Here is a 51,679-nt window from a genome sequence, read left to right as displayed (position 1 = left end):
TACAGTAATAAAAGCCAGGTCAGTACAAACAACCTCGCCGCTTCCCAAGATGCCATCACTTTGCATCTATCCCCCCGCCCCCGACTAGCGTAAAAACATGCCCCTCACTCCATGAAGTCAGAGGCCTGCTATGCCTGTCGCCGTCATTGATGGACAACCGCTGCACTACGTCGACCAGGGTTCCGGCCCCGTCGTCCTGCTGGGTTCAAGCTACCTGTGGGACCGCAATATGTGGGCGCCACAGATTGAAGCCTTGTCGCAACAGTATCGCGTGATCGTTCCGGAACTGTGGGGCCATGGCGAGTCAGGCCCGCTGCCCGCGCAAACTCGCTCCCTCGACGACCTCGCGCGCCAGGCCCTGGCCTTGCTGGACCAGCTGGATATCCCACAGATCAATCTGGTAGGGCTCTCGGTCGGCGGCATGTGGGGCGCACGCCTGGCATTGCTGGCACCGCAGCGGGTCAACAGCCTGGTGCTGATGGACACGTACCTGGGCGCCGAGCCCGAGGCCACGCGCCAGTATTATTTCTCGCTGTTCAAGATGATCGAGGACGCCGGCGCCATCCCGGAGCCCCTGTTGGATGTGGTCGCGCCGATCTTCTTCCGCCTCGGTATCGACCGCGAATCAGCGCTGTACCAGGATTTCCGCCAGCACTTGCAGGGTTACTCCAGAGAGCGCCTGCTGCACAGCATCGTGCCTCTGGGTCGGTTGATCTTCAGTCGCGAGGACGTGCTGGAGCAACTGCCACGCCTGGACGCCGACACCACCCTGGTGATGTGTGGCGAACAGGACAAACCGCGCCCACCCGCCGAGTCCGAGGAAATGGCTGGCCTGATTGGCTGCAGCCTGATCCTGATTCCGGAGGCGGGTCATATCAGCGCAAGGGAAAACCCGGACTTCGTCAACGAAGCCCTGCTGACGTTCCTCGCCAACAACGCCTGACTGCCCTCCCCTGTGATCGCAACGTACGCGCGGCGATCACAGGCGGAAGTGCCCCACCATGCCCTTGAGCTCGGCCCCCAACTGCGCCAGTTGAATACTCGACGCGGCATTGCCCTGCATGCTCAGCGCCGACTGATCGGCACTGGCGCGGATACTGGTGACACTGCGGTTGATCTCTTCGGCCACCGAGCTTTGCTGCTCGGCGGCGGCGGCAATCTGCTGGTTCATCTGCTGGATCAACGACACCGCCACCGCGATGCTGCCCAGGGCGCTTTCGGTTTCCAGCGCATCGCTCACCGCCAGCTTCACCAGCTCACCGCTTTGCTGGATCTGCTGCACCGATGACTGCGCAGCGCTGCGCAAGGTACTGACCAGGCGCTCGATTTCTTCGGTGGATTGCTGGGTGCGCTTGGCCAGCGCCCGGACTTCATCCGCCACCACCGCAAAACCGCGGCCCTGTTCGCCGGCACGGGCGGCTTCGATGGCGGCGTTGAGGGCCAGCAGGTTGGTCTGTTCGGCCACGCTCTTGATCACACTCAATACGGTGCCGATATTCTGGATCTCGGCGCTCAGGCTCTCGATGCTGGCGCTGGCACTGGTGCTGGAAGTGGCCAGCAATTCGATGCGCTGCAAACTCTGGCGCACCACCTGCTGGCCGCTGTCGACTTTGTCGTCCGCCGTCTGTGCCGCTTGCGCCGCCTCCTCGGCATTGCGCGCTACATCGTGCACGGTGGCGGTCATCTGGTTCATCGCCGTGGCGACCTGTTCGGTTTCTTCTTTTTGGCTGCTGACTTCGACATTGGTCTGCTCAGTGACGCTGGACAATGAATGCGCCGAGCTGGCCAGTTGCTCGATACCAGCCTGCAGGCCGCTGACCATGTGGCTCAGGCCGTTGCCCATCTGTTGCATCGCCTGCATCAGTTGGCCGATTTCATCGCGGCGACTGACCTCCATGCGCCCACTCAAGTCGCCGGCGGCGATCTGCTGGGCCACGGCGATCACACTGCGCAGCGGCGTGACGATCAACCGGGTAATCACCCAGGCCGCGATCAACCCCACCAGCAACGCCAGGGCCGAAGAACCGATGATCAGCATCGCGCTTTTCTTCAGTTGCGCCTGCATCGACTGGTCTTCGGCGTCGTAAGCCTGGTTGACCCGGCTGACCACTTGGTCCGCCCGGTCATGCAACTGCTTGTAGACCACTTTTTCCTGCGCCAGCAGGCCGGTGTACTCGCCGAGCTTTTCACTGAACGCGGCGATATGCCCGGAAACTTCGTTGAGCACGGTCTGGTAGCCCGCGTCCTTGACCGAGGTTTTCAGTTGCTCGACCTGAGCCAGGGCCTGGTCGGCCTGCTCGATCTTGCCCTGTTCGGTTTCTTCCTCACTCACCTTGCGGCTCTGGTCCAGGCGCACCCGCGCTTCGTTCATGGCTTGCAGCATCAGGCGCGACACCTGGCTGACCTGCCCCGCCTGCTCGATGAACTCCGCGCCCTCCTTGCCCTGGCTCTCCTTGAGGCCATAGGCGCCGTCGTCCGCCAGCCCGGCCTGCAACACGTCGAGGTTATTGGCCACACTGGACACCGACCAACTGGCCATTTCCAACGCCAGGTCCTTGGTCTGGGTCAATTCGACAAATTCATCGAACGCCTTGCGATAAGCGGCCAGGGCCTGTTCGACATCGGTCATGACCGGCACGTTGGCCGCCGACTGGGCCTTGAGGCGGGTGGCGAGGGCTGCCAAGGCATCGACACTCTCATGCAGGGCGTCGACGGCCTTGGGGTCGGCATGCAACGCGTAGTCCTGCTCGATCAGGCGCACCTTGAGCAGGCCGCTGTTGAGCGACGACATGGTCTTGAGGCCTTCGAAACGCTGGCCAACGGTTTGCAGGGACCACACCCCGATAGCGGCGACCAAAGCCGTCAACAGCAGCACCAGGGTGAAACCCAAGCCCAGTTTTTTTGCCATACCGAGGTTGGCGAAGCGTCGTTGCACGGCCGAAATCATTGCACTTCAATCCTCTTGCAATGGCAGATGCCATCAAGCCCGGTTTACATAGGCGAGATTCGCAACCACAAGGCACTGAACACAAGTCGTTGGCGCCACAATAATGGCAAAAAGCTACACGCTCGTCGTTTTCAGAATGGTCGAGGTCGATCTGGCGGGCCCCATGGCCCGGAACAACGCCAAGGCCCGTTGATCATCAGCATAGGCCACATTGATGCGCAGCCACTCACTGGGCACATTGGTTGGACTGAACAGTGCTCCCGGCGACAGCAAAACGCCGAGCCGCCGTGCACATGCCTGCAACCGCGACCGGTCCCCCACGCCCGGCCGCGCCCACACGAACATCCCGCCCGCCGGCGTGGTGAACACCTCCCACTCCTCGTCCTCAAGCACCTGCAGCGTCGCGGCCATTTGCGTACTCAGCCGCTTGCGCAGGCGCTGCACCCACTTGCGATAGGTGCCATTGGCCAGCAGCGTGGCCACCACCGCCTCGGCAAACCGCGAGGTGCCGAAACCGGTCAAGGTCTTGAGGCTGGCCAATTGCGCGATGATCGCCACGCTGGCGCTCAGATACCCCACACGCAAGGCGCTGCTCAGGGTCTTGGAAAAGCTCGAAACGTAGATCACCCGGTCGTCATGGGGCAACGCCGAAAGCCGCGTACAACTGGCATGTTGCAGGTCGCCGAAGACATCCTCTTCGATGATCAGAAAGTTCTCGCGACGCGCCAGCTCCAGCAAACGCTCGGCCACCGTGCGACACAGGCTGGAGCCAGTGGGGTTGTGGTACAGGCTGTTGATGAACAGGCACCTGGGCCGATGCTGTTGCAGCAACGCCTCCAGCGCCGCGATGTCCGGGCCACCGTGCGTGCGCGGCACCTCCAGCAGTTGCACACCGTGGAATGCCAGTTGTCGATAGAGGTTGCCGTACCCCGGCGTTTCGACCACCACGCAATCGCCGGCCTTGAGCAGTGTGCGTATCAGCAGGTCCTGGGCGTGACTGGCCCCCGCCGTGGTGAGGATACGGTCCAGGTGGGTGGCAATGCGCGCCTGGGTCAGGCGCTTGAGCAATTGCTCGCGCAACGCCGGCAGCCCCAAGGGGGTGCTGTAGTTGAACAGGCCGGCGGTGTCGGTGCGGGTGACTTCGCGAATCGCATAACTGATGTCATCGCTTTCCCGCCAGGCATCCGGCAACCAGCCGCAGCCCAGTTTCAGCTCACCCAATGGGTTATCGGCGAAAGCCCCCCAATCCCGCTCGGCACCTTCGTACCATTGGCCTTCCTGCACAGTCGGCGGCTGGGCCACGCTGAAACCCGATCCCGGTTTTGCAACCAGCAGGCCCTGGGCGACCAACCGCTCGAACGCCTCGATCACGCTGGACTGGCTGAGCAGGTTATCGAGGGCCACCTGTCGAACGGAGGGCAAGCGTGTGCCAGGGCTCGCCCCACTCGTGCGAATCCATTGCGCCACTGCGCTGATGATTTGCTGCACCACCGGTACAAGGGCTTGTCGATCGATCCCTAAATCCATGCGCCACTCACTTCAACTGTCTGTTATTCAACCCGGGACAGTTAAGCACAGAAGCCCACGACGACCGCTCGCCAATAGTTATTAAAGTATTGATTTTATTGGATTATTTACCTAGTGATACACATTCTGACAGGGCACACTGCCAGCGGTGGAAACGCCCCACAGCCCCCCAAACCTTTTCGAATGGAGGGTGTCCTGAGGTCCTAGATAGCCGTCGCACCACCGTCCACGGCCAAGGCTTGGCCCGTGGTAAAGGCCGCACCGTCGCTGCACAGGTACAGCACCGCACTGGCGATTTCCTCGACCTTGCCAATGCGCCCGACCGGGTGCATCGCGGCGGCGAATTCGGCCTTGCGTGGGTCGGCCTCATAGGCACGCCGGAACATGTCGGTATCGATCACGGCCGGGCAGACCGCGTTGACACGGATTTTCTTCTTCGCATACTCGATCGCCGCCGATTTGGTCAGGCCGATCACCGCGTGCTTGGACGCGGCATAAATGCTCATCTTCGGCGCCGCGCCCAACCCCGCGACTGACGCGGTGTTGACGATCGCCCCACCACCTTGGGCCAGCAGCAGCGGCAATTGGTGCTTCATGCACAACCACACGCCTTTGACGTTGACACCCATGATGGCGTCGAACTCATCCAGGCTGCCGTCTGCCAGCTTGCCCTTCTCAATCTCGATCCCGGCGTTATTGAAGGCGTAGTCCAGGCGACCATAGGCGGCAATGGTCTGGGCCATCAATTGCTGCACATCCGCCTCCAGCGTGACGTTGCAGCGCACGAACAACGCTTCGCCGCCCGCCTGGTGGATCAGCGCAACGGTGCCTTCGCCGCCCGCTGCGTCCAGGTCGGCGACCACTACTTTCAAGCCTTCGGCGGCGAACGCCAGCGCGGTGGCGCGGCCAATACCGGCGGCGGCGCCAGTCACCAGGGCGACCTGGCCGGAAAACGTCATGCTCATGGAAGATGTCCTGTGGGAAAAATAGCGGTGGTCCGAGTCTAGCCAACGCTGCGCCGGGCGCGTCAGCACTATCAGAAGGCCGGTTGAGGCTGCATGAATCGCAGTGATAACAGGCACGGTGGGACTATCAACACGGCCTATCGACCGGCATTCGCGCCCTCGGTGAACCTTGCTCCCTGCCCGTTCAAGGTCTATCACTTCAGGTCCATTTCCAGAAGAGTCGCTGCCATGACCGCCCAGACCAACCGCCAATTCCTGCTCGCCAAGCGCCCGGTCGGCGCGGCCACCCGGGACACCTTCACCTACCAGGAAGTGCCCGTGGGCACGCCCCAGGACGGCCAAGTGCTGGTGCGCAATGAATACCTGTCCCTCGACCCGGCCATGCGTGGCTGGATGAATGAAGGCAAGTCCTATATTCCGCCGGTCGGCATCGGTGAAGTGATGCGTGCATTGGGTGTGGGCAAGGTGATTGCTTCGAACACCCCTAAATTCGCGGTCGGGGACTACGTCAATGGCGCCTTGGGCGTGCAGGACTACTTTCTGGGCGAGCCACGGGGTTTCTACAAGGTGGATCCGAAGCTGGCGCCCCTGCCCCTTTACTTGTCTGCCTTGGGCATGACCGGCATGACGGCCTATTTCGCCCTGCTAGACACCGGTGCGCCCAAGGCCGGCGAAACCGTGGTGATCTCTGGCGCGGCCGGTGCCGTAGGCAGCATCGCCGGGCAGATCGCCAAGCTCAAAGGCTGCCGCGTGGTGGGCCTTGCCGGCGGCGCAGACAAGTGCAAGTTCCTGGTGGATGAACTGGGCTTCGACGCCGCCATCGACTACAAGAGCGAAGACGTGCCCGCTGCGCTCAAGCGCGAGTGCCCCAAGGGCGTAGATGTGTATTTCGATAACGTCGGCGGCGATATTCTCGACGCGGTGCTCAGCCGCCTGGCACTGAAGGCCCGCGTGGTGATCTGCGGTGCCATCAGCCAATACAACAACAAGGAAGCCGTGAAGGGTCCGGCCAACTACTTGTCATTGCTGGTCAATCGCGCACGCATGGAAGGCTTTGTGGTGATGGATCACGCTGCAGGCTTTGCCGCTGCCGGGCAGGAAATGGCCGGCTGGATGGCCCAGGGCAAACTCAAGAGCAAGGAAGACATCGTGGAGGGGCTGGAGACGTTCCCGGAGACGCTGATGAAGCTGTTCAACGGCGAGAACTTTGGCAAGTTGGTACTGAAGGTCAACTGACACCCAACTTATGTAGGAGCCGGCTTGCCGGCGATGAGGCCCTTGAGTCTTGCGTTGATCTCAAAACCGCTATCGCCGGCAAGCCGGCTCCTACAGGGGGTGTTGTTCAGGCGATCTCGGCAACGACTGCCGCCAACGCCTTGGCCGGATCGGCCGCCTGGCTGATCGGACGGCCGATCACCAGGTAATCGGAACCCGCGTCCAGAGCCTGGCGCGGGGTCAGGATGCGGCGCTGGTCATCCTGGGCACTGCCCGCCGGACGGATCCCCGGGGTCACCAGTTGCAACGACGGATGCGCGGTTTTCAAGGCCTGGGCTTCCAGCGCCGAGCACACCAGGCCATCGAGGCCGGCTTTCTGCGCCAGGGCAGCCAGGCGCAACACCTGTTCCTGGGGCTCGATATCCAGACCGATACCAGCCAGGTCCTCGCGCTCCATGCTGGTGAGTACGGTCACACCGATCAGCAGCGGTTTCGGGCCGCTGCGCTGCTCCAGCACGTCACGGCAGGCCGACATCATGCGCAGGCCACCGGAGCAGTGCACATTGACCATCCACACGCCCATTTCGGCGGCAGCCTTGACCGCCATCGCGGTGGTATTCGGGATATCGTGGAATTTCAGGTCGAGGAACACCTCGAAACCTTTCTCGCGCAGGGTGCCGATGATTTCCGCGGCGCAGCTGGTGAACAGTTCCTTGCCGACCTTGACCCGGCAAAGCTTCGGGTCCAACTGGTCAGCCAGCTTCAGTGCGGCGTCACGAGTGGGGTAATCCAGGGCGACGATGATAGGAGTCTGGCAGACGGACATTGGAATGGGCTCTCAGGCAAGTCGAAATCGGCGCGGATTGTAGCGCAAGCAGCGCCGTTGCGGGATCCGATGATCGGTAAATACTGACCAACCGGCATCAGGCGGGCATTTCGGGAAATTGTTTCAAAGCTGATACATTCACGACATGCCCCCAACACGCCCCACGGCTAGCCTCGCTCGCACGACCCACCGACCAGCACTTCCAGCCATGGGGCTGGGCGCCTATGCTGACCGCAACAACAGGGCAGATGATCGCATTATGCATACCCCTTCCGTCTTTATGAACGATGAGCAAAAAGGCGCGGTGATCGCCGACGAGAAACGCTGGAACACCCGTGCGCTCATCGTTGACGACGATGTGCCGATCCGCGAACTGCTGATCGACTACCTGGCCCGCTTCAGTATTCTCGCCACCGGTGTCACCGACGGCACCGCGATGCGCCAGGCCATGCAAGCCGAAACCTTTGACGTGGTGGTGCTCGACCTGATGCTGCCGGGCGAAGACGGCCTGTCGCTGTGCCGCTGGCTGCGCGCGGAATCGGATATCCCGATCCTGATGCTCACCGCCCGCTGCGAACCCACCGACCGTATCATCGGCCTGGAACTGGGCGCCGACGATTACATGTCCAAGCCCTTCGAGCCGCGTGAACTGGTAGCACGCATCCAGACCATCCTGCGCCGCGTGCGTGACGACCGCACCGAACAGCGCGCCAATATCCGCTTCGACAACTGGCGCCTCAATAGCGTGCTGCGCCAGCTGGTGGCCGACGATGGCCTGGTAGTGCCGCTGTCCAACGCGGAATTCCGCCTGCTCTGGGTATTTATCGAGCGCCCGCGCCGGGTGCTGAGCCGCGAGCAGTTGCTGGATGCCGCCCGTGGCCGCTCCATCGAAGCCTTTGATCGCAGCATCGACTTGCTGGTCTCGCGCCTGCGGCAAAAACTCGGGGATGATCCGAAGGCGCCGCAGTTGATCAAGACCGTGCGCGGCGAAGGTTACCTGTTCGACGCCCGGGATATTGGCTGATGCGCAACGCCTTCAACACGCTGTTCGGTCGACTGTTTGGCGTGTTGCTGGTGGCCATTGTGCTGGCCCACGTGCTGGCAATCTCCTGGTTTCGCTATTACGGCCCGCCCCCGCCGCCGCCACAGGAAACCTTTGTCGAACAGCCTGACGGCACGATGAAGCCCCTGCCCAAGCACAAGCGACCGTGGTTTGGTGGCCCGGTGGTGCCGCTGACGTTCCAGTTCATCTCGCTGATCATTGCGGCCTGGTACGGCGCCAAGCTGCTGAGCCGGCCGATCCAACGCCTGAGTGAAGCCGCCGAACGCCTGAGCCTGGACCTCGACAGCCCGCCCCTTGACGAGTCCGGACCGCGGGAGGCACAGCAGGCAGCATCGACCTTCAACCTGATGCAGCGGCGTATCCGCGAACAGGTCAGCCAGCGCGCACGCATGCTCGGTGCGGTCTCCCACGACCTGCGCACGCCGCTGTCACGCCTCAAGCTGCGCCTGGAGCAGATCGAAGACACCAAGCTGCAGGGCCAGATGCGCCAAGACCTCGACGACATGATCGGCATGCTCGACGCCACTCTGAGCTACCTGCACGAGCAGCGCACCGGCGAAACCCGGCATTGGCTGGACGTGCAGGCGCTGGTCGAGTCGATGAGCGAAAACGCCCAGGACCAGGGCTCCGATGTGCAATTCGCCGGGACCTGCGCACCGCTGCAAGTGCAGCCGATGGCCTTGCGTTCGTGCCTCAACAACCTGATCGACAACGCCTTGCGCTATGCCGGAGCGGCACGCATCGAGCTGACGGACAGCCGCGAGGCCCTGATCATCCGCGTGATCGACCACGGTCCCGGCATTGCCGCTGACAAACGTGAGGCTGTATTCGAACCGTTCTATCGACTGGAGGGTTCACGCAATCGCAACTCTGGCGGGGTCGGCCTGGGCATGACGATATCCAAGGAAGCAGCGGAACGCCTCGGCGGTCGACTGGAACTCGAGGAAACCCCAGGCGGTGGCTTGACTGCGGTGATGTGGTTGCCCCGCGCCTGAGCCTCCCCATCTCAATGCAGGCGCAGGCTTGCTGGGGGGGCGGTGCGACGATTCGACTTTCTGCCGACGGGTTCGCTGAGGATCCGGTGGGGCCGCTTCGCGGCCCAGCGCAGGGCAAGCCTGCTCACCACAGCAAGCCCCCCATTTGGCCGCAAAATAACCTTTACAGCGGTTTGTCTTCGCGGCGTCCCTGGGCCTGGGTCGCGCTCCAATCCATCAATAGGCTGTAGGCCACCGCCAGCAACGTCGGGCCGATGAACAGGCCGATGAAACCAAACGCAATCAAGCCGCCGAACACGCCGAGCAGCACGATCACCAACGGCAGGTTGCCGCCACGGCTGATCAGGTAGGGCTTGAGCACGTTGTCCACGCCACTGATGATGAACGTGCCCCACACGCCGAGGAACACCGCGTAGGTGTAGTCGCCTTTCCAGGCCAGCCAGGCCGTGGCCGGGATCCACACCAGGGGCGGGCCCATGGGAATCAGGCTGAGCAGGAAGGTGACGATGCCCAGCACCAGCGCACCCGGCACGCCGGCGATCAGGAAGCCGATCAGCGCCAGCACGGCCTGGGCGGCGGCAGTGCCGATCACGCCGTTGACCACCCGTTGTACCGTCCCCGCCACCAGTTCGATGTAGTAGCCGGCGCGGTCGCCGATCAAGCGCTCCAGCAGGCGGTGGACGAACATCGCCAGGCGCGGCCCGTCCCGATAGAAAAAGAACACGAAGACCAGGCTCAGGGTCAGCTCCAGGATGCCACCGCCGATCTGCGCACTGCGCGCCAGCAGCCAATTGCCGACTTGTCCCAGGTACGGCTTGATGCTGACCATCAAGGCCGCGCCCTGTTGATCGATGCTGTCCCACATCCCCACCAGCCGTTCGCCGACAAACGGGATCGAGCCAAGCCAGGTGGGCGCCTCCGGCAAGCCATCGACCTGGATATCCTTGATCAAGGCCGTGGCATCGCGCACATGGTCCGCAAGGTTAAAGCCCAGCCATACCAGCGGCAGCGCCACCAGCAACATCCAGCACAACGTGAGGATGCCGGCTGCCAGGGATTCGCGGCCACCCAGCCAGCGGGTGAGCAGGACCATCAGCGGCCAACTGGCAAAGGCCAGCACCGCGCCCCAGAACAGCGCCGACCAGAACGGCGCCATCACCCAGAAGCTGGCACCGAACAGCACCAGCAGCAGGATTTGCACCAGCAGGCGATCATTATTGAGCATCGGGTATCTCTGAAAGAAGGCTGTAGGAAGAGAGCTTAGGCGAACGGCACGGGTCCGTTCGCCCTGTAACGGTCAGCGTATCAGATGCAGGTGCAGGCCTTTGGTTTCAGCGCTACCGGTTTCCATGCGTGCGGCGCGCACGCCTTTGTCGACCAAGGCCTGGCGCCAGGCTTCGGCATTCGGGCCGGTCAAGCTCACGCGCAAGGTCGCATCCAGGTTCAACCCGCGGGAAATCAGGGTCAGCCAGGTGTCATCCGGGTCGCCGCCAAGCGCGGGGAAATCCAGCTCGCCGGTGCTTTTCAACTCGCGCAGCAGGGTCGCCGAGGTGGGCAACAGGTCGCCCAGCGGCGCGTTGGCGTCCAGTTGCTCCACATGCAGGTAGGCGCGGCGATTGCCGCGGGTAATGCCGTACAGCGCCACCAACGAATTGTCCTGCGGGGCGGCCAGGCGCAGCAGCAGGTATTCCTGTTGGCCATCGGCGCCGACCAGCTTGGCGTTGCCGAACACTTCATTGGCCCACAGGCTGCTTTCGCCACAGTCGCGGGCCTGGCACCAGAACAACAACTGCGCGCCCTTTGCCTGCAACGCCTCGCGCGTAGCGGTGAACGCTGCACTGGAGGTGTGTTCGGCGGGCAGTTCATAGGTAATCGCCGTGGCTTGCCCACGGGCGGTGGCCTGGCCCTCGTACCGCAACTGGCCGCTGATCTTGCGAATCGCGCCCATGGGGTAGATGCGTTCCTTCTCTTCGGCCGGACGGTAATCGACGATCTGTGAGTCGACCTGACGGGACACTGCCGGTAAATCCTGGCTTCCCGGCACATCGGCAGCGAACACCAAGGGGCTGAAACAGCACAGCCCGACGGCACGGAGACATCCTTTACGTAGGCTCATCGGATAAATGAACCCTGGCCATCGGAGCGCACAGCGGTGTTGAGATGGTTCATGGTTGACTCCCTTTCAATCCGCCCAGCCTCGGCAGTTGACCGCGCCAAGTCAAGGCGCGGAGAAGAACCGATTGAAACAGTCTGCAACAAGGACCGCGCCGGGCTCATCATTCAGGTGTAAATGATGGCCGCCCGGCAGCGTGGTTACCGTAAAAGGTAGCTGAGAAAGCAATTCGGAATGTTTCGCCAGCATCCCCTCGGCGGCCACCACCAACTGCGTAGGGCACGCTACGCGCCGCACGAAGGCCATCGCCTGCTCATCGGTCAGACGCACCGGCGACGCCAGGGTCAAGCGGCTGTCGGTGCGCCAGGTATAACCGCCGGGCACCGGCATCAAACCGCGCTGGGCCAACAGTTCCGCGGCCTCGCGGCTGACCGCCACCACGCCCTTCATGCGCGCCTCGACCGCTCGATCCAGGGTGTTATAGACCGGCTTGCGCTTGTCCTGCAGGTTCAATTGCGCCTGCAAGGCCATGCCCAGGCGTTCGGCGGCGTTCTCACCGCTGGCCGTCGGCGGGATCACACCGTCGATCAATCCCAGGTGCGTCACGCGCTCCGGCAGCGCACCGGCCAGCACCAGGGAGACGATGGCCCCCAGGGAGTGGCCAAGTAATGCAAAACGTTTCCAGCCCAACTGCTCGGCGACTTGCAGCACATCGAAGACGTAATCCCACAAGGCATAACCGGCGCCTGTAGGACGATGCGCCGAATGCCCATGCCCGGCCATGTCCAGTGCAACGATGCGCAAGCCCTGAAGTTTCGGTGCCAGGCGCGCAAAACTGTTGGCGTTGTCCAGCCAGCCATGCAGGGCGATCACCGGCACACCGTCCTCGGGACCGAACAGATGGGCCGCCAGTTCGATATGCGGCAGGCTCAGGCGCACTTCTTCGACCGGTGTGTTCATGCGCAATTGCGCTCGCGGGCTTCCCAGCGGGAGAACAGGTTCTTGATCAAGGTGGCGGTGTCCTGTGGGCGTTCAAGGGGGAACATGTGCCCGCCGGGCATGGTGAGCATTTCCCCCATGGGCAGGCGCCCGACACCGCTGGCGTGGTGAGGCATCACCACCCGGCTCTGCCGGCCACGCACCACCGCCAGCGGCACTTTCAATTGACGCACCTGGCCGGGGCTGGTGTGAGGCACGCCCCGGTAGATGCTGATTTCGGTAGCCGGGTCGAAGCGCAGGCGCAGGCGGTCGCCCACTTGCTGCAGGCCATGTTGCAGGTAGGCGTCGAAGCATTCCGGGTCAAAGCCACGGAACAGGGTCTTGCCGGCGAAATAGCTGCGCGCGGCGTCGAGGTCGCTGAATTCTTCGCGACGCCCCAGGGTGCGCCCGGCCGGAGTCAGGCGGTCGATAAACCCGAAACGCTTGGCCGCGCGGATCACCCAGCGGTCGGCGCGGGTCAGTACCGGCGAGTCGAGCATGACCACCCCGCGATACAGCTGCGGGCACCGCATGGCCGCGTGCAGGTGCAACACGCCACCGAGGGAATGGCCCACGCCCCACACGGGCTCCGGTTGCTGCTCCAGGTGATGGATCAGTTCATCCACCAGGTTCTGCCAGTTATCGTCCACCGGAAACCTGGGGTCGTGCCCGTGTTGCGGCAGGTGAGCCACCGCGTATTCCGGGGCCAGGGCGGCAAACAACTTGCCGTAGGTGGCCGAGGGAAAGCCATTGGCGTGGGCAAAAAACACGTGCTGCGACATACCGGATCCATCTACAAGAACAGAGATTGATTGTCACCATGCCCGGCCGGCACAGCAATGACTGTAACTGCCAGGAATGATGACACTCACGCCACGCCTATCGCGCCGGAGGGTTCTCGCCCAGCGGCACCACGGCCATGGTCAGGCGCGAGACGCAATTGGCCTTGCCCTCGTCACTGGTCAGGCGGATGTCCCAGACCTGGGTGGTGCGGCCAATATGGACCGCCTTGGCCACCGCCGTCACCCGCCCGCTGCGCACACCGCGCAAGTGGTTGGCGTTGACCTCCAGCCCCACGCAATAGAACTTGCTGGCGTCGATGCACAGGTAAGCCGCCATGGAGCCAACGCTCTCGGCCAGCACCACCGACGCACCGCCGTGCAGCAAGCCGTAGGGCTGATGGGTGCGATGGTCGACCACCATGCTGGCCGTCAGCGAGTCGTCGTCGAAGCTTTCAAAGCGAATGTCCAGCAGTTCACCGATGGTGTTTTTCTGGATCGCATTGAGTTGGTCGATATTCGGTTGCGTGCGCCACAGGCTCATGCCGTTGTCCTTTTTGGTTTTATGATGGTCCTAATCCTGCCACAGAACGGATTCGGAACGCTCGCTCCAGGCCTGGAATTGTGCACCGTAAGTCGATTCGATCACGTTGCGCTTGATCTTCAGGGTCGGAGTCAGGAAGCCGTTTTCCACCGCCCAGTTGTCTTTCACCACCACCAGTTGGCGCAGGCGTTCATGTTTATCCAGCGCCTGGTTGACCTGCTCCAGCCAGCGTTCAAGGCTGCTGCGCAGGGCCTGCCGGTCCTGTTCCACCGCCGACAGCACGCACAGGCCTATCGGCGCGGTGAGGCCATCGCCCACCACGCAGACCTGCTCGATGCGCGCATGTTCGGCCAGGCGGTTTTCAATCGGCGCCGGAGCCACGTATTTGCCTTTGCTGGTCTTGAAGATTTCCTTGAGCCGCCCGGTCAGGCGCAGGCGGCCATCGGCGTCCTGTTCACCTTTATCCCCCGTCCGCAGAAAGCCATCGGCGGTGATCGTCTCGGCGGTTTTTTGCGGGTCCTTGTAATAGCCGAGCATGGTCGCACCGCTGCGCACCTGAACTTCGCCCGAAGGGTCGATGCGCACTTCCACACCGGGACAAGGCAGGCCGATCCAGCCAAGGGTCTGCTGGCCGGGACGGCACACATGGGAGTAGCCGCAGCTTTCGGTCATGCCATACACCTCCAGCACATCCAGGCCCAGGCGTTGATACCAGCGCAGCAGCGCTTCAGGCACGGGCGCCGCGCCGGACAGGGCGATACGCAACGCATCCAGGCCCAGGCCGGCGAGCACCTTGTGGCCTACGCGCTTGCCGATAAAGGGCAGGCGCAGCAGGGTGTCCAGGCGCTTCTCCGGGATTTTGGCGTAGACGCCCATCTGGAATTTGGTCCAGATACGCGGCACACCAAAGAGAGCGGTCGGACGTGCCCTGCGCAGATCGGTCAGAAACGTATCCAGGCTTTCGGCGAAAAACACTGTTTGCCCGGTGTAGATCGCCGCCATTTCCACAAACATACGCTCCGCCACATGACACAGCGGCAGGTACGACAGCAGCCGGTCGCCCTCCCCCAACCCGAACAACTCGGTGCCACGGGTGGCGGCAAACCCCAGGGCGCCAAAGCTGTGCATCACGCCTTTGGGCAGGCCGGTGGTGCCGGAGGTATAGATGATGGTGGCCAGGTCCGAAGCGGTGGGCTGAGGATCGTCCTGGATCGGCGAGCAGGCTTGCAGGTCGGCCCAACTGAAATCGAACGCGCCCGTCGGACACAACGGCAAGCTGATGGTCGGGACAGTGGACGGCACGCCGGGCGCCATCGCGGGCCAGTCGTCGAGCTTGCCGATCAACACCAGCGCCGCCTCGGAATGGGTGAGCACATGGGCGACGGAGTCGGCGGTGAGGTTGGGGTACAGCGGCACCGAGACATGCCCGGCCATCCAGATCGCCAGGTCGGCGATGATCCAGTGGGCGCAGTTCTTCGAGATCAGGGCAACGTGCGAGCCCTGGGGCAACTCCCGGGCGCGCAGCCAGTGCGCGGCGCAACGGGCCTGGTGGCCGACTTCACCCCACGTGAGGCGTTGCACCTCGCCGCCACCAACGGGCTGGACCAGAAAGGTTTGGCGCGGATGTCGCGCTTCACGTTCGAAGAAGACCTGCAACGGCAAACGAAAAGCGACGGGCATGGGACGCGCTCCTTTATGGTCCGACGATAGCCAACCAAGCACTTGCTTGGTTGACTATATAGCACACACAAAGCAGCGATAAAGCCTACGGATTTTTCACGCTGACCAGGCTCATCAGCCCCGCCAGCGGGAAATCCCCCTCCAGTTCCGCCAGGCTGGCGGTGTACATCGGCTGCGGCTGACGCTGATGACCATGCTGCAGAAAGCTGATCAGACTACCCACCAACGGCTGATGGCTGACCAACAGCACGTTGTCATCGGTGTCGAGCTTTTCCAGCACCTGCTGCGGGTTGCCCTCTGGGGTCAGCCACGGCACAGTGCGGATCTCCGGTTCGAAGCCCAGCGCCTCACGCACCAGGTGCGCGGTCTGCTGCGCCCGCACATAGGGGCTGGCGATGATGGCGCCGAGAGGCTGGCCGATCAGTTGCGCAGCACTGCGCAACACTTCGGCGCGGCCACGCTCGGTGAGGTTGCGCTCGGCGTCGGTGCGCGCATGCCCTTCGGCCTCACCATGGCGCAGTATCCACAGCTTCACAGCTTCGGCTCTTCATCACGCACCGGGTGCGGTGCCGGCGGCACGCTGTGGGCGGCTTCGCCCTCGGGCGCGCGCGGGGTCGGCCAGTCGGCGAACGGCCACGGTTTCTGTTCGGTGTGGAAGCTGCCGAAACGACCGATCTGCGCAAGGAACTGGCTGAGGCTGTCGCCGAAGTTCATCAGGCCCAGGTTCGGCGCGCCGTAGACGAGACGATAGATCAGTTGCACCACCACCAGCGCGCCGAGGAGGAACTGCGCCACCTGCCACACCAGGGCAAACACCAGCATCCACAGGATGCGCAAGGCAATGGATTCGTACTTGGGGGCTGCTTTCGGATCGTTCATGACGCGTTCCTCAGTTGAAACCACTGGTGGAAATAAAGTCGACATCGGTTTTCGGCTCGGCGCGCATCAGCAACTCGATGACCTGGTTCAAGGTGCGCCCTTCAAACAGGATCGCGTGCAGCCCGGCGACCAGCGGCATATACACGCCGACTTCCTGGGCCTTTGCCTTGAGCACCTTGAGGGTGTTGACCCCCTCGGCCACTTCGCCCAGGCGCGTGACCGCGTCTTCCAGGCTCAGGCCCTGGCCGAGGGCGAACCCCACCTGGTAGTTGCGGCTTTTCGGCGACGAGCAGGTGACGATCAAGTCGCCGACGCCGGCCAGTCCGAGGAAGGTCATCGGGTTGGCGCCCTGGTTCACTGCAAAGCGCGTCATCTCGGCCAAGGCGCGGGTGATCAGCATGCTTTTGGTGTTTTCGCCCATGCCCAGCGCCACCGCCATGCCGGCAATGATCGCGTAGACGTTTTTCAGCGCACCGCCCAGCTCGACGCCAAAGCGGTCGCTGCTGGCGTAAACCCGGAACGTACGGCCATGCAGCACGGCCTGGACTCGCTCGCACAGTTCCTCGTCCTCGCTGGCAACCACCGTGGCGGTCAGCGCGTGCTCGGCGACTTCCCGCGCCAGGTTCGGCCCGGATAGCACACCAATGCGCGCCTGGGGAGCGATCTCTTCGAGGATTTCGCTCATCAGCTTGAAGGTCTGCGCCTCGATGCCCTTGGTCAGGCTGACCAGCAGTTTACCCGCCAGGCGTTCGGCGTGGGGTGCCAGCACCGAGCGCAAGGCGCTGGAGGGCAACGCCACGAAACACAGGTCGCAGGCCATGAGGGTTTCCAGCAGGTCCGTAACAGGCTCGACCGCCGGATGAACCTTGATGCCTTTGAGGTAACGCGGATTTTCCCGGTGCACCCGAATGGCCTCGGCCTGTTCAGGGTCGCGCATCCACTGGCGCACAGCGTGACCGTTCTCGGCCAGCAGGTTAGCCACGGCGGTACCAAAACTTCCGCCTCCCAGGACCGCGATAGGGCGCTGTTCAGTCATATGCAATCCGTTAATCCATACCAGTGGCGATGGCCGCATTATACGGGCCGACCCGCTTGCGGCCAGCCCCCGTATCAATTCGTGCGTTTGTCGGAAAATGCCACATTTACATGAAGTAATTGCAAGTCGCGCGACTGGCAAAAGGCCCCACCTCAGTTAACATGGGCGGCTATCCGCAATTATCAAGGCCGTGCCGTGTATTTGGGCCCTCCTCCCCGTTCATCTCTGTGGTTGATGCTGTTGGGCATGCCTTTATGCGGCGGCGCAGCCCTGGCCGATGACCTGTTCCTCGATAGCCAGCCGCTGCCCCAAGTGTTGACCGCCACGCGCCTCAAGCAATCGGCCGCTGCCGTGCCCGGCAGCATGACCGTGATCGACAGCGAACTGATCAAGGCCAGCGGCGCGCGGGATATCAGTGAGTTGCTGCGCCTGGTACCCGGGATGATGGTCGGCTACACCACCGGCAACCAGGCGGCGGTGAACTACCACGGCACCAGTGCCAGCGATGCGCGGCGCATGCAAGTGTTGATCGACGGCCGCTCGGTGTACCGCGCCGGCCTGGCCACCGTGGACTGGAGCGACATTCCGGTGGCCATGGAAGATATCGAGCGCATCGAAGTGTTCCGCGGCCCCAACACCGTCAGCTACGGCGCCAATGCGCTGATGGCGGTGGTCAACATTCTTACGCGCTCACCGGCCAACAGCCATGGCACACGGGTCAAGGTGGTGCGTGGCGAACGCGGCATCAATGACTTCTATGCCAGCCAAGGCGTGGGTTGGGAAACCGGTGACTTGCGCCTGTCCCTCTCCGGGCAACAGGACGACGGCTTCGACAGCGATGCCACGGGCGCCGATCGCCGTGACAGCCGCCGCCTCAACCGCTTCAGCCTGGCGGTCAGCCAGACGCTGAATGCGCAACAGAGCATCGACTGGCAACTGGATGCGAAGGAAGGCACCAACCAGCGTCCTTATACCTACAGCCCGGTATTTGCCGGGATTACCGAAGGCGGCAACAATTCCGACGTTACGGCCAAGGACTACGCCGGCTCCCTGCGCTGGAATTTCGACTTCAACCCCGATCACAGCCTGTACATCCAGGGCTCGGCGCAACAATGGGACCGCCGGCAAATCTGGAAGGCCTGTGATGCCAAGGTCTCGTTCAGCCCGGAGCTGACCCAGTTGTGGCAGTTGAACCCCAACTACGCCGAACTGCTCGCCCGCCATATGGACACCTACAGCCAGGGCAGCGCGCCACCGGGCAGCGCCGCCGAGCAGGCCCTGGCCAACCAGGTGTTGCAGCAGTGGCGTGACGGTGCCAGCGAAAGCGTGTGCGGTGATATCGACCAGAGCACCCGCGAAAGCCGCTACGACCTGGAGATCCAGGACACCCTCAGCGTGTCCGACAGCCTGCGCCTGGTCAGCGGCATGAACTACCGCTACGACCGCGCCGACTCCGACACCTATTTCAACGGCACGCTGGACGACACCACCTGGCGGCTGTTCGGCCAGTTGGAATGGCGCGCCAGCGAGCATTGGCTGCTGCAGGGCGGCGCCATGTATGAAGACACCCACCTGAGCGGCAACTCGCTGACGCCACGGGTGGCGGTCAACTACCTGATCAACCCGCGCCATGGCCTGCGCGCGGTGTACTCCGAAGCCATCCGCTCGCCGGACATGTTCGAGAACAACGTCAACTGGAGTTACCGCGTCACCAACCTCAGCTCCCCCGCCTATGGACAGAGCACCGGGCAATACTTCGTAAAGACCCGGGGCCCGGGCAACCTCGATAAAGAGATGATGAAATCGCGGGAACTGGGGTACAACGGCTTCTTTGCCGACATCGGGCTGAACATGGACGTGAAACTGTTCTACGACGAGATCACCGACATGATCAGTTCGCCGCTGCGCAATAACCAGTACATTGCCAGCAACGCCAACAGTGCACGGTTCACCGGCGCCGAGTCCCAGTTCGACTGGCGCGTGAGCAATGCCGACCGCCTGCGGCTGACCTATGCTTACGTCGATGCAGACACCAGCAACCCGCGGGACAAAGCGCAGACCGCACGCAACAGCGGCTCCGCCGGCTGGTTGCGTGAATGGGGCCACGGCTGGTCCAGCGCGCTGTTCTACTACGGCGATGACGCACTCAACCAATATCGCTTCGAACGGGTCGACCTGCGGGTGGCCAAGCGCCTTGCCTTGGGCAAAGCCAACGTGGAGCTGGCCGGCATGCTGCAGGAACGCCTCGATAACCAGCCCACCACCTGGGCCGATAACAATTATGACCATCGCCACGTGCTCTACTTCAGCGCGGAGTTAGAGTTCTGACATGGGCGACTCGTCACGGATGACCTGCTTCTTTATCAATACCCTCCGGCGAAGCGCCGTGCTGCTCGTGTGCCTGTTATCGACCGCGCCGGCCTGGAGCGCCGATATCCTGCTGACTGCCGCCGAAGACGGCACCGGCGTGCAGGCCTTTGCCCAGGCCCTGGCGCAGCAGCGGCCCGAAGACCACGTTACCTTCACCGCCCTCAAGGATTTGCCGGCCCCCAGCCGACTGCCGGCCAACACACGGCTGATCCTGCTCGACCTGCCCGGCCTCGACTGGCGCCTGCAGGACACCCAGGGCCCGCCGACCCTGGTGCTGCGCATCAGCCGGCTGCAGGCCCACCAGCGCCTGGGGAGCACGCAGCATCCGCGCATCAGCCTGCTGTGGAGCGACCCGCCGCTGGAACGCCAGCTGCGCCTGATCGCCAGCATCCTGCCCCAAATGCGGCGTATCGGCGTGCTCTACGGCGCCGACAGTGAATTCCTCCTGCCCGAACTGCGCCAGCACGCCACGCCCCTGGGCCTGGAGATCGTGCCCCAGCTCTGGGACAACATTAATGACAGTCGGCCGCTGCAGACCCTGTTCCGCAACAGTGACGTGCTGCTCGGCCTCGACGACCCGCAGTTGTACAACCCGAAAACCGCGAAGAACCTGTTGCTGAGCAGCTACGCCCAGCAATTGCCGCTGGTGGGCCCGAACGCGGGCTTCGTGCGGGCTGGCAGCCTGGCCAGCACCTACAGCGACCAGGCCGACTGGCTGGCCGTGCTTGACCGCCTGCTCGACCACCCGCCCGCCAACTGGCCACGCTCGCTGTACCCGGAACACTTCAAAGTCGTGGGCAACCCGCAAGTCGCACGCTCACTGGGGATCGAACAGGTGGACGAAGTTCGCGTCGCCACCCGATTGGCCGAAGGAGAAAAACGCCCATGACCTTGCGTCGTCGTTGGGACATCAACACCCGCACCCAGCTCATCACCCTGGGCCCGGCGCTGTTGCTGACGTTGCTGTTGATCAGTTTCTTCACCTTCGTGCGTATCCAGGACCTGCGCCAGGAACTGGACCACACCGGCCAACTGATCGCCAACCAGCTGGCGCCCGCCACCGAATACGGGGTGATTTCCGGCAACAACGATGTGCTCGACAGCCTGCTGCGCGCCACGCTGGCCACACCGCACGTGCGCTTCCTGGAGATTCAGGACAGCAGCGAGAACATCCTGGTGTACGTCGAGCAACCGTCGGAGAAACATGACCGCTCGCTGTCGGTAAAAGTCTTCCAGGCACCGATCCGCCTGCAACACATCCAGTTGGGCAATGATTTCTTCCAGGACAACCTCAACGAATCCAAGGCCCCGCGTGCGGACTACCTGGGCCGGGTGATCGTCGGCATGTCCAACGACGCGTTCAGCCAGCGCCAGCAGGAGATCCTGTTCAAGGCCGGCATCCTGGCGCTGTTCGCCCTGCTGTTTACCTTCCTGCTCGCCAGGCGCCTGGCCGCCAGCCTGTCACAGCCGATCAGCGCCATGGGCCACGCGGTGAAGGCCATCCAGCAAGGTGACTACAAGACGCCGCTGCCGATCGTGGATGACTCGGAGCTGGGCGATCTGTCCCGGCATATCAACAACCTCGCCGAAGGGCTCAACCAGGCCAGTCGCGAACAGCAACAGGCCATGGCGCAATTGATCCAGACCCGCGAAGAGGCCGAGCGCGCCAACAACGCCAAGTCGGATTTCCTGGCAATGATGAGCCATGAGTTGCGTACACCCATGAACGGCGTGCTGGGCATGCTGCAGTTGCTGGAAACCACCGAGATGACCGAGGAGCAGAGCGAATATGCGGCGCTGGCCTCCGAATCCACGGAGCACTTGCTCAAGGTCATCAACGATATCCTCGACTTCTCGCGGATCGAACGCGCCGCCCTGGAGCTGGAGCACATTCCGTTCAACCTGGCGGACCTGATCAACAGCAGCGCCCAGGCGTTCCAGCACAGCGCCCAGCAGCGCGGGTTGGCGCTCAAACTGGCGATTCCGCCGGGAATGGACGCCGTGCGGGTACAGGGCGACCCGACGCGGATCCGCCAGATCCTGGTGAACCTGATCGGTAACGCGTTGAAGTTCACCGAGCACGGCAGCGTCAACATCGAGCCGCATTGGCAGACCCTCGACCATGAACTGGTGTGGTTTACCTGCACCGTGCGTGACAGCGGCATCGGAATTTCCGCCGAACGCCTGGAATTGATGTTCGATGCGTTCCAGCAGGCGGACAGTTCCATTTCAAGACGTTACGGCGGCACCGGCCTGGGCCTGCCCATCGCCCGCACCCTGGCCGAACGCATGGGCGGCACGCTGCGCGCCCAGAGCGAAGAGGGCCGCGGCTCGGTGTTCACCCTGGAAATCCCCCTGGCCATCGACCAGCACAGCGTGCCAGCCATTGCCAGCGACGCCGATGGCAAAGCCAGCGCCGGCGAAGGCCGCCATGTGCTGCTGGTGGAAGACAACCCGGTCAATCGCACTGTGGTCGAAGCCATGCTGCGCAGCCTGGGCTTTGAAGTCAGTCTGGCCACCGATGGCGCCGAGGCGATCCGCAGCGCCGAAAGCCTGATTTTCACCGCGATCCTGATGGATTGCCGGCTGCCGCTGATCGATGGCTACGAAGCGACCCGGCAGATTCGCCAGTTGCCGGGCTGCGCCGACCTGCCGATCATTGCCCTCACGGCCAACGCCTTGCAGGGCGACCGTGAAGCCTGTCTCGCGGCAGGAATGAACGATTACCTGGCCAAGCCGTTCAAACGCACGGATTTGCAGCAAATCCTGCAGCGCTGGGTGCAATAGCGCCGCGCCATCAGCCAACTCCGACTGGCGTGAAAGACGAAAGTGCGGCAGTCTTAGGCACCCGAACGGGCCCGGAAACAGGCTCGGTTTAAAATTTCAGTGAACAAGTGTACATTCAGTACCTTGCCGCTGTGACTTTCACTACAACGCAATAGTCTATGTGTAGGCTGCCGACATGAGGCATGAACGCTTCATTCGGTTCGGGAAGATTTGCCCTACCCTGCCGCATGGGATTATTGAGGAGCTCGCATGACCAAACAAAACGCCTTTACTCGGGAAGACCTGCTGCGCTGCAGTCGCGGTGAGCTGTTCGGCCCAGGTAACGCGCAACTGCCCGCCCCGAACATGCTGATGGTGGATCGCATCACCCATATCAGCGAAGAGGGTGGCAAGTACGGCAAAGGTGAATTGGTCGCCGAGCTGGATATCACCGAGGATTTGTGGTTCTTCGCCTGCCATTTCGAAGGCGACCCTGTCATGCCAGGTTGCCTGGGCCTTGACGCCATGTGGCAGCTGGTCGGTTTCTTCCTCGGCTGGCAAGGCCTGCCGGGTCGCGGTCGTGCCCTGGGTTCGGGCGAAGTGAAGTTCTTTGGCCAGGTCCTGCCGACCGCCAAGAAAGTCACCTACAACATTCAAATCAAGCGCGTCCTCAAGGGCAAGCTGAACCTGGCCATCGCCGATGGTTCGGTGAGCGTCGACGGTCGCGAGATCTATACTGCCGAAGGCCTTCGGGTCGGCGTATTCACTTCCACTGACAACTTTTAAGGGTTATCCGCATGCGCCGCGTCGTTATCACTGGTCTGGGCATCGTTTCTTGCCTGGGCAATGACAAAGAGACCGTCACCGCTAACCTGCGTGCAAGTCGCCCTGGCATCCGCTTCAACCCGGAATATGCCGAAATGGGTCTGCGTAGCCAGGTTTCCGGCTCCATCGACCTGCCCCTCGAAGAACTGATCGATCGCAAGATCTATCGCTTCGTCGGCCACGCTGCCGCCTACGCCTACCTGGCGATGAAAGACGCGATCGCCGACTCCGGCCTGAGCGACGACCAGGTCTCGAACGTACGCACCGGCCTGATCGCCGGCTCCGGCGGCGCATCGACCCTCAACCAGATGGAAGCGCTGGACATCCTGCGCGAAAAAGGCGTGAAGCGCGTTGGCCCGTACCGTGTCACGCGGACCATGGGCAGCACCGTTTCCGCCTGCCTGGCCACACCGTTCCAGATCAAGGGCGTGAACTACTCGATCTCCTCCGCGTGCGCCACCAGTGCTCACTGCATCGGTACTGCCGTTGAGCAGATCCAGCTGGGCAAGCAGGACATCGTGTTCGCCGGCGGCGGTGAAGAAGAACATTGGAGCCAGTCGTTCCTGTTCGACGCCATGGGCGCGCTGTCCACCCAGTACAACGAAACCCCGGAAAAAGCCTCCCGCGCCTACGACGCCAAGCGTGACGGTTTCGTCATCGCCGGCGGTGGCGGCATGGTGGTGGTCGAGGAGCTGGAACACGCTCTGGCCCGTGGTGCCAAGATCTACGCGGAAATCGTCGGCTACGGCGCAACCTCCGATGGCTACGACATGGTTGCCCCAAGCGGTGAAGGCGCCATCCGTTGCATGCAGATGGCCATGTCCACCGTGGACACCCCAATCGACTACCTGAACACCCACGGCACCTCGACTCCGGTCGGCGATGCCAAGGAAATGGAAGGCGTGCGTGCGGTCTTCGGCGACAAGGCCCCGGCCATCAGCTCCACCAAGAGCCTGTCCGGTCACTCCCTGGGCGCTGCCGGCGTCCACGAAGCGATCTACTGCCTGCTGATGATGGAAGGCAACTTCATGGCCGGTTCGGCCAACATCGACGAGATTGATCCGGTTGTGGCAGACATGCCAATCCTGACCAAGACCGTTGAGAATGCAAAAATCGACACCGTGATGAGCAACAGCTTCGGCTTTGGTGGCACTAACGCTACTCTGGTGCTGAAACGCTGGCAGGGTCAGTAAGACCTGTAGCTTGATTGCATGAAAAAGCCCCGACTGGTTCGGGGCTTTTTTGTGGGTAATGGATTTAAGACCGAGTAGCCTTCATCGCAGGCAAGCCAGCTCCCACATTTGAAATGCATTCCCCTGTGGGAGCTGGCTTGCCTGCGATAGCGCCAACTCGGTACCCGGCCCTACACCGAAAACCGCGCCACCAAGGTGTTCAGGTCTACCGCCAAGCGCGACAACTCCTGGCTCGCCGCGCTGGTCTGGTTGGCCCCGGTCGAGGTCTGATGCGCCAGGTCGCGGATGTTCATCAGGTTGCGATCCACCTCCCGCGCCACCGCCGCCTGCTGTTCCGACGCGCTGGCGATCACCAGGTTGCGCTCGTTGATCAAGGTGAACGCCGAGGCAATCTCCTCCAGTGCCGTGCCTGCCGATTTGGCGATGTCCAGGGTCGAGCGTGCCCGGCTGTTGCTTTGCTGCATCGAGCTGACCGCTTGATCGGTGCCCTGCTGAATCCCGCCGATCATCTGCTCGATTTCCCGCGTCGACTGTTGGGTACGATGAGCCAGGGCGCGCACTTCATCGGCCACCACCGCAAAGCCACGTCCGGCATCCCCGGCGCGCGCCGCCTCGATCGCGGCATTCAGCGCCAGCAGGTTGGTCTGCTCGGCAATCGAGCGGATCACATCCAGTACCTTGCTGATGCCATAGACCTTCTGGGCCAGGTCCTCGACCTGCGTCACGTTGTCGGTCACGTCAGTGGCCAGCGCCTCGATCGACACCACCGTCTGGTGCACCTGCGCGCGCCCATGCTGGGCAATCCGGTCGGACTCGCGGGACGCCTGGGATGTGGCCACCGCATTGCTCGCCACCTCTTCCACTGCCGCCGTCATCTGGTTGACCGCCGTGGCGGCCTGTTCGATTTCCTGGTTCTGCTGGTGCAAGCCACGCGTGGCGTCTTCGGTGACACAACTGAGTTCTTCCGAGGCCGATGCCAATTGGTTCGAAGACTCGGAGATACGCCGGATGGTGTCGCGCAGGTTCTCCTGCATGCCCTTGAGCGCCTGCTGCAGGCGCGCCGGCTCATCGTTGCCACTGACGCTGATCTCACCCGTGAGGTCGCCACTGGCGACGCCCTGGGCGACTTTCAGCGATTGCGCCAGGGGCAATACGATGCTGCGTGTCAGCCACACCGCCAGGCCGATGGTGATCAGCGCGGTGAGCACGATCATGCCGATCACCCAACTGCGCGACTGGCTGAACACACTTTGCGCCAGGCTTGCCGCCTGGTTGGCATTGGCTTTGTTGAGGTTGACCAGCTCGTGCAGCGTCGCCGCCAACTCGTCAGCGAGTTGGTTCATCTCGCCGTTGACCACTTTGATCGCATCGTCCAGCTGATTGACCCTGGAAAATCCCATGACCTGCTCCTGGCGTTGCAGGTATTGCTGTTCCTGGACCTTGAAGCGATCAAACAGCGTACGCTCCTCGGGCAGCACGATCAGCGCCTCGTAGAGCGCCTGGGCCTTATGCAGGCCGTTTTTCAGGTCGCTGAGCTTCTGTTCGTTCTGCGCCAGCGCCTGGGGGTCGCGATTGACGAGCAGGCGCAAGGTCAACGCACGAATGCGCAGCAGGTCCTGGCTCATCTCCCCCACCGCCATCACGCTGGGCAGCCAGTTGTTTTCCACCTGGTCCGACTGCTGGCGCATATTGGCCATCTGCAACAGGGCAAAGCCGCCCAACGCAAACACCATCAACGCCAACACGCCAAATCCCAAGCCTGCGCGCGGGGCGATATTCAGACTTCTGATACTCATGCCTTGGCTCCTTCCAATTGCGCTGCATCCATTTGCAGCTGGCTCTTGAAAGGTATCGGCGCTTCACCGTGTTTGCGTAAGACGAAAACGCGATATCAACGTGCCATACCCTGTTGAGTCGCTCTAGGCAGGATGGCAAGAAAGTTGTCCCGCGCCACTTTGCGGGCAACGTCCTCAGGCAAGGCATCCAGGAAAGGGTCAAAGCGGCGCATTTCCTTACCCAGCTTGTTGAACCGCCCCACGACGTCCGAGCCCAGCATGAACCGCTCCGGGAAGCGCTCCACCAGCCTTACCCACTCCGGGCGCGGCTGACCCGCGTCATCCAGCAAGTACGGCGTGAGCATGCTCCAGGACAGGTCGATATACAGGTTGGGATAAGCCTCGAGCATGCGGCTCAGGGTGGGCAGCAAAAAGTCCATTTGCACCTGGTGGCGGTGGATTTCCTTGCTGGTGCCGGCGTGGGCCCAGATGAAGCGGGTATGGGGATGGTTGCGCAACGGCTCCTCCACCTCAGCCAGGTACAACGGGTTGCGCTCGCGCTTGGAGGTGATGTTGGAATGGAGCATCACCGGCAGGTCGTTTTCCGCTGCCAGGTGATAGATGCGCGTCATGGCTTCGTTATTGGCACGCGGGGTGTCGCCAGCGGTGATGGCCGTCAGGTCGTCATGGCGGGTGAAGACCTCGCCGATGCCCTGCCACAGCCCAGGGTTGAGGTCGAGCATGCGTTGGATATGGGCTGCGGAGTTTTTGTCGTTGGGGTTGAAGCCGGACAGAAACGGATGAAAGTGCGGGCGCTGCTCAGGGGTCAGCTTGTTGACGGCTGCGGCCACGATCACGTCGGTGGCACTGTACCAGTAGGCATCGGCATCATCACCGGCGTAATAGCGCGGGCGCTTGGGTTCGTCTTCGTGCCATTTCTTCGCAACCGGTATGCCGGAAATCATCACGTGCTCGATGCGGTTGTCGGCCATCGCCTTGAGCAGCTTGTCCATGCCTGCGGTTTCCTGGAAGAAATCCACGTAATGCAGGTGCGCATCGCTGTAGGCATAGTCGCGGGCCTGCACGGCAAGGCTGCTGGCGGCGAGCAACAGGGCAAGAGTCAGGCGAGTCCAGGGCACGGTAAAACCTCGATAAGGGCAGATACGGGTAGACCTTGCGCGCGCTGCCGCGGTTCATCCCGCAAAAAAACGCGGAACACCGAAGTGCCAGCATGCTCTATAACTGCATGACCTTCATCCTGCCACCCTGTGAGGTTTACCATGCCTGTTACCGTCAATACCCTGAACCAGGACAACTTTCGTCATAGCGTCAACATCAACAACCATGAGTTGTTCACCGACCTGCCCAAGAGCCTGGGTGGCGACGATTCGGCACCCTCCCCCCATGACTACTTCGATGCCGCCCTGGCCTCGTGCAAAGCCCTGACCCTCAAGCTCTATGCGCAGAAAAAAGACATTCCGCTCACGGGTGTGACCGTGGAAGTCACCCACGACGCCGCTGAAGAGCAAAAGGGCAAATACAAGCTCAACGTCAAGCTGACACTCAAGGGCGTACTCACCGACGAACAGCGTGATGAGCTGCACCGCGTGGCGGATCGCTGCCCGGTGCACAAGCTGATGACCACCGCCGAGATCAGCATCGACACGCAACTGTCGGAAGGCGCCTTCAGCCAATAGCGGCAACCTCCCGTGGAGCGGGTTATGCTCAACAGCATCCAACCCGCTCAGACTGGGACGCACCATGACCACCCTCACCGTGATCCGCCCTCGCCCCGAAGACGTCGAGGGCCAACCCATCCTGCGCCCGCTGCCCTCGCGGGAATGCCGCAGCGTCGGGCCTTTTGTGTTTTTCGACCACATGCTGCTCACCCGCTACGCACCGGGCAATGGCATGAATATCCGCCAGCACCCGCATATCGGGCTGTCGACCCTCACCTATCTGTTTGAAGGTGCGCTGCAGCACAAGGACAGTCTGGGCTCCGACCAGGTGGTGCAGGCCGGCGATGTCAGCTGGATGACTGCCGGCAGCGCGATTGCCCACGTCGAACGTACACCCGAAGCGGTCAGGGCCAGTGGGTTCAGCCTGCATGGACTGCAGGTCTGGCTGGCCTCCCCCAAGGACCACGAGACGGGGCCGGGGCATTACAGCCATCACCCAGCGGCGAGCCTGCCGGTGAGTGACAACCTGGGCGTACAGATCCGGCTGATCGCGGGCCACGGGTTTTGCCTGAAATCGCCGGTACCCGTGCTGTCGCCCACGCTGTATGCCGAGGTGCAGATGCAAACGGCCACGACGCTGCTGATTGCTGATGAGCATGAGGAACGCGCGGTGTATGTATTGGAGGGTGACGCTCAGTTGGACGGCGAGGCGCTTGAGGTGCACAGCCTGGTGGTGTTGCCGGCCGGACAGGAAATGACCCTGTTCGCCGAAAGCGATTGCCACCTGGTGGTGTTTGGCGGCGCGCCGCTGGACGGGCCACGGCGGATCAATTGGAATTTTGTCGCGAGTGATCCGGCGGTGATCGAACAGGCCAGGCAGCGCTGGGCGGCTGGGGACTGGCCGACGGTGCCGGGTGAGTCTGAAAGAATTGAGTTGCCGCTGAGATAGCGATCGCCGGCAAGCCGACTCCTACAGGGGAATGCGTTTCAAATGTAGGAGCTGGCGTGCCAGCGATGAGGCCATCAGGCCTTGAACACTTCATCCAACAAGTTATGCATCGACTGGAACGCCCGCTTGGCGGTCTTTGCGTCGTACATCATCTTGCCCGGCACATTCGCGTGCGGGTCAGTGAAGGAGTGCACCGCGCCGCCGTAGCTCAGCAATTGCCAGTCCACGCCCGCTGCGTTCATTTCATCTTCGAATGCCGGCAGTTGCTCTTTCGGCACCAACGGGTCGGAAGCACCGTGCAGCACCAGCACGGAACCCTTGATGTGCTTCGCATCCGCCGGGTTCGGTGTGTCGAGGGTGCCGTGGAACGAGATGGCCGCCTTGACCGGTACGCCGGTACGCGCCAATTCCAGAGAGCAGCAACCGCCGAAGCAGAAACCAAAGGTCGCCAGCTTAGCGGTGTCGACAGCGGCTTCGGTCTGGCCTTGCAACTGCTCGAAGGCCGCCTGCATGCGCTTGGTCAGCAAGCGACGATCGTTCTTCAACGGCATCATTGCAGCGCCGGCTTCATCGCCATTCGACGGGCGCACGGCTTGCCCGTACAGGTCGGCGATCAGCACCACGTAGCCCTTGCTGGCCACGCTTTTGGCGATTTCTTCAGCACCCGCACTCACCCCCATCCAGTTCGGTGCCATCAGCAGGCCCGGTAGCGGGCCCTTGTGGCTGGCATCAAACGCGAGGCGGCTTTCATAAGACTGGCCATCAATCTGATAGACCACGGAACGTACTGTGACTTGGCTCATCATTTACTCCAGTTGAGTGGCTTAACGACGCTCCTGCAGTGAAGCGCCAGAACGAAAAAACCCGCCGAAGCGGGTTTTTCCTACAACAGTGTCAAACCGACAGTTCCACCAACAGCTTGTTCAGTCGGCGCACATAAGCGGCCGGGTCTTTCAGGCTGTCGCCAGCGGCCAGGGCCGCCTGGTCGAAGAGGATATGCGACAGGTCGCCGAAACGCTCTTCGCTCTGCTCGCCGTCGAGTTTCTCGATCAGCGGGTGAGCCGGGTTGAATTCGAAGATCGGCTTGGAATCCGGAACCTTCTGGCCGCTGGCCTCGAGGATCTGGCGCATCTGCATGCCCAGGTCCTGCTCGCCGATGGCCAGGATCGCCGGGGAATCAGTCAGGCGGTGGGAAACCCGCACTTCGCTGACGGCGTCGCCCAGGGACGCCTTGATCCGCTCAACCAAGCCTTCTTTGGACTTGGCGACTTCTTCGGCTTCTTTCTTCTCTTCCTCGGAGTCCAGGTTACCCAGGTCCAGGTCACCACGTGCCACGTCGACGAAGGACTTGCCGTCGAACTCGTTGAGGTAGCTCATCAGCCACTCATCGATACGGTCGGTCAACAGCAGCACTTCGATGCCTTTCTTGCGGAAGACTTCCAGGTGCGGGCTGTTCTTGACCTGAGCGTAGGTTTCGCCAGTGAGGTAGTAGATCTTGTCTTGACCTTCCTTGGCGCGCGCCAGGTACTCGGCCAGGGACACAACCTGCTCGCCGTCGTCGCCCTGGGTGGAGGCAAAACGCAGCAGGCCAGCAATTTTTTCCTTGTTGGCGAAATCTTCCGCCGGGCCTTCTTTCATGACCTGGCCGAAGTTTTTCCAGAAGCCTTTGTATTGCTCAGGCTCGTTCTTCGCCAGTTTTTCCAGCATGTCGAGCACGCGCTTGGTCAGTGCCGACTTCATGGAATCGATGATCGGGTCTTTCTGCAGGATTTCCCGCGACACGTTCAGCGACAGGTCGTTGGAGTCGACCACACCCTTGATGAAGCGCAGGTACAGCGGCAGGAAGGACTCCGCCTGGTCCATCACGAACACGCGCTGCACGTAGAGCTTCAGGCCTTTTGGCGCTTCACGCTGGTACAGGTCGAACGGAGCACGGGCCGGTACGTAGAGCAGCGAGCTGTATTCCAGCTTGCCTTCGACCTTGTTGTGGCTCCAGCTCAGCGGGTTTTCGTAGTCGTGGCCGATGTGTTTGTAGAACTCCTGGTATTCCTCGTCCTTGATCTCGGTACGCGGACGGGTCCACAGCGCGCTGGCACGGTTGACCACTTCCCATTCCTGGGCCGGTGCCTCTTCGCCTTCGGCGGCCGCTTGTTCTTTCGGCAGCTCGATCGGCAAGGCGATGTGGTCGGAGTACTTCTTGACGATGTTGCGCAGGCGCCAGCCATCGGCGAATTCGTCTTCACCGGACTTCAGGTGCAGGACGATACGGGTGCCACGGTCGGCCTTGTCGATGGTGGCGATTTCAAATTCGCCCTCGCCTTTGGACGACCAGTGCACGCCTTCACTGGCGTCGAGGCCGGCGCGGCGGCTGAACACTTCAACCTTGTCGGCCACGATGAAGGCCGAGTAGAAGCCCACGCCGAACTGGCCGATCAGGTGCGAATCTTTCTTCTGGTCGCCCGACAGGTTCTTCATGAAGTCGGCAGTACCGGATTTCGCGATGGTCCCCAGGTGGGTGATCGCGTCTTCGCGGCTCATGCCGATGCCGTTGTCTTCGAGGGTGACGGTCTTGGCGTCCTTGTCGAAGCTCACACGGATTTTCAGTTCGGCGCCACCTTCCAGCAACTCAGGCTTGGACAGGGCTTCGAAACGTAATTTGTCGACAGCGTCAGAGGCGTTCGAGATCAATTCGCGAAGGAAGATTTCCTTGTTGGAATACAGCGAATGGATCATGAGGTGCAGCAGTTGCTTCACCTCGGTCTGGAAGCCCAGGGTTTCCTTTTGAGTTTCCACACTCATGGTCATCAAACTCCAATTGGATGGCAGTGGCCGCGCCCTTGAGGGTTGGCGGCGGGTTGTCATCAAAGTTGGGGGCTAAGACCAGGATTTCAAGGGCGGCTTGGTTCCTCGATCTTGAAATGCGCACGGGCGGTGGCGATCGGCTCGGCCGCCGTGCTTTGCCAGGCGGTAATCGCCACATTGGCCACTCGTCGGCCCTGGCGCCACACCTGGCATTTGGCGTAGGTGTCGCGAAACTGGCCGGCGCGCAGGTAATCCAGGGAAAAATCGATGATTTTCGGAAAGCCCGGCGCACCGGTGAACACCAGCAGGTGCAGTGCAGCGGACAGCTCCATGAAGCCCGCGATCACACCGCCATGGAGCGCCGGCAATATAGGGTTACCAATATTGTCCTTGTTGGCCGGCAGGCGGAACAACAACTCATCCCCCAGCCGGGTGCATTCGATGCCGATCAGCTTGGCGTAGGGGATCAGGTTGAGCAGCGCCTCGTAATCGCCGCGCTCATGGGCCTGCTCCAGGCGGGTCTTGAATCGGTGCGTCATGCCTGCTCTCCCTTGATCGTATTGCTCAACCCTTGCGTGCCCTTGAGGCGCTTGCCCATGCGCATGAACGTGCCCACCACATGGGCGATGGGTTGTTGCGGATCATCCTGGTAGGCAAAGCCACGGGTGAAGATCACGTCGGTGGTCACCCGGTAGCATTGGGCGAAGCCGTACACCGGCTGGTGTGGCGCGGCGGGATGCATGTAGTCAACGCGCAGGTCGAGGGTCGGGCACACCTCGAACTCCGGCAATACACACAAGGTCGCCATGCCGCAGGCGGTGTCCATCAGGGAGGTCAACGCGCCGCCGTGGATCACGCCGGTCCGTGGGTCGCCGACCAGGTGCGGGCCATAAGGCATGACCAGCGTAATGCCCTCCTCGCTGGCCTGATAAGCGGTAATACCCAGCACCTGACAGTGGCGCAAGGCGGATATAAAGCGCGTGGCGCGCTCTAACAAGGGTTTTTCGGTCATTCGATACAGACTCTTATTTGTGTTGATCCGCGGAGTAGAAGCGGCGGGTGAAAGTTCCTTGGCGAGCGTGGTTTATATATCTGCGTAATAAAAGGAACTAATGCCGAACCCCCAGGCTCGAAAGGCCAGTAGATATCTTCAATAAGGAGAAACACCCCATGCGCAAGACTTTAGCTATTTCCATGATGTTGGCCGCTGCCCTCGGTCTCGCTGCCTGCGATAAGAAATCCGAAGACAAAGCCCAAGACGCTGCCTCGCATTCCGAGCAAGCTCAAAAAGATATGGCGAAGGCTCAGGATAAAGTGAACGACGCTGCGAAAGAAAACGCCGATGCTGCCAAAGCTCAGGCTGAATCGAACGAAGCCGCCGCAAAAGAAGCAGCACCTGCTACACCAAGCACCGGTTCTTGAGACCGCGGCTTGAAATAGCTTGGCTGCAAAAAGAAAGCCCGCTTAGATAGCGGGCTTTACTTTGTCTGGCGTTTTTATTTGAAGGGTTAATTACGCGGCTTCTTTAACCGGTTCCGGCGGCGGTGTATCCGTCTGCGTATACACCATCACTTGCAGTACGTCGGAATGAAACTCCCGGCGATACAGCACGAACACGACCCCGCTGCTCATCAACATGAACAACCACGGGCTGACAAACCACGCCAGCATGGTCATGCCGAAGTAATAAGAACGCAGGCCAAAGTTGAACTGGTTGGCAGCCATGGAGATCACCCGCGCCGCGCGCAGGGCAAACGCTTTGCGCTCCTGTTCCGACACATGCCGCTCACCGATCATCGGCGCCGAACCCACCAGCACCGCCGCGAAGTTGTACTGGCGCATGCACCAGCTGAATGTGAAGAACGCGTAGACGAACACCAGCGCCAGGCACAGCAGCTTGATCTCCGACATACCCTGGGACGCCTGCTGCACCATGGGGATATCCGCCAGCAACGACACCGCGCGCTCCGAGGCGCCGAGCACGGTGAGAATGCCGGCGAGGATGATCAAGGTGCTGGAGGCGAAGAACGAGGCATTGCGTTCCAGGTTGCCGATCACACTGGCGTCGGCGATGCGGTTGTCGCGCAGCAGCATGCGCCGCATCCAGTCTTCGCGATACAGATGCAGGACACTGGCCAGGCAGGCCGTGTCGCGGGCTTTCCAGGTGGCATAACGGGTGTAGCCGCCCCAGCACAGGATGAACCAGAGGGCGGCAAGCAGGTGGATCTGATTGGTCTCGACGAACGACATGCGGGTCCTATTCAACGGTGGTTGGATGAACACAATCTATTGTAGGAGCTGGCTTGCCAGCGATGGCGGTGTGTCAGCCAATCCAGTTCGTGACTGATGTACCCCCATCGCCGGCAAGCCGGCTCCTACAGGATCGTGTTCTATAAGCATAAAAAATGCCCCGTATCGATTAATACGGGGCATTTCAATACAGCGCAAAACCGGCTGTTTAAGCGATGGCTTCGCTGCGCTTACCGAGCATACGATCGACCCCAAACGCCACACCCAGCGTCATCACCGAGGGCACCAACCACGCCAGGCCCTGCTCGCTCAGCGGCAGGTGTGCCAATTGCGACGGCATCCAGTCGGCCAGACCAGCGCCCTTGAGTGCGTCGATGCAGCCAAAGATGAACGACACCAGCATCACCGGGCCAACAATGCGGCCCTGTTCATGCCAGAAGTCTTTGCAGAAGCTCAAGGCTACCAGCACGATGCACGGTGGGTAGATCGCCGTCAGTACCGGGATCGAGAACGCGATCAACTTGGTCAGGCCCAGGTTGGACACGAACAGCGAGAACAGCGCCAGGATCACCACCAGGGCCTTGTAGGACAGTGGCAGGATACGGCTGAAGTACTCGGCGCAGGCGCAGGTCAGACCCACAGCAGTGACCAGGCACGCCAGGGAGATCAGCACGGCCAGGAAGCCGCTACCCAAGGAACCGAAGGTATGTTGCACGTAAGCATGCAGCACCGCTGCGCCGTTGCTCGCGCCCGCGGCGACGGCATGGCTGCCCGAACCCAGGCGGAACAGGCTGAAGTACACCAGGGCCAGGCCCACGCCGGCAATCAAGCCCGCAATGATGGCGTAACGGGTGATGAGCTTCGGCGATTCGACGCCACGGGAGCGGATGGCATTGACGATCACGATACCAAACACCAGGGCGCCCAGGGTATCCATGGTCAGGTAGCCCTGGATAAAGCCTTGGGAAAACGGTGCGGCCACATATTCCGGAGTAGCGACGCCCACTTCACCGGCCGGCAAGGCAAAGGCGGCGATTCCGAGGATGGCCAGCGCGATAATCTTCAGCGGTGCGAGGAAGCGCCCAACGGTGTCCAGCAGTCGCCCTGGGTACAGGGAGACAAAGAACACCACCAGGAAATACACCGAACTGTAGAGGAACAGCGCCAGTGGGCTTTCGCCCGTCAGCGGCGCCAGGCCCACTTCAAAGGATACGGTGGCCGTACGCGGGGTGGCGAACAGCGGTCCTACCGCCAGATACGCCGCCGCCGCCAGCAGGCCACCGGCGATCTTGCCGATCGGGCTGCTCAGCGCGTCCATACCGCCACCGACCTTGGCCAGGGCGATCACGGTGACCACCGGCAGGCCGACGGCCGTGATCAGAAAGCCCAACGCTGCCATCCAGACGTGAGGCCCGGACTGCAAACCAACGATAGGCGGGAAGATGATGTTACCGGCGCCCACGAACAGGGCAAACGTCATAAAGCCCAACGCCAGGATATCCTGGCTTTTCAACACTTTCATTTCGGGAAATACCACACTACTGAATCGGAATTTAGAGAGGGATTCCCTATGGATGAGGGAAATACTGCCGGCCCTTATGGGAGCCGACCGGTCTAGCGCGGGGCTTCCTTTTGGGATGCGCACGCATAAAGAGGCGGCTAGGTTACAGAATTGGGCTGACAAACGCACTGTTGCGGGGCGGACTGTCCGATAAGCGACATCTTAATGTCGCGTTTTCATACTTAATTTGGCAAGGAAGACAGTTTACTTAATGTGGCAATACGCAAAACTGTAGGAGCCGGCTTGCCGGCGATGGCGGTGCATCAGTGGACTATCCCGCCGCTGAACCACCGCGATCGCCGGCAAGCCGGCTCCTACAAGAGGTTCACGCGCCACGCAGGGATAAACCCAGAAAGCACAAAGGCCACCCGAAGGTGGCCTTTGTGTGGTGAAGCGTCAGCTAAGCGCGAGGCTTACTTGACAGCCCAACCGGTCAGCTCGGCCAGGGCCTTGCCGATGTCTGCCAGCGAACGCACGGTTTTTACGCCTGCGTCTTGCAGTGCAGCGAACTTCTCGTCTGCAGTGCCTTTGCCGCCAGAGATGATTGCGCCAGCATGGCCCATGCGCTTGCCAGCAGGGGCAGTCACACCAGCGATGTAGGAAACAACCGGCTTGGTCACGTGTGCCTTGATGTAGGCAGCCGCTTCTTCTTCAGCCGAACCGCCGATCTCACCGATCATCACGATCGCTTCGGTCTTCGGGTCTTCCTGGAACAGCTTCAGGATATCGATGAAGTTCGAGCCTGGGATCGGGTCACCGCCGATGCCGACGCAAGTCGACTGACCGAAACCGGCGTCAGTGGTTTGCTTAACAGCTTCGTAGGTCAGGGTGCCGGAACGGGAAACGATACCGACTTTACCTGGCAAGTGAATGTGACCTGGCATGATGCCGATCTTGCATTCGCCTGGAGTGATCACGCCTGGGCAGTTAGGGCCGATCAGGACTACGCCCAGCTCGTCGCACTTAACTTTAGCGTCCAGCATGTCCAGGGTAGGAATGCCTTCGGTGATGCAGACGATCAGCTTGATGCCGCCGAATGCTGCTTCCAGGATCGAGTCCTTGCAGAAAGGAGCTGGAACGTAGATCACGCTGGCGGTGGCGCCAGTGGCAGCTACAGCGTCTTTCACGGTGTTGAACACTGGCAGGCCCAGGTGCTCGGTGCCGCCTTTACCAGGCGTTACACCACCCACCATCTTGGTGCCGTATTCGATGGCTTGCTGGGTGTGGAAACTACCTTGCGAACCGGTAATACCCTGGCAGATAACTTTGGTGTCTTTATTGATCAGGACGCTCATTATTTGCCCTCCGCAGCTTTGACAACTTGTTGAGCAGCGTCGGTCAGGCTGGTAGCCGCGATGATGTTCAAACCGCTTTCTGCCAGTACTTTAGCGCCCAGTTCAGCGTTGTTGCCTTCAAGGCGAACAACAACCGGGATTTTAACGCCAACTTCTTTCACTGCACCGATGATGCCTTCGGCAATCATGTCGCAACGAACGATGCCGCCGAAGATGTTGACCAGTACTGCAGCGACGTTGGAGTCGGACAGGATGATCTTGAAGGCTTCGGTAACGCGTTCTTTGGTAGCACCACCGCCCACGTCGAGGAAGTTGGCTGGTTTGCCGCCATGCAGGTTGACGATGTCCATGGTACCCATGGCCAGGCCAGCACCGTTGACCATGCAACCGATGTTACCTTCCAGGGCTACGTAGTTCAGTTCGAACTTGGCAGCGTGCGCTTCGCGCGGATCGTCTTGCGACGGATCGTGGAAAGTCTTCAGCTTAGGCTGACGGTACATGGCGTTGGCGTCGATGTTGATCTTGGCGTCCAGGCAGTGCAGATCGCCGTCAGCCTTGATCACCAGCGGGTTCACTTCCAGCAGGGCCAGATCGTGATCCTGGAACAGTTTGGCCAGACCTACGAAAATCTTGGCGAACTGGGCAACTTGCTTGCCTTCCAGACCCAACTGGAAAGCCAGCTCGCGACCCTGGAATGGCTGAGCGCCAACCAGTGGATCGATAGTGGCCTTCAGAATTTTTTCTGGGGTTTCGTGAGCGATCTTCTCGATGTCCACGCCACCTTCGGTGGAAGCCATGAACACGATGCGACGGCTCGAACGGTCAACGACAGCGCCCAGGTACAGCTCTTTAGCGATATCAGTGCACGATTCAACCAGGATCTTGGTGACTGGCTGGCCATTGGCATCAGTCTGGTAAGTCACCAGACGCTTGCCCAGCCACTGCTGTGCGAAGGCCTTGGCGTCTTCTTTGCTGCGAACCAGCTTTACGCCGCCCGCTTTACCGCGACCACCGGCGTGGACCTGGGCTTTGACAACCCACTCGCTGCCACCGATTTTGTCGCAAGCTTCTGCTGCTGCTTCCGGGGTGTCTACTGCGTAGCCCTTGGAAACTGGCAGGCCGTATTCAGCGAACAGCTGCTTACCCTGATACTCGTGAAGATTCATGCTTTTTACCGTCTTCGTTAGGTACTGCGCATTCGGCGCTGCGCTCATTATGAGTGCCGCGCCACCTGTGACTGCTGCTTGCGCAACTTGCGGGGCTCAAGGCCCGTAAAGCTGCGCAAGACTGCGTCCAGCGGATATTCCGCGGTGAGTCTTGCGCGCAAGGCTCACGACGGGCAACTCCGCCGTGGTTTCTTATTATCTCGCTTAGCGCTTCTTGCGGTTGGCGATGTGGATGGCGCCGCCATTCACTGCCAACGCTGCTTCGTGCAACGCTTCGGACAGGGTCGGATGGGAGAAGACCATCATGCCCAGGTCCTCGGCACTGGTGCCGAATTCCATACCGATCGCGCCCTGCTGAACCAGTTCTGCAGCGCTTGGGCCAATCACGTGGACGCCCAATACACGGTCAGTCTTGGCATCAGCGATGACTTTGACAAAACCACCGGTGTCGTTGGCTGCCATGGCACGGCCAGAAGCGGCAAACGGGAAGGTGCCGACGTTAACTTCAACGCCTTCAGCTTTCAACTGCTGTTCGTTCTTGCCGACCCATGCAATTTCCGGGTGGGTGTAGATAACCGACGGGATCAGGTCGTAGTTCATCTGGGTCTTGTGGCCCTTGATGCGCTCGACAACCATGATGCCTTCTTCGGAAGCCTTGTGCGCCAGCATCATGCCGCGAACCACGTCACCGATGGCGTACACGCCAGGCACGGTGGTAGCGCAGTGATCGTCGACGTGGATGAAGCCACGCTCGTCGATGTTCACGCCGCTGTCAGCTGCCAGCAGGTCGGTGGTCACTGGGCGGCGACCAACGGCTACGATCAGCTTGTCGAAGGTGATGGTCTGCTCGCCGTCTTTATCGGTGTAGGTCACGACAACTTCTTCGCCGTTGACTTTGGAACCGGTCACACGGGCGCCCAGCTTGATATCCAGACCTTGTTTGGTCAGGGTTTTCAGCGCTTCCTTGGACACTGCGGTGTCGGCAGCCAGCAGGAACGTGTCCAGGGCTTCCAGCACGGTGACTTCGGAACCCAGGCGGGACCATACCGAACCCAGTTCCAGGCCGATCACGCCAGCGCCGATCACGCCCAGACGCTTAGGCACAGCCTGGAATTCCAGGGCGCCGGTCGAATCGACGATCACGTTCTGGTCAACCGGAGCCGGTGGAATGTCGATTGGACGCGAACCCGGAGCCAGGATCACGTTTTCGGCTTCGATGACTTCTACCGAACCGTCCGGCTTGGTGATTTCAACTTTCTTGCCAGACAGCAGCTTGCCGTGGCCTTGCAGGGAAGTCACGCCGTTGGCCTTGAACAAGGTGGCAACGCCGGAAGTCAGGCCTTTAACGATGTTGGCTTTACGGCCGACCATTGCGGGTACGTCCATGGTCACGCCAGCATGGTTGATGCCGTGGATCGCGAAACCGTCTTGGGCTTCGTGGAATTTCCAGGAGCTGTCCAGCAGCGCCTTGGAAGGAATGCAACCAACGTTCAGGCAGGTACCGCCCAGCGCCAGTTTGCCTTCCTTGTCTGTGTATTTTTCGATGCAAGCAGTCGAGAGGCCCAGTTGTGCGGCCTTGATGGCGGCAACGTAGCCGCCAGGACCTGCACCAATCACTACGACGTCAAATTTCTGTGTCATGAAAATAGATCCTCTATTAGCTTCAAGCGCCAAGCTCGGAGCCTCAAGCTGCAAGCCAAACTGCGTTTACTTGCAGCTTGTAGCTCGCAACTTGAAGCTGCTTCAATCAAATATCCAGCAGCAGACGAGCCGGGTCTTCCAGCAGGTTCTTGATGGTCACCAGGAAAGTCACGGCTTCTTTACCATCGATCAGGCGGTGATCGTAAGACAGTGCCAGGTACATCATTGGGCGGATCACGACTTGGCCGTTGATGGCCATCGGACGCTGGATGATGTTGTGCATGCCCAGGATCGCGGCTTGTGGTGGGTTGACGATCGGGGTCGACATCATCGAACCGAAGGTACCACCGTTGGTGATGGTGAAGGTACCGCCGGTCATCTCGTCGATGGTCAGCTTGCCGTCACGGGCTTTCTTGCCGAAGCCGGCGATGCCGCCTTCGATTTCAGCCAGGCTCATCAGTTCGGCGTTACGCAGTACTGGAACCACCAGGCCACGGTCGCTGGACACGGCAACGCCGATGTCTGCGTAGCCATGGTAAACGATGTCGCCGCCGTCGATGGAAGCGTTGACTGCCGGGAAGCGTTTCAGCGCTTCGGTGGCCGCTTTCACGAAGAAGGACATGAAGCCCAGGCGCACGCCGTTATGGCTCTTCTCGAAGAGATCCTTGTACTTCGAACGCAGGGCCATGACTTCGGTCATGTCGACTTCGTTGAACGTGGTCAGCATCGCCATGTTCGACTGTGCTTCAACCAGGCGCTTGGCCACGGTGGCACGTACGCGGGTCATCGGCACGCGCTTCTCGGTGCGGTCGCCAGCGGCGAACACAGGAGCAGCGGCAGCCGGGGCAGCAGCCTTGGCAGGCGCGGCAGCTGGAGCGTTTTTCTTGGCTTCAACCGCGGCAACCACGTCTTCCTTGGTCACACGGCCGTCTTTGCCGGTGCCCTTGATGGAAGCCAGGTTGATGCCGTTCTCTTCAGCCAGCTGACGCGCAGCCGGTGCAGCGATTGGATCTTCAGCGCCAGCAGCCGGAGCGGCGGCAGGAGCCGGAGCAGCAGCCGGTGCAGCGGCGGCTGGAGCGGCAGCAGCAGCGCTGCCCTCTTCGATCGAGCCCAGCACCTGGTTCGACAGAACGGTAGCGCCTTCTTCGGCAACGATTGCGCCCAGCACGCCGTCAGCTTCGGCCAACACTTCCAGCACGACCTTGTCGGTCTCGATGTCGACGATCAGGTCGTCACGCTTTACAGCGTCGCCTGGTTTCTTGTGCCAGGTGGCAACGGTGCCATCGGCAACCGATTCCGGGAATGACGGGGCTTTGATTTCGATAGCCATTATCTGTGGGTCCTTAAAATTCGGTTTCAGTCAGCGCGAAGGCGTTAAACAGTGAAAGCATCTTGCAGCAGTTTTTCCTGCTGCTCGGCGTGCATCGACGCATAACCACACGCAGGTGCAGCGGAAGCATCACGGCCGGCATATTCCAGGCCCAGGGCCTTGTTGTGGTTGCCGATGCTGCGACGCAGGTGATGCTGGCTGCTGTACCACGCGCCCTGGTTCATCGGTTCTTCCTGGCACCACACCACGTTAGTGAGGTTGGTGTAAGGCGCGATGGCCTCCATCAGGTCGTCTTCCGGGAACGGGTAAAGCTGCTCGATACGCACGATGGCGATGTCTTCGCGGCCTTCGGCACGGCGTTTTTCCAGCAGGTCGTAGTAGACCTTGCCGCTGCACAGCACCAGGCGGGTCACCTTGGCTGCGTCCAGCGTGTCGATTTCTGGAATAACGGTCTGGAACGAACCATCAGCCAGATCTTCCAGGGTCGAGATGGCCAATTTATGACGCAACAGCGACTTCGGTGTCAGCACTACCAGCGGCTTGCGCAGCGGACGGATCACCTGGCGACGCAGCAAGTGGTAGATCTGGGCCGGGGTGGTCGGCACGCATACCTGGATGTTGTGCTCGGCGCACAGCTGCAGGTAACGCTCCAGACGGGCCGAGGAGTGCTCAGGACCCTGACCTTCATAACCGTGTGGCAGCAGCATGGTCAGACCGCACAGGCGACCCCACTTGTGCTCGCCGCTGGTGATGAACTGGTCGATAACCACTTGGGCACCGTTGGCGAAGTCGCCGAACTGGGCTTCCCAGATCACCAGCGCGTTCGGCGTGGTGGTCGAGTAACCGTATTCGAACGCCAGTACGGCCTCTTCGGACAGGAACGAATCGTACAGGTCGAAACGTGGCTGGCCTTCGTACAGGTGCTTCAGCGGAACGTAGGTGCTTGCGTCTTTCTGGTTGTGCAGAACCGCGTGACGGTGCGAGAACGTACCACGGCCGATGTCCTGGCCGGTCATGCGGATCGGGTGACCTTCGAACGCCAGGGTCGCGTACGCCATGGTTTCAGCGTAACCCCAGTTGATCGGCAGGCCGCCGGCTTGCATCTTCTGACGGTCTTCGTAGATCTTCGCAACCTGGCGCTGCACCACGAAGCCTTCCGGAATTTCCAGCAGCTTGGCGGACAGTTCCTGCAAGGTCTTCAGGTCGAACGAGGTGTCGTGGCGCGCAGTCCAGGCGTGGCCCAGGTACGGACGCCAGTCAACGAACAACTCTTTGTTCGGCTCTTTGACCAGGCTTTTTACTACATGCAGACCATTGTCCAGCGCGTTGCGGTATTCATCGACTTTCGCCTGAACACGCGCATCGTCAACCACGCCGGCCTTGGTCAGGCTTTCGGCGTACAGCTCACGGGTGGTGCGCTGCTTGGTGATCTGCTGGTACATCAACGGCTGGGTGCCGCTTGGTTCGTCCGCTTCGTTGTGACCGCGACGGCGGTAGCAAACCAGGTCGATCACCACGTCACGCTTGAACTGCATGCGGTAGTCGACAGCCAGTTGGGTCACGAACAGCACGGCTTCCGGATCATCGCCATTCACATGGAGGATCGGCGCCTGGATCATCTTGGCAACGTCGGTGGCGTACTCGGTGGAGCGCGCATCCAGCGGGTTGCTGATGGTGAAGCCGACCTGGTTGTTGATGACGATGTGAACGGTACCGCCCGTCTTGAAGCCGCGAGTCTGCGACATCTGGAAGGTTTCCAGGACCACGCCCTGACCGGCGAATGCCGCGTCGCCGTGGATGGAAATCGGCAGGACCTTCTCACCGGTGGTGTCGTTGCGACGATCCTGGCGAGCACGTACCGAACCCTCGACCACTGGAGAAACGATTTCCAGGTGGGATGGGTTGAAGGCCATGGCCAGGTGAACTTCACCGCCGGTGGTCATTACGTTGGACGAGAAGCCCTGGTGGTATTTAACGTCACCGGAACCCAGCTCGACCTTCTTCTTGCCTTCGAACTCGTCGAACAGCTCACGCGGGTTCTTGCCGAAGGTGTTGACCAACACGTTCAGGCGACCACGGTGGGCCATGCCGATCACGATTTCCTTGGTGCCGTAGGAACCGGAACGCTGGATCAGCTCGTCGAGCATCGGGATCAGGCTTTCGCCGCCTTCCAGGCCGAAACGCTTGGTGCCCGGGTATTTGGTGCCCAGGTATTTTTCCAGGCCTTCGGCAGCGGTGACGCGCTCGAGCAGGTGGCTGCGTACGTCGGCGGACAGCACCGGACGACCACGCACGCCTTCCAGGCGATGCTGGAACCAGTGGCGTTGCTCGGAATCGGTGATGTGCGTGAACTCAGCGCCAATGGTGCGGCAATATGTCTGCTGCAACGCTTCGTGAATTTCGCGTAGGCTCGCTTCCTCTTTGCCGATGAACAGGTCGCCGGCACGGAAGGTCGTATCAAGATCGGCATTGGTCAAGCCGTAATGATTGATCGACAGGTCAGCAGGTGCAGGACGCTGCCAGAGCCCCAGCGGGTCAAGCTGGGCCGCCTGGTGGCCACGCATCCGGTAGGCCTGGATCAGTCGCAATACTTCAACTTGCTTCTTCTCGTGCTCACTGCTCACGCTTCCGGCGGAAACCGGCTGGGCGCGGCGCTGGTTCTTTGCCAGCAGCACAAACTGATCGCGAATTGTTGCGTGCGATACATCGGTGGCAGCGTTGCCGTCTGAAGACAACGTCTGAAATTTGGTGCGCCATTCTTCTGGCACAGCGTTAGGGTCGTGCAGGTAGAGCTCATAAAGCTCTTCCACATAGGCAGCGTTACCACCTGAAAGATAGCCGCTGTTCCACATGCGCTGCATCACGCTTTCTTGCATGCTTGGTCACCCTCGATTTGGGGACACCACCGGCGAAAACACCGAGTTTGCTTGCAAAAGGCCAAGTGCAGCGACCAAAACAAGCCACTTAGGATCACGCTGATAGTTCGGGTACCAACCCGAATGCCCCTGCTTGTCTCATTTCTTCAAAATAAGAGCCGCGGCTTTGTAAGTCGCTGCTCAAGTTAAAACTACGGCGCCGGTTGAAGCCTGCGCCGTAGCATTTACGGGCACAACGGTCCTGCTTTTACTACAACGTCAGTTACACGCCGCTTTGCAGCAGCATGTTACGGATGTGACCAATGGCCTTAGTCGGGTTCAGGCCTTTGGGACATACGTTGACGCAGTTCATGATCCCGCGGCAGCGGAATACGCTGAACGGGTCATCCAGCGAAGCCAGACGCTCGGACGTCTTGGTATCACGGCTGTCTGCCAGGAAGCGATACGCCTGCAGCAGGGCAGCTGGACCCAGGAACTTGTCCGGGTTCCACCAGAAGGACGGGCACGAAGTCGAGCAGCAAGCGCACAGGATGCACTCGTACAGACCGTCGAGCTTCTCGCGCTCTTCCGGGGACTGCAGACGCTCGATGGCCGGAGCCGGCGTGTCGTTCTGCAGGAACGGCTTAACTTTCTCGTATTGCTTGTAGAAGATGCTCATATCGACGACCAGGTCACGGATAACCGGCAAACCTGGCAGAGGACGAACGATCAGCTTGTTGCCTTTAACGACGGCGGACAGCGGCGTGATGCACGCCAGGCCGTTTTTGCCGTTGATGTTCATGCCGTCGGAACCGCACACACCTTCACGGCAAGAGCGACGATAGGAGAAACCTTCGTCCTGCTCTTTGATCAGTGCCAATACGTCCAGCACCATCAGGTCTTTACCACCGGTATCGACCTGGAATTCCTGCATGAACGGCGCAGCGTCCTGATCAGGGTTGTAGCGGTAAACACTGACTTTCAACATGGCAGCCACCCTTAGTAAGTCCGAATCTTCGGTTCAAACGTCGGAACCGTCTTCGGCGAGAAGTTCACGGCACGCTTGGTCACGCGCTTGTCACCCGGGAAGTACAGGGTGTGGCACAGCCAGTTTTCGTCGTCGCGATCTTCAAAGTCTTCACGGGCGTGAGCACCACGGGACTCTTTACGAACCTCGGCAGCGATTGCGGTCGCCTCGGCCACTTCCAGCAGGTTTTGCAGCTCAAGGGCTTCGATACGAGCGGTGTTGAACGCCTGGCTCTTATCGTTGATCTTGACGTTGGCGATGCGCTTGCGCAGGTCAGCCAGCTGGGCGATACCCTTCTGCATGTATTCGCCGGTACGGAACACACCGAAGTAGTTCTGCATGCAGCTTTGCAGCTCGCGACGCAGGGTAGCCACGTCTTCGCCATCGGTGCGCTCGTTCAGAGCGTTCAGGCGCGCCAGGGCGGCCTCGATGTTGGCGTCGGTAGCGTCGTCGTATTCGATACCGTCGGTCAGCGCCTTTTCCAGGTGCAGGCCGGCAGCACGACCGAATACCACCAGGTCGAGCAGCGAGTTGCCGCCCAGGCGGTTGGCACCGTGAACCGATACGCAAGCCACTTCGCCTACGGCGAACAGACCGTGGATGATTTCATCCTGGCCTTCAGCGTTCTGGGTGATCGCCTGGCCATGAATGTTGGTCGGCACGCCGCCCATCATGTAGTGGCAAGTTGGAACAACCGGAACCGGAGCAACCACCGGGTCAACGTGAGCAAAGGTCTTGGACAGCTCGCAGATACCTGGCAGGCGGCTGTGCAGGACTTCTTCGCCCAGGTGATCGAGCTTCAGCAGTACGTGGTCGCCATTTGGGCCACAGCCGTTGCCGGCGATGATTTCTTTAACCATCGAACGGGCCACAACGTCACGACCAGCAAGGTCTTTCGCGTTTGGAGCATAACGCTCCATGAAACGCTCGCCGTGCTTGTTGATCAGGTAACCACCTTCACCACGGCAGCCTTCGGTAACCAGTACACCGGCGCCGGCGATACCGGTCGGGTGGAACTGCCACATTTCGATGTCTTGTACCGGCACGCCAGCACGCAGTGCCATGCCGACGCCGTCACCGGTGTTGATCAGGGCGTTGGTGGTCGACGCGTAGATACGACCTGCACCGCCAGTCGCCAGCACGGTAGCCTTGGCGCGGATGTAGGTGGTTTCACCGGTTTCGATGCAGATGGCGATCACACCGACGAACTCGCCTTGTGCGTTCTTCACCAGATCGACCGCGTAGTACTCGTTCAGGAACGTGGTACCGGCTTTCAGGTTGCCTTGGTAAAGGGTGTGCAGCAGCGCGTGACCGGTACGGTCGGAAGCGGCGCAGGTACGGGCAGCCTGCCCGCCTTTGCCGTAGTCCTTCGACTGACCGCCGAATGGACGCTGGTAGATACGGCCTTGCTCGGTACGGGAGAACGGCAGACCCATGTGGTCCAGCTCGAACACCGCGGCCGGGCCTTCCTGACACATGTATTCGATAGCGTCCTGGTCACCGATGTAGTCGGAACCCTTGACGGTATCGTACATGTGCCAGCGCCAGTCATCGTTCGGGTCGGCAGACGCGATGGCGCAGGTGATGCCACCCTGGGCCGATACGGTGTGGGAACGGGTCGGGAACACCTTGGTGATCACGGCAGTCTTGTGACCGCCCTGGGCCAGCTGCAGTGCAGCGCGCATGCCAGCACCGCCGCCACCAATAATGATGGCGTCGAATGAAATAGTTGGAATGTTAGCCATGAATCAGATACCCCAAAGAATCTGCACACCCCAGACGAAGTAAGCGAACATCGCGACGCCGCATACTGCCTGGAAGAGGAAACGTACTGCAGTCGCGGACTTGCCCAGCGCCATCGGCGTCAGGTAGTCGGTCGCGATGGTCCACATGCCAACCCAGGCGTGTGCGCCCAGGGCAACAAGGGCCAGCAGACTGAAGATTCGCATCGCATTGTGGGAAAACAGGCCGTGCCATTGCTCATAGCCAATGCCCGGGTTTGCGACGAGGTATCCGATCAGGAAAATGAAATAAGCCGCGAGAACGACCGCAGACACACGCTGTGCCATCCAGTCATAGAGGCCCGAACGCGACAGATTCGTAACGCTGGTTACCATATCCAAACTCCTGCCAGAACGATCAGCACCACGGAAATGGCGATGATGATTTTCGAGCCCAGGCGGCCGCCTTCCAGCGTCTCACCGATGCCCATGTCCATGATCAAGTGGCGCACACCGGCTACCAGGTGATACAGAAGAGAGGACAGGAGGCCCCATGCTACGAACTTGGCCAGCGGGCTGGTCAAGCATGCCTTCACCTCGGCGTATCCTTCCTCGGAACCCAGGGATTTGCTCAATGCATAAAGCATGATGCCCAAGCCCAGGAACAGGATGATGCCGGAAACACGGTGCAGGAACGACGTAACGCCGGTGATGGGGAGTTTGATGGTCCTTAGGTCTAGGTTTACAGGTCGTTGGCTATTCACGGCTTTTTTTCACACTGAAGAGCCCCTAACAATCAGGGCAAAGTTGTTGGGGAGTGCACTGGTCAGGTAAGCACCACCCAGGGAGTGCGACCCCCAATGAAAGCAAGCCCAAAAGCCCTTGGCGGTCGGTGGCCGAGTATAGACAGTTAGGTTACTAATGACAACGCGCACTCCTCACCCTAATAGCGGATTGCGCTGGGAGAATAAAAGGCGTAAATGGCAGTCAATTTCGAGGAAAAAGTACGGTTAAAGCCTTCTGGAGCAAGACTTTAGGCAAATTGACATCTGAATTTATCTCACTATAGTGGTGCGGGCCCTGCGTGGGGGGTCTGTCTGATGATTTGAAGCATAAATAGGAGGCCACATGGCTGACAAAAAAGCGCAGTTGATCATCGAGGGCGCAGCCCCCGTCGAGCTGCCCATTTTAACCGGCACCGTTGGTCCCGATGTTATCGACGTACGGGGCCTGACGGCCACGGGCCGTTTCACATTCGACCCAGGCTTCATGTCGACCGCCTCTTGCGAGTCGAAGATCACCTATATCGATGGCGATAATGGCATTTTGCTTCACCGGGGCTACCCGATCGAGCAACTGGCAGAAAAATCGGACTACCTGGAAACCTGCTACCTGCTGCTAAATGGCGAACTGCCAACAGCCGAGCAGAAGGCCCAGTTCGTCAGCACCGTGAAGAACCACACCATGGTTCACGAGCAGTTGAAGACCTTCTTCAACGGCTTCCGTCGCGACGCCCACCCGATGGCCGTCATGTGCGGCGTGGTCGGCGCCCTGTCGGCCTTCTATCACGACTCCCTCGACATCAATAACCCGCAGCATCGCGAAATTTCCGCGATCCGCCTGGTTGCCAAGATGCCGACCCTGGCCGCAATGGTTTACAAGTACTCCATGGGCCAACCCATGATGTACCCGCGCAACGACCTGACGTACGCGGAAAACTTCCTGCACATGATGTTCAACACGCCGTGCGAGATCAAACCGATCAGCCCGGTGCTGGCCAAGGCGATGGATCGGATCTTCATCCTCCACGCCGACCACGAACAGAACGCCTCCACCTCTACCGTACGCCTGGCAGGCTCTTCGGGTGCCAACCCGTTCGCCTGTATCGCCGCCGGTATCGCCGCACTGTGGGGCCCCGCCCACGGCGGTGCGAACGAAGCCGTATTGACCATGCTCGATGAAATCGGCGATGTCTCGAACATCGACAAGTTCATCGCCAAGGCCAAGGACAAGAACGATCCGTTCAAGTTGATGGGCTTCGGTCACCGGGTCTACAAGAACCGCGATCCACGCGCCACCGTCATGAAGCAGACCTGCGACGAAGTGCTGAAGGAACTGGGCATCAAGAACGATCCGCAACTCGAACTGGCCATGCGCCTGGAAGAGATCGCCCTGACCGACCCGTACTTCATCGAACGCTCGCTGTACCCGAACGTCGACTTCTACTCGGGGATCATCCTCAAGGCGATCGGCATTCCAACCAGCATGTTCACCGTGATCTTCGCCCTGGCGCGGACCGTGGGCTGGATCTCCCACTGGAAAGAAATGCTCTCCAGCCCGTACAAGATTGGCCGCCCGCGCCAGCTGTACACCGGCTACGAGTCGCGTGACATCACCAAGCTGGAAGATCGCAAGTAAGCATTCAACCGCTTAGCTGCACTGAATAAGGCCTCCTCTGGAGGCCTTATTTGTTTCTGCCTCCCCAAAAACACCACACCCTCTGCAGGAGCTGGCTTGCCAGCGATGAGGCCCCCAAGACCAGCGCAAGGCTTCAAGGACGCCATCGCCGGCAAGCCGGCTCCTACAGTGGGCGGCGTATCAACCATCGGTGACGAGCACTTTTATTGGTGCAGGATTTGAGAAACAGTTTTGTCGTATCCGTTACCAATAAAAGCAAAAAAATGCCCCGATCTCACGACCGGGGCATTTTTTTTGTAACGGTTACCGCGATCAGTGATTAACCGCCCCACTCGCCCCCAGGCCAGTCTGCGAACGCACAAACTGCGGGAAGTACAGCGCACGCTCTTTCTCTGCCGCCGCCGATTTGTCGGTGATGGAGAAGAACCAGATGCCGATGAACGCAATGATCATCGAGAACAGCGCCGGGTACTCATAAGGGAAGATGGCTTTTTCATGGTGCAGGATCGAGACCCAGATGGTCGGGCCAAGGATCATCAGGCCAACGGCACTGACCAGGCCCAGCCAGCCGCCAATCATCGCGCCACGGGTGGTGAGGTTTTTCCAGTACATGGAAAGCAGCAGTACCGGGAAGTTACAGCTGGCGGCAATCGAGAACGCCAGGCCGACCATGAACGCGATGTTCTGACTTTCGAACAGGATACCCAGGCCGATAGCCAGCACTGCCAGCGCAATGGTGGTGATCTTCGACACGCGAATCTCATCCTTCTCGTTGGCCTTGCCCTTCTTGATCACGCTGGCGTACAGGTCATGGGACACCGCCGAAGCACCCGCGAGGGTCAAACCGGCAACCACTGCCAGGATGGTGGCAAAGGCCACGGCCGAGATGAAGCCCAGGAAAATACTGCCACCCACCGCGTTGGCCAGGTGCACCGCCGCCATGTTGTTGCCGCCCAGCAAGGCGCCTGCCGCATCCTTGAACGCCGGGTTGGTGCTGACCAGCAGGATCGCGCCGAAGCCGATGATAAAGGTCAGGATATAGAAGTAACCGATGAAGCCAGTGGCATACAGCACGCTCTTACGCGCTTCCTTGGCGTCGCTTACGGTGAAGAAGCGCATCAGGATGTGCGGCAGGCCGGCGGTACCGAACATCAGTGCCAGGCCCAGGGAGAATGCCGAGATCGGGTCTTTCACCAGGCCGCCGGGGCTCATGATCGCCTCACCTTTAGGGTGAACCTTGATCGCCTCGGAGAACAGCGTGTTGAAGTCGAAGTTGACGTGCTTCATCACCATCAGCGCCATGAACGAGGCACCGGACAGCAGCAGCACTGCCTTGATGATCTGCACCCAGGTAGTCGCCAGCATGCCGCCGAACAGCACGTACAGGCACATCAGGATACCCACCAGGATCACCGCTACGTGGTAATCCAGGCCGAACAGCAGTTGGATCAACTTGCCCGCGCCCACCATCTGCGCGATCAGGTAGAACGCCACCACCACCAGCGAGCCACAGGCCGACAGGCTGCGGATCTGGGTTTGCCCGAGGCGGTAGGACGCCACGTCGGCAAAGGTGTACTTGCCCAGGTTACGCAGACGCTCGGCGATCAGGAACAGAATGATCGGCCAGCCCACCAGGAAGCCGATCGAGTAGATCAGGCCGTCATAACCGGAGGTGAATACCAGCGCGGAAATCCCCAGGAAGGACGCCGCCGACATGTAGTCACCAGCAATCGCCAGGCCGTTCTGGAACCCGGTGATCTTGCCGCCGGCCGCATAGTAGTCGGCCGCCGACTTGTTGCGTTTGGAAGCCCAGTAGGTAATGCACAAGGTCGCACCGACAAACGCGACGAACATCACGATCGCCGAGATGTTCAGCGGTTGCTTGTGCACTTCACCGGTCAATGCATCCGCCGCCCAAACGGCGGGGGCAAAAAGCGAAGCACCGAATACTGCCAGTAGACGCCGGATCATTGCGCAGCCTCCTTGAGAATCGCATTGTTCAGGTCGTCAAACTCGCCATTGGCGCGGCGCACGTAGATGCCGGTCAGGATGAAGGCGGACACAATCAGCCCGACGCCCAGGGGAATGCCCCAGGTAATCGACGAACCGGGGCTGAGCTTGGCCCCCAGCACTTGTGGCCCGTAGGCGATCAACAGGATGAAAGCGGAGTAAAGCCCTAGCATGATCGCCGAGAGAATCCAGGCGAACCGTTCCCTTTTTCTCACCAGCTCCTTGAAACGCGGGCTGTTTTGAATCGAGAGGTAAATGCTGTCGTTCATTGTTTTTATCCTCGCAGCACAGCTTTTTATTATTTTGGAACGTATCCACTGTATGCGGCTGCCGTAGAGGTTCCAGACGACCTTAGTAGTAGATGGAGATCGCCACTTCGCAAGTTTTGCGGCCAACAAATAAACAACAGCCTGAATACAGACAAAAATGTGGGAGCGGGCTTGCCCGCGAATGCGGTGGTTCAGTCGACTTATGCATCGACTGACACACTGCTTTCGCG

Annotated in this window: 45 protein-coding genes and 2 pseudogenes; 13 read left to right on the top strand and 34 right to left on the bottom strand. The window is 60.8% G+C overall.

Annotation, left to right across the window (positions count from 1 at the left end):
* The first annotated feature begins 130 nt into the window (after positions 1-130).
* A complete protein-coding gene (locus tag BM70_RS0125015; RefSeq protein WP_025858567.1) occupies positions 131-943 on the top strand; it encodes an alpha/beta fold hydrolase in 813 nt (270 codons plus the stop codon).
* 36 nt (positions 944-979) lie between these two features.
* On the opposite strand, the gene BM70_RS34015 is transcribed toward BM70_RS0125015, so the two are convergent.
* The 4 genes and pseudogenes from BM70_RS34015 to BM70_RS0125000 all read right to left on the bottom strand — a co-directional run bounded on the left by BM70_RS34015 (position 980) and on the right by BM70_RS0125000 (position 5,439).
* Complete coding sequence (locus tag BM70_RS34015) at positions 980-1,684, bottom strand: methyl-accepting chemotaxis protein (RefSeq protein WP_371262182.1); 705 nt, start codon at positions 1,682-1,684, stop codon at positions 980-982.
* A gap of 204 nt (positions 1,685-1,888) precedes the next feature.
* Positions 1,889-2,038 (bottom strand): annotated as a pseudogene (locus BM70_RS34010) (HAMP domain-containing protein); the annotation flags it as partial.
* Between the two features lie 1,023 nt (positions 2,039-3,061).
* The gene (locus BM70_RS0125005; protein ID WP_025858565.1) at positions 3,062-4,474 is read right to left on the bottom strand and encodes a PLP-dependent aminotransferase family protein; all 1,413 of its coding nucleotides are present in this window, start codon (positions 4,472-4,474) and stop codon (positions 3,062-3,064) included.
* A 203-nt stretch (positions 4,475-4,677) separates the two neighbouring features.
* Positions 4,678-5,439: an SDR family oxidoreductase gene (locus BM70_RS0125000; RefSeq protein WP_025858564.1), complete on the bottom strand. Its 762-nt coding sequence runs from the start codon at positions 5,437-5,439 to the stop codon at positions 4,678-4,680.
* A gap of 228 nt (positions 5,440-5,667) precedes the next feature.
* Between BM70_RS0125000 and BM70_RS0124995 the strand changes: the two genes are divergently transcribed.
* Positions 5,668-6,675: an NADP-dependent oxidoreductase gene (locus BM70_RS0124995; protein WP_025858563.1), complete on the top strand. Its 1,008-nt coding sequence runs from the start codon at positions 5,668-5,670 to the stop codon at positions 6,673-6,675.
* A gap of 106 nt (positions 6,676-6,781) precedes the next feature.
* On the opposite strand, the gene pyrF is transcribed toward BM70_RS0124995, so the two are convergent.
* Positions 6,782-7,480 carry an orotidine-5'-phosphate decarboxylase gene (pyrF, locus tag BM70_RS0124990; protein ID WP_025858562.1) on the bottom strand — a complete coding sequence of 233 codons (699 nt, stop codon included), beginning with the start codon at positions 7,478-7,480 and terminating at the stop codon, positions 6,782-6,784.
* Positions 7,481-7,739: 259 nt separating this feature from the next.
* On the opposite strand from pyrF, the gene BM70_RS0124985 reads away from it, so the two are divergent.
* Together BM70_RS0124985 and BM70_RS0124980 are read left to right on the top strand one after the other, a co-directional pair.
* Positions 7,740-8,504: a response regulator gene (locus BM70_RS0124985; RefSeq protein ID WP_025858561.1), complete on the top strand. Its 765-nt coding sequence runs from the start codon at positions 7,740-7,742 to the stop codon at positions 8,502-8,504.
* Positions 8,504-9,538 carry a HAMP domain-containing sensor histidine kinase gene (locus BM70_RS0124980; RefSeq protein ID WP_025858560.1) on the top strand — a complete coding sequence of 345 codons (1,035 nt, stop codon included), beginning with the start codon at positions 8,504-8,506 and terminating at the stop codon, positions 9,536-9,538. The genes BM70_RS0124985 and BM70_RS0124980 overlap by 1 nt, the downstream gene beginning before the upstream one ends.
* A 163-nt stretch (positions 9,539-9,701) precedes the next feature.
* Here the strand turns inward: BM70_RS0124980 and BM70_RS0124975 are convergent, their stop codons facing one another.
* The 9 genes from BM70_RS0124975 to BM70_RS0124935 form a co-directional block, all read right to left on the bottom strand.
* Positions 9,702-10,763: an AI-2E family transporter gene (locus BM70_RS0124975; RefSeq protein WP_025858559.1), complete on the bottom strand. Its 1,062-nt coding sequence runs from the start codon at positions 10,761-10,763 to the stop codon at positions 9,702-9,704.
* Between the two features lie 72 nt (positions 10,764-10,835).
* Entirely contained in the window at positions 10,836-11,654 is an 819-nt protein-coding gene (locus BM70_RS0124970) for a DUF4892 domain-containing protein (protein WP_025858558.1), read from the bottom strand.
* 102 nt (positions 11,655-11,756) lie between these two features.
* Entirely contained in the window at positions 11,757-12,611 is an 855-nt protein-coding gene (locus BM70_RS0124965) for an alpha/beta hydrolase (RefSeq protein ID WP_025858557.1), read from the bottom strand.
* Positions 12,608-13,411, bottom strand: a complete 804-nt coding sequence (locus BM70_RS0124960) for an alpha/beta fold hydrolase (RefSeq protein WP_025858556.1) — start codon at positions 13,409-13,411, stop codon at positions 12,608-12,610. Before BM70_RS0124960 ends, BM70_RS0124965 begins: the two co-directional genes overlap by 4 nt.
* Positions 13,412-13,508: 97 nt before the next feature.
* Entirely contained in the window at positions 13,509-13,952 is a 444-nt protein-coding gene (locus BM70_RS0124955; RefSeq protein WP_025858555.1) for a hotdog fold thioesterase, read from the bottom strand.
* Between the two features lie 30 nt (positions 13,953-13,982).
* A complete protein-coding gene (locus tag BM70_RS0124950) occupies positions 13,983-15,632 on the bottom strand; it encodes an AMP-binding protein (protein WP_025858554.1) in 1,650 nt (549 codons plus the stop codon).
* Positions 15,633-15,717: 85 nt separating this feature from the next.
* Positions 15,718-16,167 (bottom strand): phosphohistidine phosphatase SixA, encoded by a 450-nt coding sequence (gene sixA / locus BM70_RS0124945; RefSeq protein ID WP_025858553.1) that lies wholly within the window; start codon positions 16,165-16,167, stop codon positions 15,718-15,720.
* Positions 16,164-16,511, bottom strand: a complete 348-nt coding sequence (locus tag BM70_RS0124940) for a DUF4389 domain-containing protein (RefSeq protein WP_017846785.1) — start codon at positions 16,509-16,511, stop codon at positions 16,164-16,166. The genes sixA and BM70_RS0124940 overlap by 4 nt, the downstream gene beginning before the upstream one ends.
* Before the next feature lie 10 nt (positions 16,512-16,521).
* A complete protein-coding gene (locus tag BM70_RS0124935; RefSeq protein ID WP_025858552.1) occupies positions 16,522-17,547 on the bottom strand; it encodes an NAD(P)H-dependent glycerol-3-phosphate dehydrogenase in 1,026 nt (341 codons plus the stop codon).
* A 195-nt stretch (positions 17,548-17,742) separates the two neighbouring features.
* Here BM70_RS0124935 and BM70_RS0124930 point away from each other — a divergent pair, with 195 nt between their 5' ends.
* From BM70_RS0124930 to fabB, 5 genes are all read left to right on the top strand, one after another.
* On the top strand, positions 17,743-19,875 hold the full coding sequence (locus tag BM70_RS0124930; RefSeq protein ID WP_371262180.1) for a TonB-dependent receptor plug domain-containing protein: 2,133 nt from the start codon (positions 17,743-17,745) through the stop codon (positions 19,873-19,875).
* Position 19,876: 1 nt separating this feature from the next.
* Complete coding sequence (locus tag BM70_RS0124925; protein WP_025858550.1) at positions 19,877-20,806, top strand: ABC transporter substrate-binding protein; 930 nt, start codon at positions 19,877-19,879, stop codon at positions 20,804-20,806.
* The gene (locus BM70_RS0124920) at positions 20,803-22,704 is read left to right on the top strand and encodes an ATP-binding protein (RefSeq protein ID WP_025858549.1); all 1,902 of its coding nucleotides are present in this window, start codon (positions 20,803-20,805) and stop codon (positions 22,702-22,704) included. Before BM70_RS0124925 ends, BM70_RS0124920 begins: the two co-directional genes overlap by 4 nt.
* A 249-nt stretch (positions 22,705-22,953) precedes the next feature.
* Positions 22,954-23,469 (top strand): 3-hydroxyacyl-[acyl-carrier-protein] dehydratase FabA, encoded by a 516-nt coding sequence (fabA, locus tag BM70_RS0124915; RefSeq protein WP_025858548.1) that lies wholly within the window; start codon positions 22,954-22,956, stop codon positions 23,467-23,469.
* Positions 23,470-23,480: 11 nt separating this feature from the next.
* On the top strand, positions 23,481-24,701 hold the full coding sequence (gene fabB, locus BM70_RS0124910; protein ID WP_016974674.1) for a beta-ketoacyl-ACP synthase I: 1,221 nt from the start codon (positions 23,481-23,483) through the stop codon (positions 24,699-24,701).
* 170 nt (positions 24,702-24,871) lie between these two features.
* On the opposite strand, the gene BM70_RS34005 is transcribed toward fabB, so the two are convergent.
* The 3 genes and pseudogenes from BM70_RS34005 to BM70_RS0124900 all read right to left on the bottom strand — a co-directional run bounded on the left by BM70_RS34005 (position 24,872) and on the right by BM70_RS0124900 (position 27,615).
* Complete coding sequence (locus BM70_RS34005; RefSeq protein ID WP_371262181.1) at positions 24,872-25,735, bottom strand: methyl-accepting chemotaxis protein; 864 nt, start codon at positions 25,733-25,735, stop codon at positions 24,872-24,874.
* Positions 25,727-26,497: pseudogene (locus tag BM70_RS34000) on the bottom strand (MCP four helix bundle domain-containing protein); the annotation flags it as partial. The pseudogene BM70_RS34000 and the gene BM70_RS34005, both read right to left, overlap by 9 nt.
* A gap of 95 nt (positions 26,498-26,592) precedes the next feature.
* On the bottom strand, positions 26,593-27,615 hold the full coding sequence (locus tag BM70_RS0124900) for an amidohydrolase family protein (RefSeq protein ID WP_025858546.1): 1,023 nt from the start codon (positions 27,613-27,615) through the stop codon (positions 26,593-26,595).
* A 141-nt stretch (positions 27,616-27,756) separates the two neighbouring features.
* Between BM70_RS0124900 and BM70_RS0124895 the strand changes: the two genes are divergently transcribed.
* Positions 27,757-28,173, top strand: coding sequence for an OsmC family protein (locus BM70_RS0124895; protein WP_012723101.1), 417 nt, complete (start codon positions 27,757-27,759; stop codon positions 28,171-28,173).
* Positions 28,174-28,237: 64 nt separating this feature from the next.
* Positions 28,238-29,104 (top strand): pirin family protein, encoded by an 867-nt coding sequence (locus tag BM70_RS0124890; RefSeq protein ID WP_025858545.1) that lies wholly within the window; start codon positions 28,238-28,240, stop codon positions 29,102-29,104.
* A 74-nt stretch (positions 29,105-29,178) separates the two neighbouring features.
* On the opposite strand, the gene BM70_RS0124885 is transcribed toward BM70_RS0124890, so the two are convergent.
* From BM70_RS0124885 to BM70_RS0124870, 4 genes are all read right to left on the bottom strand, one after another.
* Entirely contained in the window at positions 29,179-29,907 is a 729-nt protein-coding gene (locus BM70_RS0124885; protein ID WP_025858544.1) for a dienelactone hydrolase family protein, read from the bottom strand.
* Positions 29,908-29,998: 91 nt separating this feature from the next.
* Positions 29,999-31,903: a molecular chaperone HtpG gene (gene htpG, locus BM70_RS0124880; protein ID WP_025858543.1), complete on the bottom strand. Its 1,905-nt coding sequence runs from the start codon at positions 31,901-31,903 to the stop codon at positions 29,999-30,001.
* 89 nt (positions 31,904-31,992) lie between these two features.
* Positions 31,993-32,445 (bottom strand): PaaI family thioesterase, encoded by a 453-nt coding sequence (locus BM70_RS0124875; protein ID WP_025858542.1) that lies wholly within the window; start codon positions 32,443-32,445, stop codon positions 31,993-31,995.
* Positions 32,442-32,918 (bottom strand): PaaI family thioesterase, encoded by a 477-nt coding sequence (locus BM70_RS0124870; protein WP_025858541.1) that lies wholly within the window; start codon positions 32,916-32,918, stop codon positions 32,442-32,444. The genes BM70_RS0124875 and BM70_RS0124870 overlap by 4 nt, the downstream gene beginning before the upstream one ends.
* Positions 32,919-33,076: 158 nt before the next feature.
* On the opposite strand from BM70_RS0124870, the gene BM70_RS0124865 reads away from it, so the two are divergent.
* Entirely contained in the window at positions 33,077-33,328 is a 252-nt protein-coding gene (locus tag BM70_RS0124865; RefSeq protein ID WP_025858540.1) for a hypothetical protein, read from the top strand.
* 90 nt (positions 33,329-33,418) lie between these two features.
* Here BM70_RS0124865 and BM70_RS0124860 read toward each other — a convergent pair whose 3' ends face one another.
* The 11 genes from BM70_RS0124860 to sdhC form a co-directional block, all read right to left on the bottom strand.
* On the bottom strand, positions 33,419-34,156 hold the full coding sequence (locus BM70_RS0124860) for a DUF599 domain-containing protein (RefSeq protein WP_025858539.1): 738 nt from the start codon (positions 34,154-34,156) through the stop codon (positions 33,419-33,421).
* A 208-nt stretch (positions 34,157-34,364) separates the two neighbouring features.
* Positions 34,365-35,678, bottom strand: a complete 1,314-nt coding sequence (gene brnQ / locus BM70_RS0124855; protein ID WP_025858538.1) for a branched-chain amino acid transport system II carrier protein — start codon at positions 35,676-35,678, stop codon at positions 34,365-34,367.
* Between the two features lie 452 nt (positions 35,679-36,130).
* The gene (gene sucD / locus BM70_RS0124850) at positions 36,131-37,012 is read right to left on the bottom strand and encodes a succinate--CoA ligase subunit alpha (RefSeq protein WP_003172813.1); all 882 of its coding nucleotides are present in this window, start codon (positions 37,010-37,012) and stop codon (positions 36,131-36,133) included.
* Entirely contained in the window at positions 37,012-38,178 is a 1,167-nt protein-coding gene (gene sucC / locus BM70_RS0124845; protein WP_003190011.1) for an ADP-forming succinate--CoA ligase subunit beta, read from the bottom strand. Before sucC ends, sucD begins: the two co-directional genes overlap by 1 nt.
* Before the next feature lie 204 nt (positions 38,179-38,382).
* Positions 38,383-39,819 carry a dihydrolipoyl dehydrogenase gene (gene lpdA, locus BM70_RS0124840; protein WP_025858537.1) on the bottom strand — a complete coding sequence of 479 codons (1,437 nt, stop codon included), beginning with the start codon at positions 39,817-39,819 and terminating at the stop codon, positions 38,383-38,385.
* 106 nt (positions 39,820-39,925) lie between these two features.
* Positions 39,926-41,149 carry a 2-oxoglutarate dehydrogenase complex dihydrolipoyllysine-residue succinyltransferase gene (odhB, locus tag BM70_RS0124835; RefSeq protein ID WP_025858536.1) on the bottom strand — a complete coding sequence of 408 codons (1,224 nt, stop codon included), beginning with the start codon at positions 41,147-41,149 and terminating at the stop codon, positions 39,926-39,928.
* A gap of 44 nt (positions 41,150-41,193) precedes the next feature.
* A complete protein-coding gene (locus BM70_RS0124830; protein WP_025858535.1) occupies positions 41,194-44,025 on the bottom strand; it encodes a 2-oxoglutarate dehydrogenase E1 component in 2,832 nt (943 codons plus the stop codon).
* Positions 44,026-44,287: 262 nt separating this feature from the next.
* A complete protein-coding gene (locus BM70_RS0124825) occupies positions 44,288-44,992 on the bottom strand; it encodes a succinate dehydrogenase iron-sulfur subunit (protein WP_003172807.1) in 705 nt (234 codons plus the stop codon).
* A gap of 11 nt (positions 44,993-45,003) precedes the next feature.
* Positions 45,004-46,776 (bottom strand): succinate dehydrogenase flavoprotein subunit, encoded by a 1,773-nt coding sequence (sdhA, locus tag BM70_RS0124820; protein WP_016979563.1) that lies wholly within the window; start codon positions 46,774-46,776, stop codon positions 45,004-45,006.
* 3 nt (positions 46,777-46,779) lie between these two features.
* The gene (gene sdhD, locus BM70_RS0124815; RefSeq protein ID WP_003172805.1) at positions 46,780-47,148 is read right to left on the bottom strand and encodes a succinate dehydrogenase, hydrophobic membrane anchor protein; all 369 of its coding nucleotides are present in this window, start codon (positions 47,146-47,148) and stop codon (positions 46,780-46,782) included.
* Positions 47,142-47,516 (bottom strand): succinate dehydrogenase, cytochrome b556 subunit, encoded by a 375-nt coding sequence (sdhC, locus tag BM70_RS0124810; RefSeq protein ID WP_003190005.1) that lies wholly within the window; start codon positions 47,514-47,516, stop codon positions 47,142-47,144. The genes sdhD and sdhC overlap by 7 nt, the downstream gene beginning before the upstream one ends.
* Before the next feature lie 364 nt (positions 47,517-47,880).
* Here sdhC and gltA point away from each other — a divergent pair, with 364 nt between their 5' ends.
* Positions 47,881-49,170, top strand: coding sequence for a citrate synthase (gene gltA / locus BM70_RS0124805; protein ID WP_003172803.1), 1,290 nt, complete (start codon positions 47,881-47,883; stop codon positions 49,168-49,170).
* Between the two features lie 312 nt (positions 49,171-49,482).
* On the opposite strand, the gene BM70_RS0124800 is transcribed toward gltA, so the two are convergent.
* Together BM70_RS0124800 and BM70_RS0124795 are read right to left on the bottom strand one after the other, a co-directional pair.
* Positions 49,483-51,141, bottom strand: a complete 1,659-nt coding sequence (locus tag BM70_RS0124800; RefSeq protein ID WP_025858534.1) for a cation acetate symporter — start codon at positions 51,139-51,141, stop codon at positions 49,483-49,485.
* Positions 51,138-51,449, bottom strand: coding sequence for a DUF485 domain-containing protein (locus tag BM70_RS0124795; RefSeq protein ID WP_016972153.1), 312 nt, complete (start codon positions 51,447-51,449; stop codon positions 51,138-51,140). Before BM70_RS0124795 ends, BM70_RS0124800 begins: the two co-directional genes overlap by 4 nt.
* Positions 51,450-51,679 lie beyond the last annotated feature (230 nt).

It is taken from the genome of Pseudomonas sp. CHM02 (assembly GCF_000612585.1).
GTDB lineage: Bacteria > Pseudomonadota > Gammaproteobacteria > Pseudomonadales > Pseudomonadaceae > Aquipseudomonas.
This window is presented reverse-complemented; position numbering and strand designations above follow the sequence as displayed.

Excerpts from the sequence above, each read along its gene's own strand:
- BM70_RS0125005 (WP_025858565.1), bottom strand. The coding sequence starts at position 4,474 with ATGGATTTAGGGATCGATCGACAAGCCCTTGTACCGGTGGTGCAGCAA.
- fabB (WP_016974674.1), top strand. The coding sequence starts at position 23,481 with ATGCGCCGCGTCGTTATCACTGGTCTGGGCATCGTTTCTTGCCTGGGC.
- BM70_RS0124865 (WP_025858540.1), top strand. The coding sequence starts at position 33,077 with ATGCGCAAGACTTTAGCTATTTCCATGATGTTGGCCGCTGCCCTCGGT.
- BM70_RS0124825 (WP_003172807.1), bottom strand. The coding sequence starts at position 44,992 with ATGTTGAAAGTCAGTGTTTACCGCTACAACCCTGATCAGGACGCTGCG.
- BM70_RS0124920 (WP_025858549.1), top strand. The coding sequence starts at position 20,803 with ATGACCTTGCGTCGTCGTTGGGACATCAACACCCGCACCCAGCTCATC.
- BM70_RS34005 (WP_371262181.1), bottom strand. The coding sequence starts at position 25,735 with ATGCAGGAGAACCTGCGCGACACCATCCGGCGTATCTCCGAGTCTTCG.
- sdhA (WP_016979563.1), bottom strand. The coding sequence starts at position 46,776 with ATGGCTAACATTCCAACTATTTCATTCGACGCCATCATTATTGGTGGC.
- brnQ (WP_025858538.1), bottom strand. The coding sequence starts at position 35,678 with ATGAAAGTGTTGAAAAGCCAGGATATCCTGGCGTTGGGCTTTATGACG.
- BM70_RS0124975 (WP_025858559.1), bottom strand. The coding sequence starts at position 10,763 with ATGCTCAATAATGATCGCCTGCTGGTGCAAATCCTGCTGCTGGTGCTG.
- BM70_RS0124860 (WP_025858539.1), bottom strand. The coding sequence starts at position 34,156 with ATGTCGTTCGTCGAGACCAATCAGATCCACCTGCTTGCCGCCCTCTGG.
- odhB (WP_025858536.1), bottom strand. The coding sequence starts at position 41,149 with ATGGCTATCGAAATCAAAGCCCCGTCATTCCCGGAATCGGTTGCCGAT.
- BM70_RS0124955 (WP_025858555.1), bottom strand. The coding sequence starts at position 13,952 with ATGAGCCTGTGGCGCACGCAACCGAATATCGACCAACTCAATGCGATC.
- BM70_RS0124830 (WP_025858535.1), bottom strand. The coding sequence starts at position 44,025 with ATGCAAGAAAGCGTGATGCAGCGCATGTGGAACAGCGGCTATCTTTCA.
- sucD (WP_003172813.1), bottom strand. The coding sequence starts at position 37,012 with ATGAGCGTCCTGATCAATAAAGACACCAAAGTTATCTGCCAGGGTATT.
- BM70_RS0124870 (WP_025858541.1), bottom strand. The coding sequence starts at position 32,918 with ATGACCGAAAAACCCTTGTTAGAGCGCGCCACGCGCTTTATATCCGCC.
- BM70_RS0125015 (WP_025858567.1), top strand. The coding sequence starts at position 131 with ATGCCTGTCGCCGTCATTGATGGACAACCGCTGCACTACGTCGACCAG.
- BM70_RS0125000 (WP_025858564.1), bottom strand. The coding sequence starts at position 5,439 with ATGAGCATGACGTTTTCCGGCCAGGTCGCCCTGGTGACTGGCGCCGCC.
- BM70_RS0124885 (WP_025858544.1), bottom strand. The coding sequence starts at position 29,907 with ATGAGCCAAGTCACAGTACGTTCCGTGGTCTATCAGATTGATGGCCAG.
- sucC (WP_003190011.1), bottom strand. The coding sequence starts at position 38,178 with ATGAATCTTCACGAGTATCAGGGTAAGCAGCTGTTCGCTGAATACGGC.
- BM70_RS0124940 (WP_017846785.1), bottom strand. The coding sequence starts at position 16,511 with ATGAACGATCCGAAAGCAGCCCCCAAGTACGAATCCATTGCCTTGCGC.
- BM70_RS0124925 (WP_025858550.1), top strand. The coding sequence starts at position 19,877 with ATGGGCGACTCGTCACGGATGACCTGCTTCTTTATCAATACCCTCCGG.
- pyrF (WP_025858562.1), bottom strand. The coding sequence starts at position 7,480 with ATGTCCGTCTGCCAGACTCCTATCATCGTCGCCCTGGATTACCCCACT.
- BM70_RS0124980 (WP_025858560.1), top strand. The coding sequence starts at position 8,504 with ATGCGCAACGCCTTCAACACGCTGTTCGGTCGACTGTTTGGCGTGTTG.
- BM70_RS0124890 (WP_025858545.1), top strand. The coding sequence starts at position 28,238 with ATGACCACCCTCACCGTGATCCGCCCTCGCCCCGAAGACGTCGAGGGC.
- sdhD (WP_003172805.1), bottom strand. The coding sequence starts at position 47,148 with ATGGTAACCAGCGTTACGAATCTGTCGCGTTCGGGCCTCTATGACTGG.
- BM70_RS0124875 (WP_025858542.1), bottom strand. The coding sequence starts at position 32,445 with ATGACGCACCGATTCAAGACCCGCCTGGAGCAGGCCCATGAGCGCGGC.
- lpdA (WP_025858537.1), bottom strand. The coding sequence starts at position 39,819 with ATGACACAGAAATTTGACGTCGTAGTGATTGGTGCAGGTCCTGGCGGC.
- htpG (WP_025858543.1), bottom strand. The coding sequence starts at position 31,903 with ATGAGTGTGGAAACTCAAAAGGAAACCCTGGGCTTCCAGACCGAGGTG.
- fabA (WP_025858548.1), top strand. The coding sequence starts at position 22,954 with ATGACCAAACAAAACGCCTTTACTCGGGAAGACCTGCTGCGCTGCAGT.
- BM70_RS0124960 (WP_025858556.1), bottom strand. The coding sequence starts at position 13,411 with ATGTCGCAGCACGTGTTTTTTGCCCACGCCAATGGCTTTCCCTCGGCC.
- BM70_RS0124985 (WP_025858561.1), top strand. The coding sequence starts at position 7,740 with ATGCATACCCCTTCCGTCTTTATGAACGATGAGCAAAAAGGCGCGGTG.
- BM70_RS0124895 (WP_012723101.1), top strand. The coding sequence starts at position 27,757 with ATGCCTGTTACCGTCAATACCCTGAACCAGGACAACTTTCGTCATAGC.
- BM70_RS0124800 (WP_025858534.1), bottom strand. The coding sequence starts at position 51,141 with ATGATCCGGCGTCTACTGGCAGTATTCGGTGCTTCGCTTTTTGCCCCC.
- BM70_RS0124795 (WP_016972153.1), bottom strand. The coding sequence starts at position 51,449 with ATGAACGACAGCATTTACCTCTCGATTCAAAACAGCCCGCGTTTCAAG.
- BM70_RS0124970 (WP_025858558.1), bottom strand. The coding sequence starts at position 11,654 with ATGAGCCTACGTAAAGGATGTCTCCGTGCCGTCGGGCTGTGCTGTTTC.
- BM70_RS0124950 (WP_025858554.1), bottom strand. The coding sequence starts at position 15,632 with ATGCCCGTCGCTTTTCGTTTGCCGTTGCAGGTCTTCTTCGAACGTGAA.
- BM70_RS0124935 (WP_025858552.1), bottom strand. The coding sequence starts at position 17,547 with ATGACTGAACAGCGCCCTATCGCGGTCCTGGGAGGCGGAAGTTTTGGT.
- BM70_RS0124995 (WP_025858563.1), top strand. The coding sequence starts at position 5,668 with ATGACCGCCCAGACCAACCGCCAATTCCTGCTCGCCAAGCGCCCGGTC.
- BM70_RS0124965 (WP_025858557.1), bottom strand. The coding sequence starts at position 12,611 with ATGAACACACCGGTCGAAGAAGTGCGCCTGAGCCTGCCGCATATCGAA.
- BM70_RS34015 (WP_371262182.1), bottom strand. The coding sequence starts at position 1,684 with ATGACCGCCACCGTGCACGATGTAGCGCGCAATGCCGAGGAGGCGGCG.
- gltA (WP_003172803.1), top strand. The coding sequence starts at position 47,881 with ATGGCTGACAAAAAAGCGCAGTTGATCATCGAGGGCGCAGCCCCCGTC.